General features: G+C 54.5%; 64 protein-coding genes and 1 pseudogene (2 of these 65 running past the window's edge). 21 read left to right on the top strand and 44 right to left on the bottom strand.

The window, feature by feature from the left end:
* Positions 1-971 carry the start of a 1,4-alpha-glucan branching protein gene (locus ACZ47M_RS03370; protein ID WP_315340062.1) on the bottom strand. The gene continues 1018 nt to the left of window position 1, outside the view, so 971 of the gene's 1989 nt are visible here — the first part of the coding sequence; its start codon is at positions 969-971; its stop codon lies beyond the left edge, outside the window.
* A gap of 148 nt (positions 972-1119) precedes the next feature.
* Here ACZ47M_RS03370 and ACZ47M_RS03365 point away from each other — a divergent pair, with 148 nt between their 5' ends.
* Genes ACZ47M_RS03365 through ACZ47M_RS03350 form a run of 4 tightly spaced genes read left to right on the top strand, consistent with a single transcriptional unit; the run spans position 1120 to position 6017 of the window.
* Positions 1120-1380, top strand: a complete 261-nt coding sequence (locus ACZ47M_RS03365; protein WP_315340060.1) for a hypothetical protein — start codon at positions 1120-1122, stop codon at positions 1378-1380.
* Between the two features lie 48 nt (positions 1381-1428).
* On the top strand, positions 1429-3381 hold the full coding sequence (gene rqcH, locus ACZ47M_RS03360) for a ribosome rescue protein RqcH (RefSeq protein ID WP_315340058.1): 1953 nt from the start codon (positions 1429-1431) through the stop codon (positions 3379-3381).
* A 4-nt stretch (positions 3382-3385) separates the two neighbouring features.
* A complete protein-coding gene (locus tag ACZ47M_RS03355; RefSeq protein ID WP_315340057.1) occupies positions 3386-4288 on the top strand; it encodes a pantoate kinase in 903 nt (300 codons plus the stop codon).
* 49 nt (positions 4289-4337) lie between these two features.
* Positions 4338-6017, top strand: coding sequence for an ATP-dependent DNA ligase (locus ACZ47M_RS03350; RefSeq protein WP_315340951.1), 1680 nt, complete (start codon positions 4338-4340; stop codon positions 6015-6017).
* On the opposite strand, the gene ACZ47M_RS03345 is transcribed toward ACZ47M_RS03350, so the two are convergent.
* The 5 genes from ACZ47M_RS03345 to ACZ47M_RS03325 form a co-directional block, all read right to left on the bottom strand.
* Positions 6001-6759: a hypothetical protein gene (locus ACZ47M_RS03345; RefSeq protein ID WP_315340055.1), complete on the bottom strand. Its 759-nt coding sequence runs from the start codon at positions 6757-6759 to the stop codon at positions 6001-6003. The two genes, ACZ47M_RS03350 and ACZ47M_RS03345, sit on opposite strands and share 17 nt — an antisense overlap.
* 80 nt (positions 6760-6839) lie before the next feature.
* Positions 6840-8786: a beta-CASP ribonuclease aCPSF1 gene (locus ACZ47M_RS03340; protein ID WP_315340053.1), complete on the bottom strand. Its 1947-nt coding sequence runs from the start codon at positions 8784-8786 to the stop codon at positions 6840-6842.
* Between the two features lie 10 nt (positions 8787-8796).
* Positions 8797-9417 carry an archaeal proteasome endopeptidase complex subunit beta gene (gene psmB, locus ACZ47M_RS03335; RefSeq protein WP_315340051.1) on the bottom strand — a complete coding sequence of 207 codons (621 nt, stop codon included), beginning with the start codon at positions 9415-9417 and terminating at the stop codon, positions 8797-8799.
* Between the two features lie 89 nt (positions 9418-9506).
* Positions 9507-12014, bottom strand: coding sequence for a CDC48 family AAA ATPase (locus ACZ47M_RS03330; protein ID WP_315340049.1), 2508 nt, complete (start codon positions 12012-12014; stop codon positions 9507-9509).
* A 63-nt stretch (positions 12015-12077) separates the two neighbouring features.
* The gene (locus ACZ47M_RS03325) at positions 12078-12848 is read right to left on the bottom strand and encodes a hypothetical protein (RefSeq protein WP_315340048.1); all 771 of its coding nucleotides are present in this window, start codon (positions 12846-12848) and stop codon (positions 12078-12080) included.
* A gap of 48 nt (positions 12849-12896) precedes the next feature.
* Here ACZ47M_RS03325 and ACZ47M_RS03320 point away from each other — a divergent pair, with 48 nt between their 5' ends.
* A complete protein-coding gene (locus ACZ47M_RS03320; protein WP_315340045.1) occupies positions 12897-13136 on the top strand; it encodes a hypothetical protein in 240 nt (79 codons plus the stop codon).
* On the opposite strand, the gene proC is transcribed toward ACZ47M_RS03320, so the two are convergent.
* The 4 genes and pseudogenes from proC to ACZ47M_RS03300 all read right to left on the bottom strand — a co-directional run bounded on the left by proC (position 13110) and on the right by ACZ47M_RS03300 (position 17963).
* A complete protein-coding gene (gene proC, locus ACZ47M_RS03315; protein WP_315340043.1) occupies positions 13110-13889 on the bottom strand; it encodes a pyrroline-5-carboxylate reductase in 780 nt (259 codons plus the stop codon). The two genes, ACZ47M_RS03320 and proC, sit on opposite strands and share 27 nt — an antisense overlap.
* Positions 13890-13980: 91 nt before the next feature.
* Entirely contained in the window at positions 13981-14439 is a 459-nt protein-coding gene (locus tag ACZ47M_RS03310; RefSeq protein WP_315340948.1) for a protein-tyrosine phosphatase family protein, read from the bottom strand.
* 146 nt (positions 14440-14585) lie between these two features.
* Positions 14586-16328 (bottom strand): ABC transporter ATP-binding protein, encoded by a 1743-nt coding sequence (locus ACZ47M_RS03305; protein WP_315340040.1) that lies wholly within the window; start codon positions 16326-16328, stop codon positions 14586-14588.
* Positions 16321-17963: pseudogene (locus ACZ47M_RS03300) on the bottom strand (ABC transporter ATP-binding protein). The gene ACZ47M_RS03305 and the pseudogene ACZ47M_RS03300 overlap by 8 nt, the downstream one beginning before the upstream one ends.
* A 197-nt stretch (positions 17964-18160) precedes the next feature.
* Here ACZ47M_RS03300 and ACZ47M_RS03295 point away from each other — a divergent pair.
* Together ACZ47M_RS03295 and ACZ47M_RS03290 are read left to right on the top strand one after the other, a co-directional pair.
* Entirely contained in the window at positions 18161-18982 is an 822-nt protein-coding gene (locus ACZ47M_RS03295; RefSeq protein WP_315340037.1) for a GNAT family N-acetyltransferase, read from the top strand.
* The gene (locus ACZ47M_RS03290; protein ID WP_315340034.1) at positions 18983-19600 is read left to right on the top strand and encodes a GNAT family N-acetyltransferase; all 618 of its coding nucleotides are present in this window, start codon (positions 18983-18985) and stop codon (positions 19598-19600) included.
* A 111-nt stretch (positions 19601-19711) separates the two neighbouring features.
* Here the strand turns inward: ACZ47M_RS03290 and ACZ47M_RS03285 are convergent, their stop codons facing one another.
* Together ACZ47M_RS03285 and ACZ47M_RS03280 are read right to left on the bottom strand one after the other, a co-directional pair.
* Complete coding sequence (locus tag ACZ47M_RS03285; protein WP_315340030.1) at positions 19712-19921, bottom strand: hypothetical protein; 210 nt, start codon at positions 19919-19921, stop codon at positions 19712-19714.
* Positions 19922-20114: 193 nt separating this feature from the next.
* Positions 20115-20633 (bottom strand): hypothetical protein, encoded by a 519-nt coding sequence (locus tag ACZ47M_RS03280; RefSeq protein ID WP_315340027.1) that lies wholly within the window; start codon positions 20631-20633, stop codon positions 20115-20117.
* A gap of 508 nt (positions 20634-21141) precedes the next feature.
* Here ACZ47M_RS03280 and ACZ47M_RS03275 point away from each other — a divergent pair.
* Entirely contained in the window at positions 21142-21417 is a 276-nt protein-coding gene (locus tag ACZ47M_RS03275) for a toxin-antitoxin system TumE family protein (protein WP_315340945.1), read from the top strand.
* A 214-nt stretch (positions 21418-21631) separates the two neighbouring features.
* On the opposite strand, the gene ACZ47M_RS03270 is transcribed toward ACZ47M_RS03275, so the two are convergent.
* The 6 genes from ACZ47M_RS03270 to ACZ47M_RS03245 form a co-directional block, all read right to left on the bottom strand.
* A complete protein-coding gene (locus tag ACZ47M_RS03270; RefSeq protein ID WP_315340024.1) occupies positions 21632-21937 on the bottom strand; it encodes a hypothetical protein in 306 nt (101 codons plus the stop codon).
* Positions 21934-22440 (bottom strand): hypothetical protein, encoded by a 507-nt coding sequence (locus ACZ47M_RS03265; RefSeq protein ID WP_315340021.1) that lies wholly within the window; start codon positions 22438-22440, stop codon positions 21934-21936. Before ACZ47M_RS03265 ends, ACZ47M_RS03270 begins: the two co-directional genes overlap by 4 nt.
* 10 nt (positions 22441-22450) lie before the next feature.
* Entirely contained in the window at positions 22451-22891 is a 441-nt protein-coding gene (locus ACZ47M_RS03260; protein WP_315340018.1) for a BlaI/MecI/CopY family transcriptional regulator, read from the bottom strand.
* Positions 22892-22955: 64 nt separating this feature from the next.
* Positions 22956-23522 (bottom strand): nicotinamide-nucleotide adenylyltransferase, encoded by a 567-nt coding sequence (locus ACZ47M_RS03255; protein ID WP_315340015.1) that lies wholly within the window; start codon positions 23520-23522, stop codon positions 22956-22958.
* 99 nt (positions 23523-23621) lie between these two features.
* Positions 23622-24074: a nucleotidyltransferase domain-containing protein gene (locus tag ACZ47M_RS03250; RefSeq protein ID WP_315340012.1), complete on the bottom strand. Its 453-nt coding sequence runs from the start codon at positions 24072-24074 to the stop codon at positions 23622-23624.
* A 46-nt stretch (positions 24075-24120) separates the two neighbouring features.
* Complete coding sequence (locus tag ACZ47M_RS03245; RefSeq protein ID WP_315340943.1) at positions 24121-24891, bottom strand: (R)-S-adenosyl-L-methionine hydrolase; 771 nt, start codon at positions 24889-24891, stop codon at positions 24121-24123.
* 56 nt (positions 24892-24947) lie between these two features.
* Between ACZ47M_RS03245 and ACZ47M_RS03240 the strand changes: the two genes are divergently transcribed.
* Positions 24948-25478 (top strand): tRNA (cytidine(56)-2'-O)-methyltransferase, encoded by a 531-nt coding sequence (locus ACZ47M_RS03240; RefSeq protein WP_315340009.1) that lies wholly within the window; start codon positions 24948-24950, stop codon positions 25476-25478.
* A gap of 12 nt (positions 25479-25490) precedes the next feature.
* On the top strand, positions 25491-26060 hold the full coding sequence (gene pgsA / locus ACZ47M_RS03235) for an archaetidylinositol phosphate synthase (RefSeq protein WP_315340006.1): 570 nt from the start codon (positions 25491-25493) through the stop codon (positions 26058-26060).
* A 69-nt stretch (positions 26061-26129) separates the two neighbouring features.
* Here pgsA and ACZ47M_RS03230 read toward each other — a convergent pair whose 3' ends face one another.
* From ACZ47M_RS03230 to ACZ47M_RS03220, 3 genes are all read right to left on the bottom strand, one after another.
* On the bottom strand, positions 26130-26768 hold the full coding sequence (locus ACZ47M_RS03230; protein WP_315340003.1) for a zinc metalloprotease: 639 nt from the start codon (positions 26766-26768) through the stop codon (positions 26130-26132).
* A gap of 150 nt (positions 26769-26918) precedes the next feature.
* Entirely contained in the window at positions 26919-29309 is a 2391-nt protein-coding gene (locus ACZ47M_RS03225; RefSeq protein ID WP_315340001.1) for a DEAD/DEAH box helicase, read from the bottom strand.
* 34 nt (positions 29310-29343) lie between these two features.
* Positions 29344-29709, bottom strand: coding sequence for a DUF5658 family protein (locus ACZ47M_RS03220; RefSeq protein WP_315340942.1), 366 nt, complete (start codon positions 29707-29709; stop codon positions 29344-29346).
* Between the two features lie 119 nt (positions 29710-29828).
* On the opposite strand from ACZ47M_RS03220, the gene ACZ47M_RS03215 reads away from it, so the two are divergent.
* Positions 29829-30257 carry a hypothetical protein gene (locus tag ACZ47M_RS03215; protein WP_315339998.1) on the top strand — a complete coding sequence of 143 codons (429 nt, stop codon included), beginning with the start codon at positions 29829-29831 and terminating at the stop codon, positions 30255-30257.
* Positions 30258-30275: 18 nt separating this feature from the next.
* Here the strand turns inward: ACZ47M_RS03215 and ACZ47M_RS03210 are convergent, their stop codons facing one another.
* The 4 genes from ACZ47M_RS03210 to smc are packed head-to-tail and all read right to left on the bottom strand — an operon-like array spanning position 30276 to position 35336.
* Positions 30276-30935 carry a ScpA family protein gene (locus tag ACZ47M_RS03210; RefSeq protein ID WP_315340940.1) on the bottom strand — a complete coding sequence of 220 codons (660 nt, stop codon included), beginning with the start codon at positions 30933-30935 and terminating at the stop codon, positions 30276-30278.
* 5 nt (positions 30936-30940) lie between these two features.
* Positions 30941-31360, bottom strand: coding sequence for a nucleotidyltransferase domain-containing protein (locus ACZ47M_RS03205; RefSeq protein WP_315339996.1), 420 nt, complete (start codon positions 31358-31360; stop codon positions 30941-30943).
* The gene (locus ACZ47M_RS03200; RefSeq protein ID WP_010477480.1) at positions 31347-31751 is read right to left on the bottom strand and encodes a HEPN domain-containing protein; all 405 of its coding nucleotides are present in this window, start codon (positions 31749-31751) and stop codon (positions 31347-31349) included. Before ACZ47M_RS03200 ends, ACZ47M_RS03205 begins: the two co-directional genes overlap by 14 nt.
* A 6-nt stretch (positions 31752-31757) precedes the next feature.
* Entirely contained in the window at positions 31758-35336 is a 3579-nt protein-coding gene (gene smc, locus ACZ47M_RS03195) for a chromosome segregation protein SMC (RefSeq protein ID WP_315339990.1), read from the bottom strand.
* Positions 35337-35492: 156 nt separating this feature from the next.
* On the opposite strand from smc, the gene ACZ47M_RS03190 reads away from it, so the two are divergent.
* Positions 35493-35735 carry a hypothetical protein gene (locus ACZ47M_RS03190; protein ID WP_315339987.1) on the top strand — a complete coding sequence of 81 codons (243 nt, stop codon included), beginning with the start codon at positions 35493-35495 and terminating at the stop codon, positions 35733-35735.
* On the opposite strand, the gene ACZ47M_RS03185 is transcribed toward ACZ47M_RS03190, so the two are convergent.
* Positions 35736-36497 (bottom strand): phosphoglycerol geranylgeranyltransferase, encoded by a 762-nt coding sequence (locus ACZ47M_RS03185; RefSeq protein ID WP_315339985.1) that lies wholly within the window; start codon positions 36495-36497, stop codon positions 35736-35738.
* Complete coding sequence (locus ACZ47M_RS03180) at positions 36494-36937, bottom strand: GIY-YIG nuclease family protein (RefSeq protein ID WP_315339983.1); 444 nt, start codon at positions 36935-36937, stop codon at positions 36494-36496. The genes ACZ47M_RS03185 and ACZ47M_RS03180 overlap by 4 nt, the downstream gene beginning before the upstream one ends.
* A 60-nt stretch (positions 36938-36997) precedes the next feature.
* Between ACZ47M_RS03180 and ACZ47M_RS03175 the strand changes: the two genes are divergently transcribed.
* Both ACZ47M_RS03175 and ACZ47M_RS03170 read left to right on the top strand, forming a co-directional pair.
* Positions 36998-37396 (top strand): DUF2095 family protein, encoded by a 399-nt coding sequence (locus tag ACZ47M_RS03175; protein WP_315339980.1) that lies wholly within the window; start codon positions 36998-37000, stop codon positions 37394-37396.
* Between the two features lie 52 nt (positions 37397-37448).
* Entirely contained in the window at positions 37449-38603 is a 1155-nt protein-coding gene (locus tag ACZ47M_RS03170) for a M20 metallopeptidase family protein (protein WP_315339977.1), read from the top strand.
* A gap of 6 nt (positions 38604-38609) precedes the next feature.
* On the opposite strand, the gene ACZ47M_RS03165 is transcribed toward ACZ47M_RS03170, so the two are convergent.
* From ACZ47M_RS03165 to ACZ47M_RS03140, 6 genes are read right to left on the bottom strand one after another with little or no spacing between them, the layout of a single operon-like run.
* Positions 38610-39353, bottom strand: a complete 744-nt coding sequence (locus tag ACZ47M_RS03165) for a phosphoglycolate phosphatase (protein ID WP_315339975.1) — start codon at positions 39351-39353, stop codon at positions 38610-38612.
* A gap of 27 nt (positions 39354-39380) precedes the next feature.
* On the bottom strand, positions 39381-40382 hold the full coding sequence (locus tag ACZ47M_RS03160; protein ID WP_315339973.1) for a 5-oxoprolinase subunit C family protein: 1002 nt from the start codon (positions 40380-40382) through the stop codon (positions 39381-39383).
* Positions 40375-41070 (bottom strand): 5-oxoprolinase subunit PxpB, encoded by a 696-nt coding sequence (gene pxpB, locus ACZ47M_RS03155; protein ID WP_315339971.1) that lies wholly within the window; start codon positions 41068-41070, stop codon positions 40375-40377. Before pxpB ends, ACZ47M_RS03160 begins: the two co-directional genes overlap by 8 nt.
* A 5-nt stretch (positions 41071-41075) precedes the next feature.
* Positions 41076-41453 (bottom strand): type II toxin-antitoxin system VapC family toxin, encoded by a 378-nt coding sequence (locus tag ACZ47M_RS03150; protein ID WP_010477462.1) that lies wholly within the window; start codon positions 41451-41453, stop codon positions 41076-41078.
* Positions 41440-41637: an antitoxin family protein gene (locus tag ACZ47M_RS03145; protein WP_315339967.1), complete on the bottom strand. Its 198-nt coding sequence runs from the start codon at positions 41635-41637 to the stop codon at positions 41440-41442. Before ACZ47M_RS03145 ends, ACZ47M_RS03150 begins: the two co-directional genes overlap by 14 nt.
* 38 nt (positions 41638-41675) lie before the next feature.
* Positions 41676-42443, bottom strand: a complete 768-nt coding sequence (locus ACZ47M_RS03140; RefSeq protein ID WP_315339964.1) for a LamB/YcsF family protein — start codon at positions 42441-42443, stop codon at positions 41676-41678.
* Between the two features lie 58 nt (positions 42444-42501).
* Here ACZ47M_RS03140 and ACZ47M_RS03135 point away from each other — a divergent pair, with 58 nt between their 5' ends.
* Complete coding sequence (locus ACZ47M_RS03135) at positions 42502-43002, top strand: type II toxin-antitoxin system VapC family toxin (protein ID WP_315339962.1); 501 nt, start codon at positions 42502-42504, stop codon at positions 43000-43002.
* On the opposite strand, the gene ACZ47M_RS03130 is transcribed toward ACZ47M_RS03135, so the two are convergent.
* The gene (locus tag ACZ47M_RS03130) at positions 42993-43979 is read right to left on the bottom strand and encodes an N-acetylmuramoyl-L-alanine amidase (protein ID WP_315339960.1); all 987 of its coding nucleotides are present in this window, start codon (positions 43977-43979) and stop codon (positions 42993-42995) included. The two genes, ACZ47M_RS03135 and ACZ47M_RS03130, sit on opposite strands and share 10 nt — an antisense overlap.
* Positions 43980-44106: 127 nt before the next feature.
* Positions 44107-44640, bottom strand: a complete 534-nt coding sequence (locus tag ACZ47M_RS03125; RefSeq protein ID WP_315339958.1) for an adenylate kinase family protein — start codon at positions 44638-44640, stop codon at positions 44107-44109.
* A gap of 58 nt (positions 44641-44698) precedes the next feature.
* Between ACZ47M_RS03125 and ACZ47M_RS03120 the strand changes: the two genes are divergently transcribed.
* On the top strand, positions 44699-45778 hold the full coding sequence (locus ACZ47M_RS03120; protein WP_315339955.1) for a DUF512 domain-containing protein: 1080 nt from the start codon (positions 44699-44701) through the stop codon (positions 45776-45778).
* A 143-nt stretch (positions 45779-45921) separates the two neighbouring features.
* Here the strand turns inward: ACZ47M_RS03120 and ACZ47M_RS03115 are convergent, their stop codons facing one another.
* The 8 genes from ACZ47M_RS03115 to ACZ47M_RS03080 form a co-directional block, all read right to left on the bottom strand.
* On the bottom strand, positions 45922-46317 hold the full coding sequence (locus ACZ47M_RS03115; RefSeq protein ID WP_315339952.1) for a hypothetical protein: 396 nt from the start codon (positions 46315-46317) through the stop codon (positions 45922-45924).
* On the bottom strand, positions 46314-46703 hold the full coding sequence (locus tag ACZ47M_RS03110; RefSeq protein ID WP_010477453.1) for a HEPN domain-containing protein: 390 nt from the start codon (positions 46701-46703) through the stop codon (positions 46314-46316). Before ACZ47M_RS03110 ends, ACZ47M_RS03115 begins: the two co-directional genes overlap by 4 nt.
* Positions 46669-47277: a nucleotidyltransferase domain-containing protein gene (locus tag ACZ47M_RS03105; RefSeq protein WP_010477451.1), complete on the bottom strand. Its 609-nt coding sequence runs from the start codon at positions 47275-47277 to the stop codon at positions 46669-46671. The genes ACZ47M_RS03110 and ACZ47M_RS03105 overlap by 35 nt, the downstream gene beginning before the upstream one ends.
* A 66-nt stretch (positions 47278-47343) precedes the next feature.
* Entirely contained in the window at positions 47344-47664 is a 321-nt protein-coding gene (locus ACZ47M_RS03100; RefSeq protein ID WP_315339942.1) for a hypothetical protein, read from the bottom strand.
* Complete coding sequence (locus tag ACZ47M_RS03095) at positions 47661-48116, bottom strand: PIN domain-containing protein (RefSeq protein WP_315339940.1); 456 nt, start codon at positions 48114-48116, stop codon at positions 47661-47663. The genes ACZ47M_RS03100 and ACZ47M_RS03095 overlap by 4 nt, the downstream gene beginning before the upstream one ends.
* Positions 48109-48276 carry a hypothetical protein gene (locus ACZ47M_RS03090; RefSeq protein WP_010477445.1) on the bottom strand — a complete coding sequence of 56 codons (168 nt, stop codon included), beginning with the start codon at positions 48274-48276 and terminating at the stop codon, positions 48109-48111. Before ACZ47M_RS03090 ends, ACZ47M_RS03095 begins: the two co-directional genes overlap by 8 nt.
* A gap of 4 nt (positions 48277-48280) precedes the next feature.
* Positions 48281-49150 (bottom strand): DNA-3-methyladenine glycosylase family protein, encoded by an 870-nt coding sequence (locus ACZ47M_RS03085; protein WP_315339938.1) that lies wholly within the window; start codon positions 49148-49150, stop codon positions 48281-48283.
* The gene (locus ACZ47M_RS03080; protein ID WP_315340937.1) at positions 49147-49749 is read right to left on the bottom strand and encodes a DUF7411 family protein; all 603 of its coding nucleotides are present in this window, start codon (positions 49747-49749) and stop codon (positions 49147-49149) included. Before ACZ47M_RS03080 ends, ACZ47M_RS03085 begins: the two co-directional genes overlap by 4 nt.
* A gap of 85 nt (positions 49750-49834) precedes the next feature.
* Between ACZ47M_RS03080 and ACZ47M_RS03075 the strand changes: the two genes are divergently transcribed.
* From ACZ47M_RS03075 to ACZ47M_RS03055, 5 genes are all read left to right on the top strand, one after another.
* Positions 49835-50251 carry a YhbY family RNA-binding protein gene (locus tag ACZ47M_RS03075; protein ID WP_315340935.1) on the top strand — a complete coding sequence of 139 codons (417 nt, stop codon included), beginning with the start codon at positions 49835-49837 and terminating at the stop codon, positions 50249-50251.
* 3 nt (positions 50252-50254) lie between these two features.
* Positions 50255-50707, top strand: coding sequence for a 30S ribosomal protein S19e (locus ACZ47M_RS03070; protein ID WP_315339935.1), 453 nt, complete (start codon positions 50255-50257; stop codon positions 50705-50707).
* Positions 50708-50788: 81 nt separating this feature from the next.
* A complete protein-coding gene (locus ACZ47M_RS03065; RefSeq protein WP_315339932.1) occupies positions 50789-51127 on the top strand; it encodes a DNA-binding protein in 339 nt (112 codons plus the stop codon).
* 19 nt (positions 51128-51146) lie between these two features.
* The gene (locus tag ACZ47M_RS03060) at positions 51147-51428 is read left to right on the top strand and encodes a hypothetical protein (protein WP_010477433.1); all 282 of its coding nucleotides are present in this window, start codon (positions 51147-51149) and stop codon (positions 51426-51428) included.
* 37 nt (positions 51429-51465) lie between these two features.
* On the top strand, positions 51466-52368 hold the full coding sequence (locus ACZ47M_RS03055; protein WP_315339929.1) for a transcription initiation factor IIB: 903 nt from the start codon (positions 51466-51468) through the stop codon (positions 52366-52368).
* Here the strand turns inward: ACZ47M_RS03055 and fen are convergent, their stop codons facing one another.
* On the bottom strand, positions 52369-53286 hold the 3' portion of the coding sequence (gene fen, locus ACZ47M_RS03050; RefSeq protein WP_315340933.1) for a flap endonuclease-1. The gene runs 105 nt beyond the window's last position; only the last 918 of its 1023 coding nucleotides appear in the window; its start codon lies off the right edge, out of view — the gene reads right to left on this strand; the stop codon is at positions 52369-52371.

The following is a 53286-nucleotide window of genomic DNA, read 5'->3' as shown; positions in this document are numbered from 1 at the left end:
TGCTCTTCGACGCGCTCCATGGCCTTATCGGGATCGTAGAACTCTTTTTCGCCTATATCAACGTCCTTGCTCGTTATCCTCCAGTACTGGCCACCGCTCTCTGGAGCCTTCTTGTGGAACTCCCTGTACCAGAAGTCGCCAGGGTAGCCAAAGTGGGCGCTCCAGACCTGGTGGCCGGTTTCCCTGTTCCTCGCGAAGACGGCAACGTTAGAACCCTTTATCCAGTAGGGTCTGAGCGTGCTCTTCCCACCTTCGTAAACCTCAACCTCACCGTAAACCTTGCTTGCCGGCCCTTCATCAATTAGCCTGCTCTCAACGAAGAAGTACTCAAGGCCAAACTCCTCGAGGAACTCCTCAATGCCCCTTCTCCTGACCCTCCTCCCACCCGGTAGCTCCCACTCGCCGGAAGGCCTGTAGGCACATTCAGGTAGCCATATTCCCCTCGGCCTTCTCCCGAAGTGCTTTTCATAGGTGGCGACGCCGTTGGCTATCTGGGCCCTTATCGCCTCGTCCCTCCCCAGGAGGGGCAAATAACCGTGCGTCGCCGCGGAGGTTATTACCTCGATGTAGCCCTTATCCTGGAGTTCCCTGAGCTTTCCGAGGATGTCGCCGTTTATTGCCTTCCAGTAGCTGTAGACTTTCCAGAAGTAGTTAAGCATGTGGGAAACAGCTTTTTCATCGTATTTGCCCGACTTCAGGTCTTCTTCCATGGCCTTAAGCTTTCTCTCCATGTATTTTTCAAACTCGGACTTCATGTAGTCATCTGCCAGCTGCTCCGCCAGTACGGGGGTTACGTTTATTACAAGGCCGAACTGGATCCCTGAATCCACAAGACGCTCCAACTCCATGAGGAGTGGCACGTACGTTTCGCTTATTGCTTCAAAGACCCATTCCTCTCCGAATGGCCATTTTTCGTGCTTTCTAACGTAGGGGATGTGAGTGTGGAGAACAAACGCAAAGTACCCCCTCATTATATCACCATCGGTGGTTACACATCTGGGTATTTAACCTTAGCGTGTCCCCACCCGCTCATTGGCTGAAAGATGTACATCAGACTTGAGGCAAACAGCTTTTAAGGGGAAGCACCTTATCCAAGACGACCCCAAAATTAACGGGGTGATGGACGTGGAAGTTTTAAAAGGGGAATCGGGCGATAGACTGCTGGCCGGAATAGTGGGGGTGTTACTACTTGGAGAGGTAATATCCCTCCTGGGAATGCCAATAGATGGTGCTGTAAAGCTTGGAAAACCCATTTTTGACATAGGTGTAGCGGGGGCATTGTGGGTTTTCCTGCAGGAGCTCTTTGGAGGGGACAAAAGCGATATTTACAGGGCGGCCCTCGCGATAAGCGTAGCGGTTCTAATAGCTTTTGCCTGGTGAGGAAGGCAACCCTTTAAACCCCCTTTCTGACTCTTTTTCGGTGGGAAGATGAAAGAAGAGATGAGTTCCGTTGACATACGCTACATAGTCCGGGAACTCCAGTGGCTGGTTGGCTCTCGCGTTGACAAGGTATATCACGAAGGGGACGAGATAAGGATAAAGCTCCACACGAAAGAAGGCAGGGCCGACTTAATCCTCCAGGCGGGAAAGAGGTTTCACCTGACGAGCTACGTCAAGGAGGCACCGAAAGAGCCCTCAGGCTTCACGATGCTCCTCAGGAAGCACCTAAGTGGAGGCTTTATAGATGCCATAGGGCAACACCAGTTCGACAGGATCGTGAAGATAAGAGTCGGGGACTACACCCTCATCGGCGAGCTCTTCAGAAGCGGTAACATCGTCCTCGTTGACTCGGAGAACAGGATAATCTCAGCTCTACGTTATGAAGAGTACAGGGACAGGGCCATAAAGCCCAACGCCGAGTACATCTTTCCACCGGCGAGGGAGAACCCGCTGGAGGTCTCTTTTGAGAGGTTTCTTGAGCTCATGAGGGAAGAGGGAGACCTTGAGCTGGTAAGGGCCCTGGCCAGAAAGCTCAACATGGGCGGCCTCTACGCGGAGGAGATATCCCTAAGGGCCGGCTTCGAGAAGACGACGCCCGTTAAGGGGCTGAGCGATCGGGATCTCCTAAAGGTTTACGAGGCCATGCTGGGCACGTTCAACGACGAGCCAAGGCCCAACATCGTCTTCAAGGACGGCAACATGCACGACGTCGTCCCAATAGAGCTTAAGGTCTACGGGGGGCTTGAGAAGAAGTATTTCAGCACCTTCAGCGAGGCCCTGGATGAATACTTTGGCAGGATAACCGTCGAAAAAGCCAGGATAGAGCAAACCCAGAAGCTCGAAGCAAAGAAGAAGCAACTCCTGATGACGTTAGCAAAGCAGGAGGAGATGCTAAAAGGCTTTGAAAAGGCCATGAAGGAGAACCAGGAGCTGGGCGACCTCATTTACGCGAACTATCCCGTGGTCGAACGCCTCCTTGGGGAGTTCAAAAGGGCCACGGAAAAGCTCGGCTGGGAGGAGTTCAAAAAGAGAATCGAGGAAGGCAAGAAGGCCGGAAACAGGGTTGCCCTGATGGTGAAGGAAATAGACCCAAAGGAGAAGGCTGTGACTGTGGAGCTCGAGGGGAGGGAGGTGAAGCTTCACTTAGACAAAAGCCTCGGGGAGAACGCTGAACTCTACTATGAGAACGCCAAGAAGTTCAGGCACAAGTACGAGGGGGCCCTCAAGGCCTACGAGGACACCAGGCGGAAGATTGAGGAAATCGAGAAGCTTATAGAGGAGGAGATGAAAAAGGAACTGAACGTCAGGAGAATCGAGGGGAGAAAGAAGAAGTGGTTCGAGAAGTTCCGCTGGTTCGTTTCGAGCGAGGGCTTCTTAGTTTTGGCCGGTAAAGACGCGAACACAAACGAGATCCTCGTAAAGAAACACATGGACAAGAATGACCTCTACTGCCATGCAGACGTTTACGGGGCACCGCACGTCGTCATTAAGGACGGCCAGAAGGCCGGGGAAAAGACAATCTTTGAAGCCTGCCAGTTCGCGGTTTCGATGAGCAGGGCGTGGAGCCAGGCCCTCTATTCGGCCGACGCCTACTGGGCTTATCCCGAGCAGGTGACGAAGCAGGCCCCGAGCGGGGAATACCTGGGTAAGGGCGCCTTCATGGTCTACGGCAAGAGGAACTGGCTCCACGGACTGCCACTAAAGCTGGCAGTTGGCGTTGTAAACTATGAGGGCGAGGATTTCATTCTCTGCGCCCCCCCTGATGCTGTGAAAGTCCACGCAAAGAGCTACATCGTCATAAGGCCCGGAAAGCTGAAAAAGGGCGAGCTCGTCAAAAAGATAAAGGCGATCCTCGAAAAGTGGGGTTACAAAGTCCGGGAAGAGGACCTCAACGCTATCCTTCCCCCGGGGGGAGGAGAGATAGAAGAGGTGGCGGGGTGATCGTATGCTGATCAGAGCCTTTGTTCCGGCCCATATAACTGCTTTCTTCGTGCCGGTCTTCCACGAGGATCCCCTTAAAGCGGGCTCCCTGGGAGCAGGCATTAATCTGGACAGAGGAACCAACGTCTTCGTAAGCATCGAAACGGGAACCCTGGAGAGACACATCCACGTAGCTTTCAACGGTGAACCCGTGAAGAAGGATGAGGCTGTAATAAGTTATTCCGTGGCGGAAAGGCTGGTTCCCAGCGATTTTGTTGGAGAGGTGGAAGTATGGCAGTACCTCGACTTTCCAAACGGCTACGGCTTTGGAAACAGTGCAGGCGGGGCCCTGGGAACAGCCCTGGCCTTAAGCTATTCCTTTGGGGGAACGTGGTTAAAGGCCGCCAGGGTAGCGCATGAGATGGAAGTGACGCATAAGGGGGGCCTCGGCGACATAGTCGGCCAGCTCGCCGGTGGAATAGAGGTCAGGGTTAAAGCTGGCGGTCCGGGAATAGGGGTTACTGACAACCTCTTTTTTGAGGGCTACAAGGTGCTCACGATCCCGCTGGGCCCGCTCCACACGAAGGAAGTTCTGGAAGGGGAGGTTATTGAAGAAATAAAAAGGGAAGGAACGAAGGCCATGGATGCACTTCTGAATGACCCGAGGGTAGAGAGGATGATGTTTCTGGCAAGAGAGTTTGCGGAAAAAACGGGTCTCCTGGACGGGGAACTGCTCGAGATAGCCAGGGAACTCGACAGGGTTTTAAAGCTCCCCAGTTCGATGATCATGCTCGGGAAAGGCCTCTTCGCACTGGTAAGGGAGGAAGAGATTGAAAAAGTCAGGGGCCTGGTCTCGGACATCGGTATCAGCTACACATTAGCAGATATCTACACCGAAAGGCCAAAGGTCGGGAGATGGGCTGGCTAACCTTTTATTCTCTTTGAACATATTCTCTTCGGTGGGGAGTATGGGTGACATGCGCTATTCGGAACTGACCGAACTCTACAGAGGGCTGGAGAAAACGACCCTAAAAACCCTCAAAACCAAGCTCGTTGGGGACTTCCTAAAGAAAACACCCGAGGATCTGATCGAGGTTGTTCCTTACCTGATCCTCGGCAAGGTCTTTCCCGACTGGGACGAAAGGGAACTGGGCGTTGGCGAAAAGCTCCTGATAGATGCCGTCGCAATGGCAACCGGTGTTCCCGAGAGGGAAATCGAGAACTCCATAAAGGACACTGGCGATTTAGGGGAGAGCGTGGCCTTAGCTTTAAAGAGGAGGAAGCAGAAGAGCTTTTTCAACCAGCCGCTGACGATAAAGAGGGTTTACGATACCTTCGTTAAAATAGCCGAAGCTCAGGGAGAGGGCAGTCAGGACAGAAAGATGAAATACCTCGCAAACCTTTTCATGGACGCCGAGCCGGAGGAGGGGAAGTACATAGCGAGAACAATACTGGGCACCATGAGAACCGGCGTGGCGGAGGGCATCTTAAGGGATGCGATAGCCGAGGCGTTTAAGGTCAAGCCCGAGCTCGTTGAGAGGGCCTACATGCTGACGAGCGATTTTGGTTACGTTGCAAAGACCGCAAAGCTGGAAGGCAACGATGGACTTTTGAAAGTCGAGATTCAGATTGGGAAACCCATACGGCCGATGCTGGCCCAGAACGCTGCCAGTGTCAAGGAAGCCCTCCTGGAGATGGGTGGCGAGGCCGCCTTCGAGATAAAGTACGACGGCGCCAGGGTTCAGATCCACAAGAACGGGGACAAAGTGATAGTCTATTCAAGGAGGCTTGAGAACGTTACCCGCTCGATTCCGGAGGTGGTCGAGGCAATAAGAAACTCCCTGAAACCGGGGCGTGCCATAGTGGAGGGCGAACTGGTCGCCGTTGGAAATGGAGGAAAGCCCAGGCCATTCCAGTACGTGCTGAGGCGCTTTAGGAGGAAGTACAACATCGAAGAGATGATGGAGAAGATCCCCCTCGAGCTGAACCTCTTCGACATACTCTACGCCGAGGGCGAGAGCCTCATTGATGCCCCCTTCAGGGACAGGAGGAAGAGGCTGGAAAGCTCCGTCGAGGAGAATGAAAAGGTAAAGCTCGCCCAGCAACTCGTGACGAAAAAGGCTGAAGAGGCAGAAGAATTTTATAAGAAGGCCCTCGAGCTGGGACATGAGGGTCTAATGGCCAAGAGGCTGGACTCGGTTTATGAACCTGGAAACCGCGGAAAGAAGTGGTTGAAGATAAAACCGACCATGGAGAACCTCGACCTGGTCATAATAGGTGCAGAATGGGGCGAGGGAAAGCGCGCACACCTTCTCGGCTCGTTCCTGGTTGCGGCCTACGATCCCAACAGGGGCGAGTTCGTCCCGGTCGGAAAGGTGGGAAGCGGCTTCACGGACGAGGATCTGGAGGAGTTCACGGAGATGCTCAAACCTCTCATAGTCCGGGAGGAGGGCAAATTCGTTGAGATAGAGCCCAGGGTCGTCATAGAAGTAACATACCAGGAGATACAGAAGAGCCCGAAGTACGAGAGCGGCTTTGCCCTGCGCTTCCCGCGCTACGTGGCCCTAAGGGATGACAAAAGCCCTGAGGAAGCGGACACGATAGAGAGGATATCCGAACTGTACGAGCTCCAGGAGAGGTTCAAGGCAAAGAAGTGAAAGAACCCCCGGTGGGCCCTGCCTCAGCCTCCTCTTCCCTCTTTTTCTCCTCAATCCTCTCCATCGCCAGGGTATAAGGTGTCATGAAAGCCCTGTCAACGAAGTTGTACGTGTAGAGAACGCCTGAGGTTGAGAGGATGACAGTAAACAGCACGGGAAGGTCTCCCCCAATTCCGAGGAGCACAAAAACGGGGGCATCGTATAACGCGTGGAGGATGGCCGCCTTCAGGTAGCCCCCAATCCAGGCTCCAGAGAGGGCACCACAAAGTGCTATGGCCGTGAATGAAACGTGGAACATTATGACGATTATCCGGAGGAATATACCCAGGATGTTGCCCACGAGTAAGAGGTATATGGCATACAGAACCGCTTCCACGATGGCAAAGTAGAGGGCGACTCTGAGGGACAGCCTCCACCGGAGGAGGATATCGCCACCCCGCCTGAAGTAGGGGATGAGCTTTGAGCCTTCCTCGGTGAAACCCACTATGAAAGGAAACGCAAAGGCTATGAGGAGGGGGGAGTTCCTGAACCCATACAATGCGCCGAGTTCAATGATCGTCGAGAGGGCCAGTGCTAAGAGGGTGTATCCTGCCGCGGAGCCGCTGTCGGGATGGGGTAATACTCCCTCCAATTTTCTAAGCCAGGAGCGGGTTTTGAAGTAGAGTTGTATTCCTACTACGATAACAACAAGTACGTACAGAAGAAACGCCAGTGCCCCGAGAACCCCAATCACCTGCATCACCGGGGTTTTTACGAGTCAATATGTTTAAGGTTTTTCCCGGAAGTGCTGTTGGTGAGTAGACAAAGAAAACAGAAGGAAAGTCACTTGAGCCTTATGGCGTCGAGGTTGCTTGGGGCCCTCGTCGGGAGACCGAACTTCTTGTGTATGCTGGAGGCCAAGTCAAGGCACTTCTGGGCCTCACCGTGGACGGTGATAATGCGCTCCGGCCTGGGCTTGAGCTTGGCAACGTAGCTCATGAGCTCCCCCCTGTCTGCGTGGCCGGAGAAGCCCTCTATGGTGTGAACCTCCATGTTGACGTTGATGACCTCTGTTCTACCGTCCTCGCCGACGAGGGGTATCTCCTTCAGACCCCTCTGGACCTGCCTTCCAAGGGTTCCCTCTGACTGGTAGCTGACGAGGATTATGCTGTTCTTTGGATCGGGGGCAAGCTGCTTGAAGTACTCCACGCTCGGGCCGCCCACGAGCATGCCTGAGGTGGCGATGATTATGGCAGGCTCGCCGCTGTCTATGATGTCCTGCCTCTCCCTGCTGTTGGCCACGCTCTTGAAGATCGGGTTGAGGAACGGGTTGTAGCCTTCGTGGAAGATCTGCTCGCGGAGGTTCTTGCTGAGGTACTCCGGATAAGCCGTGTGGATTGCCGTTGCCTCCCAGATCATGCCGTCGAGGTATATCGGCACTTCGAGGCCACCAACGCGGGCGTACTCCTCGAGAACCATCATTATCTCCTGGGCCCTTCCGACGGCCATAGCGGGGATGAGAACTTTGCCGCCGCGCTTGATGGTCTGGTGAATAACCTCTATAAGCCTCTTCTCGGCCTCTTCCCTCGGCATCTGGTAGTCGTTGCTCGCACCGTAGGTAGACTCCATGATGAGGGTCTCCAGCCTCGGGAACTTGCTTGTCGCTGGCTCAAAGAGCCTCGTCGGGATGAACTTGAAATCGCCTGTTACAGCTATGTTATGGAGGCCGTTCCCTATGTGGAGGTGGACTATGGCCGAACCGAGGATGTGGCCCGCGTTGTGGAAGGTCAGCCTTATGTCCGGAGCGATGTCCCTGACCTCGCCGTAGTCGAGGGTTATGGTGTGCTTTATGACATCCTTGATGTCCCTCGGCCTGTAGAGCGGCTCCACGCCGTTCATGTGCTGGATCTCAATGAAATCCTGCTGGAGAAGGGTCATCAGATCCCTTGTGGGGGGAGTCGTGTATATCGGCCCATCAAAGAGATTGTAGCGGAAAAGGTAGGGTAGCATGCCGCTGTGGTCAAGGTGGGCGTGGGTTATGATTATAGCGTCCAGGAGGCCCTCGTCGAGGACGTAGCGGAACTCCGGAGCGTCGAAATGCGGATACGCTTTGGTGGGATCCTTAAGTGAGGCAATGTTCACACCGAAGTCAACCAAAACGTAGCTCTCGTCGGTCTGAACGAGAAGGGCACTCCGTCCAACTTCACGGAAGCCGCCGAGGCCGGTGACTCTAATCCATCTGCTCTTGTATTCAGGCTTGCGGTATATGTTCCTGCCCACCTGTCTGAGGAGCTTCCTCCTGTCCTTGGCCTCGGACTGTAGTATCTGCCTGATGGAGTATATCGTCTGGCTTTGAATTGGTGGGGTCCTGACGGCCTTGGGGGCCCAGTAGACTTTCTGGGCTATCAACCTGAGTGTCTCGCCGTTCTTTCCAATCACAAGGCCGGGTTTTCTAGCCTCTATTATGACCTCTCCAACCGATGGATCGAAGCTTATGTTGGTTATCTCTGCCTCCGGCGGGACTATCTGCCTTATCATCTCCTCCGCCTTTTCCGGAGGGAGCAGTATGTCGGAATCCGGGCGAACGCTTATCCTCTTTTTAAGCACCTTTGCCAGATTCTTGATAAGGTCTCCGTCCTTCATTATGGCCTCGGGGTTTTTTACGTAAATAACGAGCTCAGGCCCTTCAAACTCCACCTCAGTTACCTTGGCCTCCTTAGGAACCATTTGCTCGATGACGGCCCTGATGTCCTTCAGTATGTCCTCGACGTACGTTTCCCTCCTGATCAACACTATCACCTCACTCGAGAAGGGTTTTTATTTCGTCATCCCCAAGCTCGCGGTAGCCTTCCTTTGTTACGACCACGAGGGTGATTCCCTCCCCTGTGTAAACGTCCCTCTTGATGGCCGCGTTAACGGCCTTTGCTGCAAGCCTCATCCCATCCTCAAGGGAAAGTCCCTCGGAGAACTCGTTTTCCAGAATTGCGAGGGCAAACTCCATTCCAGAACCAGCGGCTACATACTTCTCCTCGGTAACGCCGCCCGCGGCGTCTATGGAGTAGAGCCTTGGCTCTGTGTCGTAGCCGCCAACGAGGAACCAGGCAAAGTAGCCGTAGCCCCTGCCACCGTGGAGGACGTTGGCCATTAGAGTTGTTAGAACCTTAACACTCATCTCCCTGCCCACTCTTGCCCTGTAGAGCCTTGCCTCTGCCCTCAGGAGCCTGACCATACTCAGAATGTCTCCGACGAGTCCTGCACCCGCTATCGCCAGATGGTCGTCTATCTGGAAGATCTTTGTGACTTCCTTTGACGTTATCATGTTCCCCATCGTGGCCCTCCTGTCAGCGGCCAGGATAACCCCGTCCTTGCATATCAAACCAACTGTCGTGGTGCCTTTCGCAGCGCTTAAACCTTCGTTCAACTCTGACACCCCTTGTAATCTGTAGAACAGAAAAATCTGACAACCTCACTTGGGCAGGGGGTATTTAAACCTTTCGAAAAGGAAAGAGGTCAGAAGGTGTAGTAGTCCGGAGACCTCTCGGTCTTACCGACGACTTTCCTGCGGCTCTCCTCGAAGTTGTTGTAGTATTCTATCATGTAGGGCGTTATGCTCGGCTTGACCCTCTTCAGGGCCTCCTCAAAGTCTCTCCTGGTAACCGTCAGCTTCTCTATGAACTCCTCTTCGCCGGGCCCAGCACCGGGACTACCGCTAACCATCCGTCTGAGTGCAGTCAATGCTGCTTCCCTCACCAGCGCCTCTAAATCGGCGCCGGAGTAGCCCTGGGTTCTCTTTGCGATGTCCTTCAGGTCAACGTCCCCCGCCAGGGGTACCCTCCTGGTGTGAACCCTGAGTATCTCCAGTCTCTCCTTCTCATCTGGTGCCGGGACGAGGATTAACCTGTCAAACCTCCCCGGCCTTAGCAGTGCCGGATCAATGATGTCAGGCCTGTTGGTTGCTCCTATGACGACGACGCCGCTGTTCTTGTCAATACCGTCCATCTCCGTCAGTAGCTGGTTTATCAGGGTGTCGAGATATCTTCCTCCCTCGTAGCTTCCCCTGGCCGGGGCTATTGCATCAATCTCATCAATGAATATTATCGTCGGTGCCGCCTGGCGGGCCTTTCTAAAGATTTCCCGGATCCTCTTTTCGGTTTCACCGACCCACTTGCTGAGCACTTCCGGGCCCCTTATGGCTATGAAGTTGGCCTCGCTCTCAGTAGCAACGGCCTTAGCTAAGAGCGTCTTACCGGTTCCGGGTGGACCGTAGAGGAGGATTCCCTTCGGCGGCTCAATGCCAAGCCGCTCAAAGGCCCGTGGATACTTCAGTGGCCACTCCACCGCTTCCTTAAGCTGCTGTTTTACCTCCTCCAGGCCACCAATGTCGTCCCAGCGCACGTTGGGAACCTCAATGAGGACCTCCCTGAGGGCCGAAGGCTCGACCATCTTCAGCGCCTCATAGAAGTCCTCCTCCCTGACGCGTAGCTCCTGAAGAACCTCGGGCGGTATTCTCTCCTGCTCCGGGCTTATCTTCCCCTCTCCAATGAGCCTTCTCAGAACGACCATCGCCGCCTCCCTTGCGAGGGCCGCCAAATCCGCACCTACAAAGCCATGAGTCTTCTCGGCGATCCTTTCGAGCATTTTATCTACGAGCCTCGCCTTAACGTCTGAATATATCTCACCGTACTCCTGCAGGATGCTCTTTATCTCCTCACTGCTTCCCGCCCTCTCGACCTGGAGTTTCAGCCTCGTCAGAACTTCTGGCTCAAGCACTCTACTTCCAACCTCATCGAGAACCTTAAGCACTTCCCCCTTCTCAAAGGAAGGCTCCAGAGGCATTCCCCTGGTGTGGATCTGGAGTATCTCTTTTCTTCCCTGCTTGTCGGGAACTCCGACTTCAATCTCCCTGTCAAACCTTCCCGGCCTCCTCAACGCCGGATCGATCGCATCAGGCCTGTTGGTTGCGGCTATTACTATGACCTTGCCCCTGCTCTTCAGGCCGTCCATTAACGTGAGGAGCTGTGAAACAACCCTCTTCTCAACCTCGCCGACAACTTCTTCCCTCTTGGGGGCGATGCTGTCAATCTCGTCGATGAAAATTATACTTGGCGCGTTCTCCTCAGCTTCTTTAAAGACTTCCCTCAGCCTCTCCTCGCTTTCTCCATAGAACTTGCTCATTATTTCTGGGCCATTTATGGCTATGAAGTGGGCGTTAGCCTCGTTGGCAACGGCCTTAGCCAAGAGCGTCTTACCCGTTCCGGGAGGACCATAAAGGAGAACACCCTTCGGCGGCTCAATGCCCAGCCTTTCAAAGAGCTCCGGGTGCTTGAGCGGGAGCTCCACCATCTCGCGGATCTTCTGTATTGCATCGCTCAAACCGCCTATGTCCTCGTAGGTAACCTCGGGAATTGCCTCCTCATGAACCTCAACTGCCTGCGGAAGAACCTCGACCTCGGTGTTGTAGGTTATCTGGACTATACCCTTAGGAACGGTATTAACGACGACGAACTTGAGCTCTCCAAATGCGATTGGCATGCTCTCAAAGATGCCCCTTATGAGGTCATCCAGCGGAGAACCGCCGTAGTAACCCGTCTCCCCCCTGCTGCTCGCGACAACTATGTCACCCTTAACAACGGGCCTTCCGAGGAGGCTCTGCTTCACGAGATCCCCCGGGATCTGGAGGAGTACTCCCTTCTGCGCGGGGGCGAGGACTACCTTCTTCGCCTCCTGAACCTGGGCCTTTCTGACCGTAATGTAGTCGCCGATGCTTACCCCTGCGTTCTTTCTCAGATAACCGTCCATCCTTATTATATCAAGCCCCCTGTCGTCGGGATGAGCGTTGGCCACTATAGCAGCCGTTGAACGCGAGCCGACAAGTTCAACTATGTCTCCTGCAGCCACTCCCAGCTTCTTCTGGTAAGACCTGTCAAACCTCACTATTCCCCGGCCGACATCAACCTTAAGGGCCTCGGCAACCCTCAACTTTATTTCATCAACGGACTCCTCGTGCCCGAATATCAATGCCCGCACCTCCAGCCTTTTTCCCCACGTTCAGAAACTGGGTTTTGGGGTTAAAATACCTTGCTACTGCCCACCGAGTTTGGACTTTCTCCTCTGCCTCTCAAGCGCTTCTTCGAGGGTCATGTTCCCGAGGGCAACTTCCCTGGCCAGGTCTGATGAAATGGTAATGTTTCCACTGAGCTCGCGGCTTCTTTTCTTTATGTCGTCGATTTCCCTCTTCGTTGGCTCCCTCAGGTCCAGAAGCTCCCTTATGCTGACCTCCCTGCCCTGCCTCAAACCGATGTTTATCGCGGCCACGATGTCCTGAACACCCTTTGATTCAGTGTCCCCAACCCTGGGGGTTGTCCCCGACTCGTTGACAAGTATCAGGCGGTAGTCGTAGCCCAGTAACTGGCCAAGGGCTTTGAGCATGAGAACCCTCTGCCTTTTAGCGCCATGGCCAATTTTTATCCTGGCCCCAGGATACTTTTTCAGAAGTTCAAGGATGGGCTCCACGTCCTTGGGCCCCTTAAGTCTGTGAACTTCAAGAACCCTGTTATCGGCTATTACGCTCACCCCAGGCCTTTCCCCCGGGTCTATTGCTATGTAAACCCTGCTAAATCTCTCCCTCCCCTCGAGTATGGCCAGAAGTTCGTCTATGAAATCCTCCCCGATGAGGATCTTGACCGGGAAGTCGATCTGTTTGAAGGTACTCTCGTCAACGAGAACGACCTCAACGTCAAAAGGAATCTTATCCCCCGGCGTTAAACTGTGAAAGCCTATCCCGTACTTTTTCAACGTGTTTACGGCTTGATAATACGCCCGGGCATCCCTGGTTATGACCGCAACCCTCATGCTGGAAGTTAAAGGTCCCCAACCTAAAAATCTTCCGCAGAATCTGACATGCGCATCCTCGAACTGGCAAAGTGGCGAAGAGAGAGGCAGTTCTTTCCCGAGAGACCTCCAAAGGAGAACATCCTGAAGGCGATTCCTGCCCTTAAAGGGCCCGGCCTCGGGACTGTAATTTACACGCAGAGGCGTTCTGACTCCAAGCTCCAGACGATACTCCCGCCAGGTTATTTGGCCGATTCAGAGCCGGAATACGGGAGGAGAGTTTCAGGCCCTCCTCGACAGCATCTTTGACTTCTTTGTTGCCGCGTCAACGGCCTTCATCACGGCCGTCCTTATTTTGCCCTCCTCCAGCTCGAAGATCCCATCTATCGTCGTCCCACCGGGCGTTATCACCCACTCCCTTATCTCGGCAGGGTGCTTTTCGGTCTCCATAAGCAGTTTGGCCGTCCCTAAGAGGGTCTGAAGGGAAGCTTTTCTGGCTACTTCCCTCGGAAGGCCAGCCCTCAAACCACCGTAGATCATGGCCTCAAGGAAGACGGTAACGTAAGCCGGCCCTGAACCGCTCAGCCCCGTTATTGCGTCCATGTGCTCCTCCTCAACGCGGAGGAACTCACCGAAGGACGAGAGAAGGCCTTCAACGGTTTCTAAATCATCACCCTCCAGATCAGTCGAGTACGCCGTGAAGGACTCCTTGACGAGAACCGCTATGTTAGGCATTGCCCTGACGAGCTTGGCCTTTGGGGCCAACCTTTTGAGGTAGTCAAGCCCTATGCCAGCCGCGAGCGAGATTAGAAACTTTCCCTCCAAAAGTTCGGAGACCTCTTCGATGACGGCACCAACTTTATCTGGCTTCACCGCCAGAAAAACTGCCTCAGCCCACTCAACGGCCTCCCTGTTGTTACTCGTAAGCCTGATCCCGTATTCTTCAAGCCATCTGCCCCTCTCTAGATCCCTCCTCGTGGCAACGACTTCGTGCCCGCTCTCTCTCAGGGCTTTGGCAACTGCGCCACCTATCGTTCCGGCACCTATCACGGCCACCCTCATTCAAACACCCTCTCCCCACCAACGCCATCTTTCAAGATAAAGCTTGCCCCTAATACCCTGTCGATTTGACAGAAAGCAAGGTAAACACGGCTCAAAATTGTCGATGTGACAGGTACATTTCAAGCTCCCTCAGGACTTCGAACTGTTCAGGTGTCTCAACTGCCCCGTACCTTAACGAGCGAACCCTCCTCAGCGCCTCCCCGAGAGGGAGCCCCTTCGAGTACATGAGCCAGGCAACCGCGACAGTCCCGCTCCTCCCGAGGCCGCCCATGCAATGAATTAATACCCTCTTTCCCTCCTGGGTCTTGGAACCGACCCAGCGGAGGATTTCGAGGAGCTGCTCGAGGCTTGGAGCCGTGAAATCCGGGATCGGGCTGTGGAGAACCTCAACCCCCCTCTTCTCCCATTCCTCGAGCGAGTAGGGGAGCTCATAGTCATCAACGAGAACCACTACCGCGTCGAAGTTCTTCGCCACCTCGTCGAGCTCCTCCTCCGTTGGCATCCTTGAAAAGGCCACGCTATCGTCAACGAACTTTGCCGATGGCCACATTTTCATCCCCAGATTCTTAAGGTCTGAATATTTTAAGGTTGCTCCCAGGGGAGAGTTTTCTCACCCGGCCAAGGCGAGGGGTGTCCGTCTTCATCAAAACCAAGGCACCGCCGGGGGACGATGAAAGCCATAACGCCTTTAATCCTTCAGTCCATTTCAGCTCCACTAAGCTGGGAAGTGTAGAGCCTGTAGAAGCGGCCCTTCCTCTCGAGCAGGGCCTCGGGAGGGCCTTCCTCAACGATCTCTCCGTCTTCCACCACGATAACCCTGTCCACGAAGCGGGTTATGCCAAGGCGATGAGCTATGATTATGCTCGTCCTGCCCTCCATGAGCTTCAGCATCGCGTCCTGAACGAGCCTTTCCGTCTTGGGGTCAACGCTCGAGAGGGCCTCATCGAGGATAATCACGTCCGGATCCTTGAGCATCGCCCTCGCGAGCGAGATGAGCTGTTTCTCCCCGACGGAGAGCAGTTTTCCTGCCTCCCCGGCCTGGGTTTCGTACCCCTGGGGGAGCCTCATTATGAAATCGTGGACCCCAAGCTCCCTGCAGACCCTCACCACGTCGTCCCCGCTCGCTTTGGGGTTCGCTATGAGGATGTTATCCATTATCGTCCCCGGGAAGAGGTAGGTCTCCTGGGGGACGTAGCCTATTCTCATCCGCAGGCTCTTCCTGCTTATCTCCCTGCCGTCGGTTCCGTCGTAGAGGACTGAGCCTTCAGTTGGGTCGTAAAAGCGCATTATCAGGTTCGCGATTGTCGTCTTTCCCGCCCCAGTCCTTCCCACGAGGGCAACCCTTGAGCCGGAGGAAATCGAGAGGTTTATCCCCTTGAGCACAGGCCTTCCCTTCTCGTACTCGAACCAGACGTTTCTGAACTCTATCTCGCCTCCAAGCTTTTCCACGGTTTTTCCGCTGTAGTCCTCAACCAGCTCATCGTCCAGAACCTCGTATATCCTCTCCAGAGCGGCCAGGGCGGACTGTAAGCTATCGTAGAGGCTTACTACCTCGTTTATCGGCCCGCGGAAGCGCTGGGCGTACTGGATGAATGCCACGACTACCCCTATGCTGACGCTCCCCTGGTGGGCAAGGTAGCCGCCGTAGGCTATGACCACCACAACCGAGAGAAGGCTCGCTATGTTCATGAGGGGCCAGAAGAGGCCCATGTAAACCGCGACCCGCAGGTAGGCCTTGATGGTCTCCCGTGACGCCTCCGAGAACTCCTTCTCGACGTGCCCTTCCTTTCCAAAGGCGCGTATCGTCTCTATTCCCGCGACGCTCTCCTCGACCACGCTGGAGATCCTCGCTATCTTCGTCCTCGCCTCCAGGTGGGCCTTCCTCATCTTTCCACCGAAGTAGTAGGCGACAGCAACCATGAGCGGGACGCTGGTGAGGGTTACGAGGGTTAGCCTGAGGTCGAGTATTAACATGGCAACTATCACTCCCACCAGGCTCAGCAGGCTCCCGAGCCCGCCCAGCAGGCCGGAAACGAGGACGTCGTTCACCACGCCGGTGTCGTTGATTATCCTTGACACGAGGTCGCCGGCGGACTTCTCTTTGAAGAAGTCGAGGTTCGCGGAGAGAACTTTCTCGTGCAGTCTGCTCCTGAGCCTTCTGAGAACCCCCTGGCCGAAAACTTCCGTGTAGTACGTCTGGAGCACCATGAAGAACCACTGGGCAACGAGGGTGAGGAGGTAAAGGGCCGCTATGAGACCGAGCTTCCCGTATCTTCCCGGCAATATGTAGCGGTCTATAGCTACGCTCAGGAGGTAAGGGGAGGCCAGGTTAGCCAAAGCCGAGCCTACGGTGCTCGCCACCACTATGGCGAGGGTTTTCCTCTCGGAGAGGGCTTCCCTTACGAAGCGCGTTACCAGCGAGAGCGATGACTCATTCATTTTCCCCCACCGCCCTGAGCATATCGCTGAAGGCCCCACCTTTCCTGGCCAGCTCCTCAGGTTTTCCGTCCTCCACTATTCTGCCCTCGGCCATCACGATAACCCTATCGGCGAGCTTAACGAGCGACGGCCTCTGGGATACTATCAACGCCGTCCTGTCCTTCAGTATCTCCCTCAGGTCCTCCACGAGCCGCTTCTCTGTTCCGGCGTCGAGGTTTGAGACGGGGTCATCGAGGAGGATTACCTTTGGGTCGAGGAGCAGGGCCCTCGCCAGCGCTATCCTCTGCCTCTGGCCGCCGGAAAGGGTTATCCCCTTCTCGCCGAGGATCGTCTCGTAGCCTTCCGGGAGGGAGGCTATGAAATCGTGTATCTTCGCTATCTTGGCGGCCCTTATTATCTCCTCCATCGTCGCGTCCGGCTTGGCAAGGGCGATGTTCTCCCTTATGCTCCTGTTGAATATGAAGGGCTCCTGGGGGACGTAAGCTACAGTCCTCCTCAAGCTCTCCGTCTTTATCTTCCTCACGTCAACCCCGTCTAAGAGCACCTCCCCCTTTTCTGGCTCGTAGAGCCTGGCTATCAGCTTCAGAACCGTGCTCTTCCCCGAGCCCGGCGGTCCGGTTATGAGGACTTTCTCGCCCGGCATTACCTTAAAGCTCAGCCCCCTGAGGACGGTCTTCCCCGTGTGGTAAGTGAGCCACACGTCCCTGAACTCCACCTCTCCCCTCGGGTTCTCCAGCTCGACAGCGTCCGGGGGATCAACGCTCTCAGGGGCTGAGTCCATGACCTCAAAGAGCCTCGAAGCCGCGGCCAGGCTCCTCTGGATGTCGGCTATTGTGAAGCCGAGCGTCCTGAGGGGCCAGGTCATGGTGAGCATGTACGTGAGAAAGGCCGCCAGCTCCCCAACGGTTAGCGTGTTCTCTATGATGGCCCTTCCGCCGAAGTACAGCATAAAACTCATCGCAATTCCGAGGATCAGGAAGGAGGCGTTTCCGTATATCGCCACTATCCTTGTGGCCTCGACGTTGAGTGAGTAGAGCTCCTCGTTCTCCCTCTCGAACTTTTCGCTGATCTCCTCCTCCGCCGAAAGGGCCTTTATCGTCTTTATCCCGGCTATCGTCCCCGTGGCCGTGGAAGCTATGACCCCCGTCTGGTACCTTATCCTGTCGTAGATGGGGCGGACTTTCATGGCATAGGCCGAGTTCAGGGCCACGACGATCCCTATTGTAACCAGGGCCACCAGGGCCAGGAGGGTGTTCATCCGGAGCATGTAGTAGAGCGAGACCACTATCAGGAAGAGCGAGTAGACGAACATCCTGAACTGGTTCGACAGAAAACTGGTTATCCTCTCCGTGTCGTTGGTTACCCTGCTTATCAGCTGGCCGGAGAAGGTTTTATCAAAAACTCCATCCTCTGCCGCTGAATTGCCCTGAAGGCGTCCATCCTGAGGCGGTAAACCGCATGCTGGGCAGATTTAACGAGGAGATACCTCCCGGCAAAGCTGAAGACCCCGTTGAGTACGCCAGCAAGGAGTATGAGGAGCGCATAGTGGAGGGCCTGGCCGTAGTCCCCGGCGGTTACCCCCATGTCTATGGCCTTCCTTATGAGGTTGGGGACTACACCGTTGGTGTACGACATGAGGAGCACCAGGACTACGCCCAGAGAGAACTGGAAGGCATGTCCCCTTAGGTACCCAAGCAGTCTGGCAAGCCCTTTGAGCGATCCTCTCATGGTAGAGGAGTAAGGTTCCGTTCTTATAAATATTTGCCTGTTAAGATGTCCATCTGAGAAGAAAAGCCTAAAACCTCAAGCGATTATAGTGCACCGGTGATGGCATGAACCCGGCAATCCGCGAGGCCAGACCAGAAGACAGGCCCTTCATTGAGGAGATAGCGCGTTTGACGTGGGGAGGCGAAGATTACCTAGCGAAAGTGTTCGAGGATTGGGTAAAGGACGGCAACTTCTACGTCCTTGAGCTTGAGGGAAAGGTGGTCGGAACGGCAAAGCTTACCCTCCTGCCGGGAAGGGTCGGCTGGCTTGAGGGACTGAGGGTTCACCCGGACTACAGGGGGAGGGGCTACGGGAGGTTTATCCAGAACTTCATGCTCGACCTCGGGAAGAAGCTCGCGGAAGAGGGGAAAATAGAGGCCCTCGAGCTGGCCACATACTTCCTGAACAAAGAAAGCCTGGCGATGGTCAGGAAGGACGGCTTTTCAGTTATGGCAAGGTTCTTCAACCTCGGCGCGAGGGTAGAAGACTTCCTCCCCAAGGAACCGAGCCCTGTGGAGCTTGAGATGGAAGACTTAACCCTCAGGATAATCCCGCTCGGCTGGAAGTTCGTTCACAGGAGCGAGGAAGCGCTGGAGTGGCTCAGAAAGAATGGGGAAGCCTACGAAGTGAACGGCCTTAAGTTTTTAGCAACCAGGGGCGGCGCAACCTTCACGCCGCTCTCAACTGGTTTAGGGTGCATAAGGGCGATGTTGCCGGCGATGGCGTGGGTGGCGGGGGAGAAAGGCAGAGGGGAGTTCGACCTGATGATTCCCGAAGGGATGAAGCCCGCCCTTCCCGGGCTGAAAAGGATAGGCCTCTTCCTCTGGGACGAAACTGAGGAGCCAAACGTGCTTGTGTTCAGGAAAGGGCTCGTGGAGGTTGTGTGAATGGAATTCCTCACCGAAAAACGCCTCCCCGACTTCCAGACCCTCTACACCGAGTTCTTCATGGAGCTTAGGGGAAAACAGGGCTGGAAGCCAGCCGAAGAAGAAGCCTACAGGAAAGAGGCCGAGGGCTACTTCAGGGGGGGCGATTTGATTTTTCTCGCCCTGGAAGGCGCCAATGCGGTCGGCTTCATCCGGGTCTCAAGCAGGGAAGGATGCTTCTGGGTTGAGGAGATATACGTCAGACGGGAGTTCAGAGGGAAGGGCATTGGGAGGGCACTCGTCGAGAGGGTAGAGGAAGAGGTGAAAAAGCACGATTCATCGCTTTATCTCCTCGTCCTGCCCCAGGATAAGGACGCCATAGGGTTCTGGAAGAGGCTCGGCTACGATTTGATAAACACGGTCGAGCTGACGAAGGACTTGGGGCCCTCCAATGGCATGGCCTTTCACACCGTTGAGCTTCTCGGCGAGAGGTTCAGGATCTTTGGGTGGAAAGGCGAGAAGTTCACTGCTGAGGAAAGGCGCTTCATGGAGCTTCTGGAGGAGTTTTACAAGAAGGGCGGGACGAAAAAGGAGTTCCTGGAACTGGTGAACCGGGCATTGGAGGGGTGGCTGGGCTAATCCGAAGTCTGGCGATTCGGTGAACCGCGGGCAATGGAAACAGTCGAGGATAAGCCGAGAACACCTTCGCCCCGAGTGGGGCAAGGTTTGAAAAAAGTTCAATGGGGGAAGCTACTCCTCAATAAAGCGCTCTATCTTCTCGACTTTCTTCTCAATACTGCGAAGCCTTCTCTCAATTTCCTCCAGCTTTGAATCAAGTTGGGACGGCACCTCAGCCCTTCCTCTTTCTGGGAGGGCATGAGCAATTCCAACGGAGATGCCTGCGGAGAGCAGTAGAACTAAGATGAGTCCAAAGAGGGCATCACTTGCAGTTAAATCCATGGGGAAACGAAAACGCTAAACGGGATCAGCTCATAAAATCTGAGCGCCTTTCCTTTCTCTTCGTCAATTACAAGCCTGCTTTTGACAGGGAATGAGCGAGACCGTAGAACAACTTTGCGAGCTCCTCGACGTCCATGTTATCACTCAATAAGGGCGGTGAAGATAGAAAACGCCCTGAAGAAACTGCATAAATTCAGTATTCAATCTCCTCCGCCATCGCCCTTAGCTTTCTGGCATCCTCCGGAGTCAGGTTCCAGAGCCCCGTTCTTTCCACAATCAGGTATTCGAGTGTTCTGGAGATGTTGGCGATGCGGTCTTTGTTTTTGAGAAGAATGGGTTTTGGCCCGTTTATGGGGTCGAGCCTCGCCTTGTTGAAGAGGGTCTCCAGAGTGGCCCCGAAGACATGGAGATCATAGTGCCTGGGGTCTTTGGTAAGGTCAAAAAGCTCAAACTCCGTCGTTTCGAGGACGTATGCACACTCTTCAAACAGCCATGAATAACCCCGGAGCGTTTCATCGGAGGCGTTTTTATCGAGCAGATAAGAGACCACCCCAGACTCTTCAAGACACTTTGCCGCGCGGTTGGCGGTTACCTCGAGGTAGTAGAGTGCCTCCTCCTTAGATTTTTCCGCTTCCTGCCACTTCCAGGTAGCAAAGCCTGAGTGGACGAGGAGAACCACCAGCAGTGCAGCCAGTATCTTATTCCTTTGCATCGTAATCCCCAGACAAAGAGCGTTCAAATTCTTTTAAATATTTTGCCTAAAACCGCAAGGGGTGAAAACCTGCTCCAAGGTGAAAGCTCTGCGACGCTAAGGCTTACGTCCCCGCGGGCATCGCCTACAAATCGGCATCTCCTCACCATTTACCGCTGGCTTCCTGGCGAGCCTACACATTTAGTTTGGCCCTCCCCGCTGGCAGGAGAGGTGAGAAGAAAGGTATTTATCCCAGAACCGCGAGTCAGGAATGTGATAAAAATGAGCGAGGTCGTGATTTCAAAGAGGGACGTGTTGGTATACGAGAGGCTGAGGATAATCTCCGAGCTGGCACCAATACGTGAGAAAGTAAGGGCCTTCGAAAAGAAATACGGGACGACGTTAAAAGATTTTGAAAGGAAACTTATGGACTCGGAGGAATCTTTTGAGGCCTGGGACGACTATATTGAGTGGAAAGCCTACGTCAGGAAGCTTGAAGAGCTGGAGAAAAGGCTGAAGGAGATTGAACATGCTGAGAGAGTTAGAATTGCTCGAGAAGAGCCCGGCAGTCAAAAGTTACGAAATCCTGGACTACAAAGAGGGGAACAGTTTTTACTTCCTGAAAATCAGGGCGGAACTAGCAGATGGAAGCGTTCTTTACATCAGGGAATTTGTCTCAGAGGAGGATTACAACTACTCTTTCCAGTGGCAGAAAGACGGAAGACTTACAATTCGCTGGGATAACGCGCCACATCACAGAGACGTCGAAACTTTTCCCCATCACAAGCACGTTGGCTCGCAGTAGCATCCATCCTTCGAAAGAGTCTCTCTTGAGGACATTTTAAGGGTTATTGAGGAGAGAATAGTTCCAAGAGACCGAGCGAAGGACTCAAAAGCTTCTGTTAAGGTCTGAGAATAGCCGCAAGCATGGTTTGAGTCTTCCCTCTCGGCGTTTTTCCACTACAAAAGATTGTCGGATCAATAACTCTCGTGATAGCCTTCCTGGCGAGCCTACGCCTTTAGTTTGGCCCCTTTCCCGCCGGCGGGGTACACTTGCGGTGGTCTCCAGAAAGAGGTGTTGAGAAGCACGTCAGCCCCTGTTTCTCCCCCCGGAAAAAGCCCAAAGCCTCCCGCAGATCAAAGCCCTCCAGAGGATCAAACTCCCCCAGGAGCTCTTCTACTAACTCTTTCGGGAGGCCTTCGCTCTCAAGGCCCTCTCTAAAGGCCCTCTTTCCCCGATTTATGGCCCGGAACAGGCCGGCAACCTGGAACAGGATTCTCGGAAGATGGAAGAAGAGAAATTTAAGAAAGGAGCGAACGTTCACTCCTCCCTCTCCTCCTTGGCGTTCTCTGGCTTTGCCTCCCCCGGAGTTGTGTTTATCGGCCCAGAAGGGCCGCCCTTTCCCTTCATCAACCCGGTAAGTACCTCAAGGAGGGCCTTGGGAGCGTTGATGCTCTTCATGTACTCCTTGGTGAGCTCGGTTGCAGTTTCCTTGTCCATGCCGGCCTCGACGAGGTTCTTGTAGAACTCCGCCACGCTCTTGCCCACGGCCTGCATCTTCTCAGGACTGTAAAGCTCGCTCAGGAGGTCTTTCAGCGGTTTAAGGATGTCCTCTATCATCGGGCCGAGCCTGTCCATGAGCTTTGCCGCCTGCTCGATGTCCCTGTCGCCGTAGTAGGCCTCTATGAGGTCTTCAACGATGTCGGCCTTCTTCTTAAGGAGTCCAAGCTCTTCCTCGCTTTTGGCACTCTTCATCTCTTCCACAAGCTCCGCAAGGAGCTTCTCCAGCTGGGCCGGGGTCTTCTTCTCAACCTCAACGTCCGCCATATCAACCACCTCAATAATCATTAGCCTGCTCAAACCTAATCGGCATTCCGATCAGCTCTAACCACCTCTTGACCACATCCCTGGAGAGGGCATAGACCCTGCCCCTCTCAGCCTGGAGCTTTCTCACCACGCCGAGCCTCTCAAGCTCATCCAGCTTCGCCCGGACCGTGTTCCTCGAGGCCTTTCCGCGCCTTCCCTTCAGCTCGCGCGCTATCTGGCTCACGTTCGCCCTCCTGAGGTCGAAGAGGATCTTCACAATCTCCCTCGCTATAGGGTCGTGCTCTATCTCGGGGATGACAACGTCTATGCTCAGGCCCCCGTATTCCGCGTAAACGTTTAGGAGCCTGAGATAAGCTTGGGCCATCCTGGAGACTACTTCGAAGCTCGCCCTCATAGCTTCGAGGGCCTTCCTGAGCTCCTGGACTTCCCCCGCAAGGTCTTCATCGGGCATGGTAGTCCTTTGTCTGCTCAACCCTAAAGGGTTTTTGCTCAGAGGTGAGCGGAAGGGGAAGAAATCAGAATTCCGGAATCCTCACCGGCGCTTGCAGCTCTTTCTCGTCCTTCTCGAGGTCAGTTGCGAGCATCCGAATCCTCTCGACGCCGCGAATCTCCCTTATGAACTCCGCCACGCTCTTAGGCACGAGCTCCTCCCAGGGCTCGCCCGCCACCATGCGCCGCCTTATCTCTGTCGCCGAGAAGATGTTCTTCCTGAACATTGGCTGGACTATAACTTCATAGCCCTTCTCGCGGAAGAGCTGTGCCACCAGGGAGTTTCCTGTGAAGACGACGTCAAACCTGGGGATCATGCTGACAACGTAGGTCGCCCAGATGGCGTTGAAGTTTATGTCCGGGAGCGGGATGAGGTAGTATCGCTTTTTGGTCAATCCCGCCTCGTCCAAAGCCCTTATGAGCATCTCCATCCTCTCGCTCGTCGTGAAGGGGTTCTTCAAAGTATGGCTCGCCTGGGCGCTTCCGATGCCTATTATCACCTCGTCAACTTGGGAGAAAACGAATTCGAGCGCCTTAACGTGGCCGTTGTGTACCGGCTGAAAACGGCCGACGAAGAGACCGCGCTTAACCATCGGCTTCACCTCCAGTGATCCCTTCAACGTCACCCCATAATACCAGCGATGAAAGCTTGATGCTCCAGTAAAGATATGGGTTCTCTTTTTTGAGCCGGATCAGTTTATCCCCTGTGAGAACGAGCAGGTCAACTTCCCCCCAAGGACTTTTTCAAGCTTTTCTTTGAACTCCATGATTGTGAGGGGGTCGGCATCCTCCACAAGAATCCAAACGTCAACGTCGCTGGTCTTTCCGTTTTCACCCCTGGCAAAGCTTCCATAAACTCCCAAAGCAAGCATCCAGTCCTCCTTAAGCGGTAGCAGGGCCTCTCTCAGACTCCAGAAGTTTAAAAACCTCTTAAGCTCTTTAAGCTCGGGACCTTTGGATAGGCAGAACCTCCGCCCCCGCTTGTGGATTATGCCCAGCTTTATTAGCTCCCGAAAATAGGTGGAAACCAATCCCTTGCTGAGGTTTAGAGCCGAAGCAACTTCCTCCGGCCCAAACTCCTCAATCTCCAGTATATACTCGAGTATCCTCTCACGGTTTTCGGTTGATGCGAGTCTGTGGATCATGGGTTATCCTCTCGTTCAAAATTTTTGAACCTTTCGTTCAGGATTTTTAAACGAGACTCACCCTCACCCCGTCTCCAACCTTGAGGCCAAGCCTCTCGCTCGCGCTCCCCTGGTTGACGGCTATCTCCAAATAGTCGTGGCTCCCGGGCAGAGCGAGCAGTTCCCCCGGCTTTACCCGACCGTAGGTGTCAAGGTAGGGGATTAGGAGGCCGAAGTCTGGGAGTTCAACCGCTTTTGGCCTCTCGTAGTTTTCAAGGTTGAGTATAACGTTCCCGAAGTCGTCAACGTAGATAACCTTCAGAAGCCAGAGGTCTTTCTCTTTTTTCGGCTCCAAATCGAGCTTAACGAGCGAACCCAGCGAAACCTCCTCTGCGAATTCCTCCGGAGGGATACCTTTCTCTATCAGCGCCCCGGCCGGCCCGAAGACGTCCCTGCCGTGGAAGGTGGAGCTGATTCTCCACCCCGTGAAGCGCCTGATCCTTTCAAGGTCTATCTCCCAGGCCCTTCTGGGCTTTATGTGCTTCATCGGGAGCGTTGCCAGACCGTTGTCCGGAACTACAAGCCACTGGTTGCCTTCCACTATCACAGCCCTCCTCTCCGTCCCAACGCCCGGGTCAACGACGCCGATGTGAACCGTCCCTTCCGGCGAGTACTTGACAACCTGCTCCATGACGAAGGAGCCCTCCACGATGGAGTGCCTGGTCACCGCGTGGGTGACGTCAACGAGCTTCGTGCCGGGGTTTACCCTGAGAATCGCGGCCTTCATTTCTCCCACGTAGGGGCCCTTAAGCCCGAAGTCTGTTGTGAGCGTTATCACCCACACCACCGGAAAGGATTTATTTGTTCTCCTTAAGAGACTGCCGGAGGGGGAACATGATAGCAGTGCTCAGACTCGGGCATAGACCCGAGAGGGACAAGAGGATCACAACGCACGTGGCCTTAACGGCGAGGGCCTTCGGGGCGGATAGAATAATAATCGCGGCGGAAGAGGACGAACACGTTAAGGAGAGCGTTAAGGACGTCGTGAGAAGATGGGGAGGCCCCTTTGAGATAGAGTTCAACCCGGGCTGGAAGAAAACCATGGGGGAGTGGAAGAAAAACGGAATAGTGGTTCACCTGACGATGTACGGGATCCACATAGACGATGCCCTGCCAGCGATAAGAGAGGAGCTGAAAGCGGGAAAGGACATCATGGTCGTCGTTGGAGCCGAGAAGGTTCCGCGGGAAGTTTACGAGATAGCTGACTACAATGTAGCGGTTGGAAACCAGCCCCACAGTGAGGTCGCCGCTTTGGCGGTTTTCCTCGACAGGCTCCTCGGCGGTGAAGGCTTAAGAAAGGAGTTTAAGGACGCAAAGCTCAAAATAATCCCTCAGGAGAGAGGCAAGAAGGTTATCGAGCTCTGAGCGGTGGTAGGTATGGTGCTCAACAGATACAGGGAAAAAGTCAAAGGCTACCTCGAGGCAATGGTGAGGCCCCTCGCTAAAATCGGCATCACCCCCAACACGATAACAGTCCTGGGGATGCTAATAAGCCTTTTGGGGGCTTACCTGTTCTACCTCCGCGAGCCGGGGCTTGCCGCGCTTGTTCTGATCTCGGGCTCGCTCGTAGATGCACTCGACGGAACCCTCGCCAGAATGACCGGAAAGGTGAGCCGCTTCGGTGCTTTCCTGGATTCCACCCTCGATAGAATCAGCGATGGAGCAGTTCTCTTTGGAATTGCCCTTGGGGGCTTGGCCGACTGGCGCTGGGTTTTCCTGACGTTCATGGGTGCCTATCTGGTGAGCTACGAGCGTTGTAGAGCAGAACTCGCCGGGTCCGGGAAGCTTGACGTTGGAATAGCGGAGAGGGCCGAGAGACTGCTCATCCTCATAGCCTTTTCCCTGGCCGGGGTGAAATACGTGAAATACGGGGTCTACCTGGTGGGGACACTCGCGTGGATAACCGTCGTCCAGAGAATGTGGGCTGCCTACCAGAGACTTAAATGATGGAGGGGATGACGAGAATTTCGCTATACGAGCCGCAAGGCAATGAAGAGCCCTGCCGTTTCCGACCCCTCATTTTTTAAGAACAAGCTCCGCCATGAGGGCGCTCCGGAACTTTCTCATGCATGAAGAGCAGTAAGATAAAGGCCTTCCGTCCCAGTCCTCAAGGTCGCGGGGCGGGTTCATGACGCAGCTGTTGGAGCAGTGCTCAAGGCCAAAGCCGTGGCCGAGCTCGTGGAGGATCCCTTTTAAAATCCGCGCTTTCATGAGCTCCCGGTTTTTACTTTCAAAGGGCTTCATGGAGAGAACCATTATCTTCATCCCGAGGATCTCCTGCTGGAAGCCGAGGAACTTCTCGTAAATGGGAAAGTACCGGTTTCGGGATACCAGGGGAAATGTCGTTAGCCCGAAGATCCGTCTCATTGGAAAGCGCTCATCTCTGCTGGTCTCCTCCAGGAGTCTCGCGTAGAGCGTTTCTATGATCGCTTCCAGGGGGTAGCCTTTTACCTGATCCTCCCCAACGGGGATGCTTATTAAGTATCCTGGGCCGACTTCGATCTTTCCGAGGTAGACGAACCTCACCGGAAGATCGTTCTGGCTCAGGTAGCGGTTGGCCTCGTCAAAGGCCTCGAATATAAGCTCCTTGTCAGCGAAGTTCCCGATATAGGTCGCCCCTAGGTAAGTTAATCCGCGCTCCCTCGAATGGTGCATATTCTGAGAAAACCGGGGTGCGTTATTAAGTTTTGCGTCAAACCTTTAAAGGGGGAAAACCAACCCGGACTGCCCCCGGGAAACCGCGGCGGGTAAGCGCTCGGCGAGCCGTGAACCCGCTTCGCTCCCCGGGGGCACATTCCGAACTCCTCATTCAATCTCATCCTCGACGTAGGGTGCGGTAATGACCTTCCTTATCTCCCTCGCCTTTTTCTCGCCTATTCCCTCGACCTCCCTGAGCTCCTCCTCGGTGGCGGTGAAAACCCTCTCCACATTGCCGAAGTGCTTCAAGAGTCTCTTCGCCAGGGTTGCTGAGACGTTTGGGAGGCCTTCAACTATCAGGCGTTGTCTCTCCGCCAAAGTAAGGGCTTTCTTCTCGCTCCTGAGGCGGACTTCCTTCTTCCTCTCCTCCTGCTCGCGCTTTGCCATAAGGTAAATGAAATGGGCGGTCTCCTCCTTGTCCGAGGAAAACAGTATGGGAACGCCCCAGTCGAGCGTTACGGCCGTTATAGCTCCCCTTATCGCGTTGGGATGGACGTTCCTTATGCCGTAAAGCTCGCCCTCGATGATTATCACTGGCTTCTCGTAGGCTTTCTTTAGCCGCTCAACCTGGTCGAAGAGCCTGCCGTCTATGATAGACTGTATGAAGTCGTTGGCGCTCTTCCTTTCTATTCCAACCTCCTCGCTGACGACGTAATCGGCAACGTCCAGAGTTCTGACCTCAATCTCAGCCCCAAGATCCTTCAAAAGCTTTGGCACGCCGCTCTTCAGCTCGCGGGAGTCAACATAGACGACGATGCCCTGGGGCCTCCCTACGAAGATCGGCTTTATTGGGGGCTCCCTGGCTTCCCCTGTGGGCCTTTCGGGTTTCGCTTTTTCGATATTCGGGCTTTCCCCTTCTTTACTTTCACTCGCCTTGGGCAACTCCTCCCGTCTCGGCTTCAGGAATGCATCCAGGGGGGTTATCTTTCCCCTGTTCATACCAGCACTCTCCGGGGCTTTTTCCCTTATTTCAGCCCGCTCCTCTTTAGTTTTTGACTCAAGCTCCCGGGCAATTTTCTTTATGGCCTCGAACATCCCCTTCTCCTTTCTCCTTGAACTCCAGTAGTAAGCCTCGTCCCGCGTTCCCTTCGCCATGAGGATGACGACCTTTCCGGGCCTGTGCCTTCCCGTTCTTCCGCGCCTCTGGATGCTCCTTATTGCCGAAGGCACGGGCTCGTAGAAAACCACCAAATCAACCTCCGGGACGTCCAGACCTTCCTCGCCGACGCTCGTCGCCACCAAAACGCTGAACTCTCCCCGGGAAAACCTGTCGAGTATCTCCTTCTGCTCCCTCTGGCTCATTCCCCTGTCGTTGGCCCTGCTCGCCTGGCCTATGAAGCGCTCAACCGAGATTCCCTCATTCTTGAGTTCCTCGACGATCTTCTTCCCTGTGTCGCGGTAGTTGGTGAAGACGATTATCTTGGAGTTGGGCTTTCTCCCGAGCTGGCCCCCTATGAGCTCCTTCAGCTTCTCCATCTTCGGGTGGTCAATTCCGCTCTCCTTTGCCTGAACCAGGAGATAAACCACTTTCCTCATGCGGGGGTCTTCCATGAGTTCCCTGCTCGATTTGGAGCGGTCCTCGTGGAGTTTTTTTAGATAGGCCCTCAAAGCCGTCAGACCCTGCGTCTCAAGGAGTTCTATGGCGTGGTGGAGTTTCATAGCCTTCGCCTGGTGCTTCATGAGGGAACCGAGGGAGGAGTCGCCCTGGGAGAGCGCATGGTTTATCCTTGAACCGGCCTGTAGGACTTCCCTCTTGGGTATGTCAGGTGAGGCGGAACTGACGAGGCCAGCGTTTGCGAGCGGTTTGAGGCTCTCCTTCAGCATCTCCCTGAGGATTGAGAGGACTTCTCTGTAAATTTCGGGGAGGTCAACCCCTACCCACTCAAAGGAAATGCCGTGGACATAGGGCTTCACATCGGGGGAGCTTTCCGTTCTGACCTCGATGTGCTCTATCCCGAGGTTTTTGATTATTTCCCTTATCTTCTCCTCGTCGCTTCCCGGTGAAGCGGTTAGACCTAAAACAAGCGGGTGTTTTGCCGTTTTCAGGTACTCCTTTGCGATGAAGACATAGGAATAGTTGCCGACGGCCCTGTGGGCCTCATCGAAGACGAGCAGAACGACATCATCAAGGGAAATCCCGCCTGTTAAGACGTCGTTCTCAATCGTCTGGGGTGTGGCTGTTATCACAACGCTCTTCTCCCAGAGTTCCTTCCTCTTTTCGGGGGGAAGCTCGCCAGTTAGCACATTTATTTTCTCCGGAGGGAGGTCGAAGAGCCTTCTAAAACTCTCGGCGTGCTGGACCGCAAGGGGCTTTGTCGGGGCTAACATGAGAACCTTTCCCCCGTACTTCGAGAGCCGGTAATCCGCTATGAGCATGGCTATGAGCGTCTTTCCTAACCCTGTGGGAAGGACGACGAGGCAGTTCCGCTCCTTACACCTCGCATAGATGACCTCCTGGTAAACGCGGGGCTCGATTAAATCCCTGCGGAGATATGGCATGTTTCCAAAAACGACGCGAAGGATAAAAAGCTTCTCATGTGAAGCCCAAAAGCCACCGGGCCGTTGTCATCACCGTTAACTCCAGGGGGGAGATGCCAGCGAGAACAAAAACATTGTTCAGCACAGGGAGGGCCTTCAGGGCCACAAATAGATCAAGGAAGTAGCCCATGGCCGGGATCCTTCCAGTTAGAGGGAGGGAAAGCACTATCACCACCACTCCAAGGAGCGTGAAGAATGCAAAGCTGCCGAAAAACAGGTGGGGATTCGACAGCCTTTCCGCCAGCACAGGGTTGGCCTCGGCGAACCCTCTACGGGTGCCCAGCCAGGTAGTTAGGGCATCGGCAAAAGAAAACGCCGTGAAGAGGAGGACGTATTTTAACGCCCCAGCTCTAGCCTTCATTTCGATCACACCACTCCTTCCCGCCAAGTCTTAAATACTTTTTGCCGTAGTCACAACCTGCATGTGTAGGTGCATATGCAGGTCGACAAGGGTTTAAAGCCCCCAGCGCAACCGCCACCATGCTCCTCACCAGGCATGCTAAGGAGAGGCTCATTAAGAGGCTCGCAAAGAAAAAGAAGCTCGAGCTGGTTTATTCCCGGCTCTGGGAGTTTTTGGATAGCTCGGTAAAAGCGAATATAAACGAGAAGGTCGTGATTTTCACGGACGGAAGGAAGAGCCTCGTTTGTACCAGGCTCGACTGCGAGAGGCTTTCGCTGGAGGAGATCAAAGGCAGAGTTGAAGGGATAAAGCACTCCTACAAGTGCGTTTTCTTCGACGGGAGGCTTGTGCGAGAGACCGTTCCAGAAAAGTTCCTTGAGCTGGTTCCGGAAGGCGTTTACTGCTTCTATATCAACCGGGAAAAGGGGAGCCTCTACATCGGGAGCGAACCTCCCCTCCTGGCGATAACCTTCAGGCCAGCGAAGAAGAACGAGAGAAGGGGACGATAAGTGTCCCTCAGGCCGGCTTTAAGCACCCTCAAGCGGAACGACCAGGATCTCCCCGAAGGGCTCCTCCTGAATGAGGTCAACTTTGCCCATGTTTGAGAGGAAGAGGAGGTAGAGGAATGTCCTCGCAACTATCTTAGGGTTTGAATCGAAGACGAGCTCCCAGAACTTTATCGGCTCCCTCTTCTCCCTGTAAAGCTCCACCACGATGTCGTGGAGCCTGTAGACGTGCTTCTCTATGTCGACGCGGAAGTCCTCCACAACGAAGACCTGCTCCTCTATGTCCTCCTTCCCCCTCCTCTTCGGTTTCCTCCTCTCGGCCTCCTCCAGAGCATCCATTAAAGCTTCCAGCAGGTCGTCAAAGGTGTAGTAGCGCTCGCTCCTCCTTATCGGGGGAGCCAGAGGTTCAACCTCGACCCTAACGCGCTCTTCGGTCTCTTCCTCTTCATCCTTATCCTCTTCGCTGAGCAGTGCCTCGGTTTTCATCCTGACGAGTATGGAAGCCGCCAGAATGGCCCTGGCGGAGATCCTGAGGTCCAGCTCCCTCATCTCGCGGAGCATCTTCAGGTACTTCTCGGTTAAATCCACTATGTCGATGTTCCAGGGGTCGACCTTTCCCATCTGGACCAGCTGGAGCAGTATATCAACGGGTGTTATCTCCGCCTCAAACCGGGATTCCATCTCTATCACCTTTCAACCCGAATCCACCCTCTCTCAAACCGCCGGAATCTCCTCTTCGCCTCTCTGAACTCCCGAAGGGTTTCTTCTAGATATTCCCCATCCGCGTAGAGCACCCTCCCGTCCTCCAGCGCGTCCATTATGAGGGGGTGCCCCTTGGAGAGCATTCTCCTAACCTCGTCCGGCGTATAGGCCTTGACGTCTATTGGTGCCCTCGTCCTGTCAAGGGAGTAGAGTAGCTCCAACCGGGCGTTAAGGTTCTTGGGAAGTTTTTCGGCCACTATGAATATGTCAACGTCGCTTCCCAGCCCAAAGGTCCCCTTTGCCACCGACCCGTGGAGCAACACGAGTTTAGGCCTTAACTTCTCCACGATGGCGTTCACGTACTCTTCAATATCGCGTTTGTAGGGCATCTCACTCCATCTCACCAGCAACCCTCCGCACGAAGTCAAGAATCCTTTTTGAGGAAGCTATCGCGTTCTCTGCATCTTTTTTTCCGTAATACTCGTAGGGCGCCCCTTCTATATACGCGTCTGGGTACCTGGGGGGAATATAGTGTCTGTCCAGAAGCCTCGCTTCGTCGAAGAGTTCCTCCGGAACTTCGACGTACTGGGATAAAATGTCCAGGAGTTTTTTTATTGAGTGCCCATAAGCCATAACCCCCATCCCTAAGAGTAGGGCCTTCATAGCGTATTCCCCTGCCTGCTGTGCTTTGAAGCATGCCCATGAGTAAAACCCGGCGGAGAGGTCGTTTTGAGCGCTCTTCAGTGTATACTCAGCCTGCGCCAGCCATCTCTCGAACTCTTCCCTGTCGAACACCCCTCCTCACCCCGCCAGGTGACCGAACATCTCCTCGTGCTCGGTATAGCTCTTTTTTCTCGCCTCTTCCAGTATCTTCATGGCTTTTTCGAGGCTAAGCGACACCACCCTGCTTATCCCGTCCCTCATGCTCACGCCAATGATCTTGTCCGCGTTGGCCATCATTACATCTCTGAGAGTTATGACTATGAACTGGCTCGACTGGGAGGACTCCTTTATGAGGTCCGCAACGCGCTTGACGTTTGCATCATCCAGATGCGCGTCTATCTCGTCGAAGAGGTAGAACGGTGCCGGCTTGTAGCGCTGTATAGCGAAAACAAAGGCCAGGGCCGTTAGAGCCTTCTCGCCGCCGCTCATGGCCTCGATCCTCTTGACGTCCTTTCCCGCAGGCTTTGCTTCTATCTCGAGGCCCCCATTGAAAGGATCCTCCGTGTTTTCCAGGATAAGCCTCGCGCTCCCTCCCGGTGAAAGCTTTGCGAACAGTTCGGAGAAATTCTTGGCTATCTCGTTAAGAGTTTTCATGAAAACCTCACGCTTCTGCCCTTCTATCTCAGCGATGAACTCCTCTATGCTCTCCTTCTCCGCCAAAACCTGCTCGCGTTTGCTGCTCAGCTCCATGTAACGCCTCTCAACGGCCTCGAAGTCCTCTATCGCCTTCATGTTAACCGGCTCAAGTGAGCGGATCTCCTCTTCCATCCTCTCGATTTCCTTCTTCAGCTCCTCAAGTTTTTCAGGCTCCGGTATCTCCTCGGGTTTTATTGACTTGATGAGCTTTCCGTCAAAGTGCCCGAGCTCAGCCTGCCTCTCCTTCAACTCAGCCTCGTACTGGGCCAGTTTTATCTTCAATGTGTTTGCCTGGATCCTCATCTCCTGGAGCTTATTGGTAAGTTCGTCCTTCCTCTCGCGGAGTTCTGCTATTTCGTTCCTAAGGCTTTCGCGCCTCTCACGGAGCCCCCTGAGTTCATCCTTTACTCTTTCCTCAACCCTTTCAAGCTCCTCCAGCTCTGCCTCAAGCTTCTTTACTGCCTCCTCGTTCTCCTTTATGTTTGCCCTGAGGGCGTTGATCCTGTTCACCAGGCCGTTAATTTCCTCCTCAAGGTCGGCTTTTCTTGGCAGGAGTTCCCCGTTTATCATGCTGTTGAGGCTTTCAAGCCTGCTCTCAACTCCACTGAGCTCTTCGCGGAGTTTGGCTATCTCCGCTTCGACCTCTCTGATCTTCGCGTTAAGTTCTCTGGCTTCTGGGTTTTCAAGGGCCTTTTTCAGCTTCTCGCGGGTCTTTTCAAGACGCTCTATTCTCCCTCTGAGCTTGGCCATCTCGCCGCGGTACTCCTCTATCTTAGCGCTGAGGGACTCTATTGCCCCTTCGGTGCTCCTGACCTCTTCGTCAATTCCCCTGTCCTCGCGGAGGAGCCTCTCGAGGTCCCTCTGGAGTACCTCAAGATCCTTGTTCACATCGCTCTTCCTCATGCGCAGCTCAAAGAGCTCATTCTCAATACTCCTGATTTCAACTTTCAGGGCGTTTATCGCTGATTCAAGGGCCTCCCTTTCCCGTTCCAGTCTCTCCACTTTCTTCTTCAGCTCGTCCACGTTAACGCCGAACATTCCCCTCGGTTTGTAATGTCCGCCGGTTATGGCACCGCTTTTCTCCAGGAGTTCCCCTCCTAAGGTAACCATCCTGACGTTCCCTATGCCTACAGTTCTAGCCTCCTCCATGTCACCAACGATGAGCGTGTCCCCGAGGGCATAGGCCACAGCCTTCTGGAACTTTGGATCGTACTGAACGACCTCCATGGCAGGGGTTCCAAGCTTTGGCCTCTCGCTCATTGATCTCGGCCTTATTTTGTTGAGGGGCAAAAAGGTCAGCCTTCCCAGTTTTCTCTCTTTGAGGAGCGTTATCGCCTTTTCAGCCACACGGTCGTCCTCAACGACAACGTTATCGTAGTTTCCGCCCAGAGCCACTTCAACGGCGATAGCATAAGCCGAATCCGGAACGCTTATGAGCTCCCCCAGGGTTCCATAGAGACCCGGAATCTGCTGTGACTTGAGGAACTCAACTGCCCTGTTCCCCCTGACCTCCGTTTGGGCCTCCGCCTTGATAAGCTCTTCCTTTGCCCCCGCCAGCTCTTTTTCAACCTTCTTCAGTGCGTTTGTTCTCTCTTCAAGCTCTTTCTCCGCTTTCTTAAGACGTCCCTGTGCCCTTTCCATCCTGCCCTCTATCTCAGTAAGTTCAGACTTCTTAGCCTCCAAGGCCTTTCTTGACTCCTCTATTGCCTCTTTCAGGGCCTTCTTCCTGACCGTTGCCTGGACTATTTTGGCCCTGGCCCTCTCTATCTCCTCCTCGAACTTCTTCACCTCAGTTTCCCTTGTATAGAGCTCTTTTTTAGCATCCTCGAGCTCCCCAACGACCCTGTCGAACTCCTCCCTGGCAATGGCATAGCTCCTGTCTATCTCACCGAGTTTAACCAGAAGCTCATTCCTGGCCGTTTCCTTCTCTTTTATATCAGCCACCAGCTTTTCCCTGCGCTTGCTCCACCTCGCTATCGCACCCGTGCCCTTCTCTATTTCATCCGAAACCCGCTTAAGCTCTTCCTTGGCCTTTACAAGTCTCCTCTGGCTTTCGTCTATCTCCTTCTGGGCGTTCTCGATGTTTCTTCTGGCCACCTCAAGCCTGGACTTAACCTCGCTGATCTTTCTGTTTACCTCGAGAATTCCGCTCCCGCTTTTCTCCTCAATTTCCCTCTCAACAGACGAGAGCTCCCTCTCCTTTGCTATTATCTCCCCCACAAGATTTTTGAGTGCCTCCTCAGTTTTCTCAATCTCCGACTCTAAGGTAAAACCATTCTCCATGCCCTCTTTCAGAAGACCCTCAAGCCGCTTTATCTCCCCAAGAAGGAGGGCTACTCTCGCCTTTTCCACCTTCTCCTTGAGGTTGAGATAGCGAAGGGCGTCGTTGCGCTCCTTTTCGAGCTTGTCCAGCTGCTTCTTAACCTCATTTATGAGGAGATCGACCCTTGCCAGGTTCTCCTCGGCCTGCTTAAGCTCCTCCAGGGCCTTTTCCTTCTTGGCATCGTACTCGGCTATTCCAGAGATTTCATCAATCAGGAGCCTCCGCTCGAGGGGGGACATCTTGATGAACTTCGTTATATCCCCCTGCAAAACGAGGTTGTAGCCTTCCGGGGATATCATGGCGGCGCTCAGAAGATCGAGTATCTCGCTCCTCGTCGCCCTCTTCCCGTTGAGCCAGTAGGCGCTCCTCCCGTCCGGGTAAACGCGCCTCTTGATGACTACCTCATCCTCGTCTATGGGAAAGCCCCTGTCCTCGTTGTTGAAGTACACGGCAACCTCAGCGTATTTTGCAGGAGGCTCACTCTTGTTGCCGGCGAAGAGAAGGTCGCTGATCCTCGTTGCCCTCATGGCCTTGGCAGAAAGCCCCCCGAGAACGAAGAGAAGGGCATCGCCGATGTTGCTCTTACCAGAACCGTTTGCGCCAACTATAGCCGTAAAGCCCCTTGAGAGGGGAACCACAACTTTTTTGTTACCGTAGGATTTGAAGCCCTTCATTTCAATCTTCTCAATGTATGGCATGCCCTACACCTAAAACCGAAACGGCGGCACTTCTTATATAAGTTTGCCGTAACGGGCCCCAGAATTAATAACTCGCAGTAATATCTACTCCCTCGGCCCATTACCACGGCGCATGAAAAAGGTTATATAGCCCTTTTTTCTTAAAATAAACTGGTGATGAGCATGCAAGTTGTGGAAATAGACCTCAGCCTGCCCTATGAGGGCAGGGGGAAAATTTTGAAGTCGATACTTGAGAAGGCGGGGGGCAAGGTTAAGGACGTACACTTCTTCCCGCCCAACGCGAGGGGCCTGAGCAAGGTCAGGCTTGAGCTCATGGTGAGCGACGCCCAGAGGCTTGTAAAAGAGCTGGAGAGCATCAAAAACGCAAAAATTAAGTTCAAGATTCTCTCCGGGGCCTGATCATCCCTTTATTCCCCTGTTCAGTTCCTCAAGTTTTTCCCTGGCCTTCTCAAGGGAACCTGCCTTCTCTATTGCCGTCCCCGTTACCACTATGTCGGCGCCAGCCTCAACCACAGTCCTGGCCTGTTCTTCGGTTCTTATGCCCCCTCCGACTATAAGGGGGACATCGATAACGCGCTTAACCAGACCAATCATCTCCGGCGGAACCGGCTGAGGAGCGCCGCTCCCCGCCTCCAGGTAAACGAGCCTCATCCCAAGGTACTGCCCAGCCAGAGCATAGGCGGCCGCTATCTTCGGCTTGTGCCTCGGGATTGGCTTTGCATCCCCAACCCAGCCAACGGTTTCACCGGGCTCGACGATGATGTAAGCCATTGGAATGGGTTCTATGCCGTAGCGCTTGACTGTGAATGCCCCCAACGCCTGGGAGCCCGTTATAAAGAAGGGGTTGCGCGAGTTGAGCAGGCTCATGAAGAATAGGGCATCTGCGTACCTGCTTATCCCCCCGTGGGAGCCGGGGAAAAGTATCGTCGGTAACGACGAGGACTCCTTAATAGCTTTAACGACGCCGTCAAGGACCTCCCCCTCTGCTCCCGTGGAGCCGCCTATCATCATCGCATCAACGCCAATTTCCTCGCCCATCTCCGCTATCTTCCCGGCGGTTTCGGGAGGAACATCGTCAGGATCCAGCAGAACGAAGTGGAGCTTTTCTTTCGTGAGTTTTTCGTGGATGTAAGACTCGACCTTTCCGAGCTGAAGCTTCATTTTCTTTCACCGAACTCCCTAATTTCCTCCCCACTTTTAACGCTTTTCCACCCCAGGCCAAGCTCCCCCAGGATCCCCACTAAAATCTCATCCGGTTCCCCCTCAAACCGGTAGAGGTTGGCACTAACCTTAACGTCGCCGGCGCCGAAGCCCTCAACCGGCTCGCCGTGCTTTGCCACTTCAAGGGACAGCTTCTCCTCAAGCCTTTCCCCGCTCGGGATTAGATAAGCCCTCAAAAGCTCGGCCTCCTCGAGGAGATAATCTATGTGCCAGTGGGGCCGCTTTTCCTTTGAGAAGTGCCGCCTGACCCTCTTTTCGAGGGAGTTCATGGCCGAACCAACGTATACGTAGTAGCCTTTCTTCAGGGGGAACTCCCTGGCCTTCGTTTTTATTTTCCTGTCACCATCAAGCCGTATCACGAGAAGATAGGAGCCCTTCATGGATGCCCCTGCGGCCAACCGTTTATAAACCCTTAACCCCAATCGGGATTGGTGTAAGGAATGGCGGAGGAAAAGAAAAAGAAGCGGCCTGTAGAAGACTTCGCCTGGCAGGAGTACGACAGGGTGGAGTTCGAAAGAAACTTCCCGGCGCTGGCGAAGGAGCTTGAAGAGGGTGCAGAACTGCAAATAAAAGCATACCGCACCTCGGAGGAAGAGGCCATTGAAGAGGAAGAACCTGAACTTCAGGATTTTTCAGGCTACAACCCAACGGTTATAGACTTTCTCCGGCGCTGCGAGACCGACGAGGAGGCCCTGGAGATAATCAACTGGATGGAGAAAAGGGGTGAGATAACGCCTGAGATGGCAAAAGACCTCAGGATCACGCTGACGAAGAAGGGGGTCAGGGCTTTTGGCCCCAAAAAGGAATGGGGCTGGTATGAGAGGCACGGGAGGCACTGATATCAAGCGAAAAGGTAATATCCACCTCCTGCCACCCCTCTCAGGTGGTAGCATGAACTTCAACCCGCTCTCTGAGGCTAAGAGGATTGAAAAGGAGATAATAGCCTGGCGCAGAGACTTCCACATGAACCCGGAGCTTGGCTATGAAGAAGAGAGAACCTCGAAGGTTGTTGAAGAACACCTGCGCGAGTGGGGTTACACAATCAGGCGCGTCGGAACCGGGATTATAGCAGACATTGGGAAAGGAGAGAAAACGGTGGCCCTCCGCGCCGACATGGACGCCCTGCCAGTCCAGGAGGAGAGCGACGTCCTCTACAAATCGAAAATCCCCGGAAAAATGCACGCCTGCGGCCACGATGCCCACACCGCGATGCTTTTGGGTGCGGCAAAGATAATCGCCGAGTATAGGGAAGAACTCAACGGCAGGGTAAGGCTGATCTTCCAGCCCGCTGAAGAAGGGGGCAATGGAGCGGTCAAAATGATCGAGGGGGGAGCTTTAGAGGGAGTCAACGCCATCTTCGGCTTTCACGTCTGGATGGAACTGCCGAGCGGAGTGATAGGGATAAGGGACGGCCCCTTCCTGGCAGGGGCGGGAATATTCGGCGGAAAGATAATCGGAAAGGGCGGCCACGGCGCTTCTCCCCACGAGACGGTTGACCCAATCCCAATAATGGCGGAGGCTATCATGGCCTTCCAGAGCATAGTGAGCAGGAACGTCCCGCCTATAGAGACTGGAGTCGTCAGCGTCACGAGCGTGCACGGGGGAAAGGCTTTCAACGTCATCCCGGGGGAGGTCGAGTTCAAGGGCACCTTCCGCTTCTTCAAGCCCGAAATCGGCGGGCTGATTCAAAGAAGGATGCGCGAGGTTCTGGAAGGCGTGACAAAGGCCCATGGGGCTAAATATGAGCTCAGCATAGAGGAGCTAACTCCGCCGACGATAAACTCCAGGGAAATGGCCGATTTCGCGAGGAAGGTGGCGGAGAAGTACGGCCTCAAATACGGCGACGTTCCTCCGACTATGGGCGCTGAGGACTTCGCCTTCTACCTCCAAAAGGTTCCGGGAGCTTTCCTTGCCCTGGGAATCAGGAACGAGGAGAAGGGGATAACCTACCCGCACCACCATCCGAAGTTCGACGTCGATGAGGAGGTTCTCCACCTCGGCACGGCGATGGAAGTTGCCCTAGCCTTCGAGTTTTTGAGAGGATAGAGGACGTCACTCCTCAACATCTTCACTCTCCTGGTTGTCATCCTCACCGAGGTAGCCGAACTTCTTCAGGATGTGCAGTATTGCCTCGGCACCCCCGTCGCCGTAGGGCTTTTTCGTTATGTAGTCGGCCTTCTCCTTCAAACTCTCGGGGGCCTGGGCTATGGCAACGCGGTAGCCAACGACGCGGAAGGCATCGAGGTCGTTCTCCCCATCACCCACATGGGCAACCTCTCTCGGGCTTATCCCCAAAAACTCGCAGGCCTTCTCTATGCCGGTGCCCTTGTTTATCCAGGGCTTCTTGATGTGTATCGCAAAGCCGGAATCCACTGCGATTAAATTCAACCCGAGCTCCCCTATAATCTCCCTCACCACCTCCACGGGGACTCCTCGAGTTATCACGAGGCCGGCCTTCCTCTCCGGCATCGAATAGCTCAGCTCCGCACCAGGATAGCGCCTTTTGAGCTCGCTCCAGAGTATCCACTCCTCGTCCATGTCGGTGAGAAAAACCCTTCTCCTTGTTCCTCCACCCCTGAGGGAGAGCGCGCCGCCATCCTCAGCTATAACCGGCCCGCTCGTGCCGATTAGCACGGAAGCGGCCTCCGCAAAGGGGACGGAATTGCCCGTGACGAGCATGACCGGAAGGCCGAGCCTTTCAGCTAGCCTTATGGCCTTGAGGGCTTCTACGCTCAGGGTTCTGTCTTTATAAGTTATCGTGCCGTCTATGTCGAGCGAGATAGCTTTTATCCCCATCTCCTCACCCGGGCAAAGAGGGTGCCATCAATATTTAACCTTTCCCGCGAAGGCCGTGAACTCTTTTCCTCCAGCCTTCACTTTGTAAGCCCTCATCTCCCCCTTCAAAAAGGCCTCTATAGCTCCCAGCGTTTTCTCGCGCCCCCTCAGGATTTCCAAGGCTTCCTCAACGGTTACCGCTCTAAAGCGCACCCCCGTTCCTGGCCTGCTTTGGGCTAAGAGGTGCAGATCAGCGCTTATCACCGTCGCCACCTTTGCGTATCCACCGGTTGTCTGAGCGTCACGCATCATAACTATTGGCCTTCCATCCGCTGGAACCTGAACGGCCCCGGGCATGAGAGGCTCGGTCACAATATCGGCTCCCAGGGAAGAGTGCCCTATTGCCGGCCCGTCCAGGCGGTAGCCCATCCTGTCGCTCTCGGGGGTTACGGTGTAGGTCTCGCTCAGAAACGTCTCAACGCCTTCCCCGGTAAAGTGCTCGAGGTTTGGCCCGAGGACGACCCGTATTTCTCTCCTATTACCCGAATAATCCGGCCTGAGCTCCCCGGGAAGATGGCGCCCCTCCCTACCAGTTAGGACTGCATAACCCAGGCTGAGCGTATCCCCAGCCTTCAGCGGCCTTCCGAGGTTTGCCTTTGGGTAAGCAGAGCAACTCCCTAAAAGCCTCTCGCACTTTATTCCGCCCGCGAAGGCTATGTAGCCGTAGAGGCCGCTCCTTAAAGTTCCTACCTCAAGAACGTCGCCCCTCTTCGCCCAGTGGCTCTCCCAGGGCTCTATTGGAATCCCGTTGAGCCTGGCGTCGACATCCCCAGCAACGGCAAAGACGGAAGAGGCGTTGAACCTCAGCGTCGGCCCGGCGAGGAGGAACTCAAGGAGCGGGCTGTTTCCGGGATTTCCGACGAGGTAGTTGGCTATCCTCGCCGAATAGTCATCCATGTAACCAGAGACTGGAACTCCGAGCTTTCTGTAGCCTTCCCTGCCGGAATCCTGGACCGTCAGAAGGGAGGGAACTCTGAGGAGCTCAATCAACGCCTTCCCCCCATTCTTCCATGTATAACTCCCTGAACTCGCCCTCGTCTATCGGCACGAACTTCACCCGGTCACCCGGCTGGAGAAGGGTTGGGGGCTCTTTTGCTGGATTAAAAAGTCTCAACGGCGTCCTCCCTATTAACCGCCAGCCGCCAGGGCTTTCGAGGGGGTAAACGCCAGTCTGCTTTCCGGCTATGCCAACCGAACCGGCGGGAACTTTCAGGCGGGGTTTTTCCAGGCGGGGCGTTGCTATTCTCTCATCCATCCCGCCGAGGTAAGCGAAGCCGGGAAGGAAGCCGAGGAAGTAAACGAGATAGACCGGCCTGGAGTGAATCTCAATGACGTCATCAACGGTGAGGCCGCTGTGCTCGGCAACAAACCCGATGTCCGGCCCGTAGGAAGAGCCGTAGACCACCGGTATTTCAACGAGCCTGCCCCCGGAGGTCTCGCCCTTTGTATCCAGAAGGGGCCCTATCGAGGCCTCGACTTCGACGTAGGTGACTTCGAGGGGGTCGTAGATCACCAGGAGCGAGGAGTAAGCCGGGACTACCTCAACCAGCCATTCAAAGCCCGCCTTTTCTATTGCCCTCGCTATCGAGTGAACCCTGGCGGTTATCCCCTCGTCTATGGCCTCGCCGAAAGACACGAGAAGGGCAGAGTCGCCCGCCGGCTTTAGTTCGGGCCTCATGGGGTTCACCGGTACGGAGGCTTCAGTACGGAAACGCCTTCAACCCCTGCGAAGTGCCTGGTGTTTCCAGTGACAACTGTAAGCCCATGAACAGCCGCGGTGGCGGCTATGATCGCATCTCCCAGTGACACTTGGTAGTCCCTTCTGATCTCTCCCGCGAGCATTGCCACCTCAGGAGTTACCGGCAGGGCCTCAAAGTGGCCAAGAAGCCTCGTTATCTTCTCCTTCTTAATTGGATCTCTCGTCTCCCTGCCTGAGAACAGCTCCGCTATCGTAACGGTGGAGATAAATGCCCCTCTCTCCACGATTTCTATCAAAAATTCTCTGGCCCCCTCAACACCTCTGAGAACGTCAATCAGAACGTCGGTATCAAGGAGATACATCCCTGTCCCACTCCTTCCTGAGCTTCTCTAAATCTATGTCCGCCTCCAGTATCCCAAAGGCATCGTCTAGGTCTCTGATGAACTCGTCCAAGATTATCAGCTTCACCCTTCTCTTCTCAGGAAGGTTGAGCTTCTTCAGCGGCTTGAAAACCCCGTTCTCGTAAATCGCCTCCACAACCCCCATACTCCCACCGCACTTACTTAGTAATCTGGCCTTAAAACCTAACGGACTACCTCCCTCATCGGCACTATCCTCACTCCCTCCTCTTCGAGTGCCCTCCTCACGTGGGCCGCTATCTCCACGGCCTTAGGATTGTCCCCATGGAGGCAGATGGTATCTGCTTTAAGGTCCACCCACTCGCCGTTTATCGCCTTAACTCCGCCGTCCTTGACCATGGAAACCACGCGCTCGGCTATCTCGTCCTTGTCATGTATCACTGCCCCCGGTTTCGAGCGTGAAACCAGCGTTCCGTCCGGGTTGTAGGCCCTATCGGCAAAGACCTCGTGGGCCGCTTTTACCCCCATCTCCTCCGCTATCTCAGCAGGCCTTGAGCCGGAAAGCGTTACGAAGATGAGCTTTCTGTCAAAATCCGCTATCCCCTCAATGACCGCCCTCGCGAGCTCTTCCTCCTTTGCTAAGGCGTTGTAAAGGGCACCATGCGGCTTGACGTGCTGTAACTCGAGGCCTTCCGCTCTGGCAAAGGCGTAAAGTGCCCCGATCTGGTAGAGAATGTAATTCCTCGCTTCCTCCGGAGAAAGCTCCATGTATCGCCTCCCGAAGCCGAGCAAATCTGGATAGCCGGGGTGTGCCCCAACGGCTACACCTTTCACCTTCGCGAGCCTTACGGTGTTCCTCATGACGAGGGGATCCCCTGCGTGCCAGCCGGTGGCGACGTTGGCCGAGCTTATGTATTTCATAACCTCCTCGTCGAGGCCGAGCCTGTACCTCCCAAAGCTCTCCCCCAGATCAGAGTTGAGGTCAACCTTCATGTTCCCACCGCTCCCCTTTCGACGGAAATCTAAAAAAGGGTTTCTCCTACTGGAGGCCATGAAAGAGGAAAAAGTCTGGGTGATCGACGCGGCGATATTCATCCAGGGCGTTGACGTGGAAGGCGTAACCACGCCAAAGGTCGCTGAAGAGGTAAAGGACCCCGAGTCGAGGCTGTTCTTAGAAGGCCTGATCAGCGCGGGCAAGGTCAGGGTTCTGGTTCCCTCGAAGGGGAGCATGGAGGCCATCAAAGACGCCGCGAGGAGGACGGGCGAGTTAAGCGAGTTGAGCGAGGCTGATATAGAGGTTCTCGCCTTAGCTTACGAGCTCAAAGGAGTCCTCTTCACCGACGACTACAACCTCCAGAACGTAGCCAAAACCCTCGGCATAGAGTTCAGAACGCTAAAGCGGGGTATAAAAAGGACAATCCGCTGGAACTACGTCTGCATAGGTTGCGGGAAAAAATTTGAGGAGATGCCTCCAGATGGGGTCTGCCCCGACTGTGGAAGCCCCGTGAGGCTGATCCCGAGAAGAAAAAAGCTGGGAAGGAATCAGGGATAGATGTCCACGACTATTCTGTCCGGGTTGGAGAGGGTGAAGCTTTTGTAAGGCCTGTAGGGGCTGCTGAGCTCAACGATGACTAAAACGTTGTTCCCGCTCTGGGTGGCGTAGATTACAGGGGCTATTGTCGAGCCAGTTCTGATGTAGTACTGGCCGTTGGAAACGGGCCACCCGAGGTTAGCGAGCTGGGCGTTGTCCACCTGGATGACGAGGCGGTAGCCCTTCGAGTAGGAGGTGTAGTAAACGTGGTAGTTGGCCTTTTCGCTCATGTCGAGGACTACCCTGAAGTAGCTCCCGCTGTCGGCGAACCTTACGTTCTTAACTGTCGGAATCGAAACAGGGTCGTGAACCGGGACACCGAAGTACCTCTGAACGCCATGGAGGATAGCGTAAGCGTACTTCCACTGGTATGACTCATCGCCTATTATGCCCGCATCGTAGGAGTTCGTCACAAAGCCGGTCTCAATCAGTATCGCGGGCATGTTTGTGTACTTGATGACGTAGAAGCCCGCCTCCTTGACGCCCCTGTTCCAGAGCGGGATCAGCTTTGCTATTTCACTGTCAACGTAGGTCGCCAGGCTATTTCCTCTGGATGAGCCGTAGTAGTGGTAGACCTCAAAGCCGCTCGCCGAACTTGGCCCAGCGTTGGCGTGGATGCTTATGAAGATGTTACAACCAGCGGAGTTTGCTATCTGAACCCTTTGGGGGAGGCTAACATCGTAGTCGCCGTTCCTCGCGAGAACAACTTTTGCGCCGTCCATTTCAAGGAGTTTGGCCACCTTAAGCGCTATCTCGAGGTTGACGGTCTTCTCCACCACGTATCCAACCGCTCCAGGGTCCGACCCACCGTGGCCGGCATCGACGCAGATTGTATAACCGCTCAGGCTGGAGGGGCCTGCCCCTGTTGCTGGTAACCACAGTAGGGCACTGAAGAGCAAAACTGCAACAAACAGCGCTTTTGGTTTCATCAGCACCATCCCCGAGCCATCAATGAACCCGCCAAAAAAGCCGGCTATAAAGCTTGCGCGGGCCGATTTGTGCATTTAGAACATGAACTGTTTTGTCCACGGTTCGGGGAGGTTCCCCTGGGAAAAAAAGAGGACTCTAAAGCCTCAGGTAAGGAATAACCTCGTCGTAAACCTCGCTCCAGTCAACGACGCCGACCCGTCTCTTAACGCCCTCCCCGATGAGCCCGAGGATCTCCTCAACGACTTCCTCCGGGGTTTTCCCAGTTGTATCAACCTCGATTACGTTCTCGTTTTCCTCAAGGGCCTCCACGAGGATGACATCAACGAGCTCAGCCTCGACGTTTTCCCCGACCTTCTCCCCTGGATAACCCCTCTCCTTTAGCCTCTCGCCTATCAGCTTGGGATGGGCGCGCAGAACAACCACGAGGTCGGCCCTGAGGAAGTGGCTCAGGTGCCCGTCGACGACGGCATCTTTTCCAGCGTAATCTCGTTCGAAGTTGTAGGCCAGCTCGTCCACCTCAACCTCGAGCTCGTCCCCCCTCATCTCGCCGATTCCCTTCTCAATCGCGTAGTCCCTGAGATTTACGTACTCATAGCCGAGCTTCTCAGCTAAAAGCCTTGAAACGGTTGTTTTTCCAACTCCCGGCGTGCCGGTTACCGCTATGATCATGCCACCACCTCTACCTTATCACCCCCAAGCTTTTAAAAGCCTGCCCGAAGTTCCCACCATGTACGAGTTCACCGAGGACTTCAAACTCAGGAAGATCACAAAGTACGGGCTCGATGGAGTCGATGAGAGGGAGGATTTAGTTGTCATCCCCCTGTCGAGCAGGGCCGGCCCCTGCGGGAGCAACTGCCTCTTCTGCTACCTCCGCCAGAATCCGCCGGAGATGATTTACCGCGTCTCCTTCCACGACACCCTCAACGACCGGGAGCTCGAGAAGAGGATAGCCTACGTCAGCGAGCACTATCCAGAGCTGTGGATTCGCATTACAGATACCGCCGGAAACGTTGGGCTCGACGAGGAAAGGATCAAAAGCCTCTCCAGGGCGGGACTCGATGAAATGCAGATTTCAGTCCACACGACGAAGAAGGAGAAGAGAATTGCGCTGATGAGGAGCCCGCTCGCGGGCAGGCTTATAGACCTTCTCCCGCTGGTCGCTAAAACCTTCAGGGTCATAGCGGACATAATCCTCACCCCGGGCTACAACGTTGACGACATAGGTGAGATAATAAGAGATTTGGCCTCTATGGATGTCGCGGAGGTCAGGCTGTTCCCCGTCGGCGTGACAAAGTACAACAAAAACGTCAGACCGCTCACGGGGGAGGAGCTGGTTTTTGTTAAGGAGACAGCGTTAGAAGCTGGCGATGAAACCGGTATAAAGGTCGTCATCCCCCCGGTGTTCAAGGCCCTCCTCGGGGAGCTTAGGCTCGACTTTGGGCCCGTTGAGGTTGAGCCGGCAATCCCGACCTACATCCTCACGGGCGAGCTGGCGTATCCGGAGCTCAGGAGGATCTTCCCGAGGATTCCTGTGGTTAGGGTGAAGAACGAGTTCTTTGGGGGCAACATTGGGACGGCCGGTCTTCTTACCGGAAGAGATGTCCTGAGAACCGTTGAGGGCCTCCCCGAGGTTGACCTCGGCCTGATTCTTCTTCCGGAGCTCATGTTCTACGGGGATAAAACCCTCGACGGCTACACGAGGGATGAGCTCATCTCGAGGATACTCGTTGAGAGGGGCTACATGGTCGAGAGCGCGCTTGAGCCGGCCGAGGTTCCTAAGGTTCTTGAGAAGGTCGGGGCAATTTAACGTCCCGGACGGGCTCGGCGCTCATAGGGTATATCATCGCCTTCGCTCATCCCGTCTTGGATTCCTCACGGCCCGTCCGGGACGGCGTCAGAGGGTGCTTCTCTTCACAGATCCGCGCAATTCGCTCTCATCATCCGCGTGGGCTATTTCATGTAGTAGGATATAAGCTTTCTCAGCTCGGGGTCCCTGTTGGGATGAAGCCCCAGGAAGCGCCTCAGCTGGTTGTTCTCCGCTATTAAGCCGGAAAGCTCGATGGCGAGGATTTTGTTGTCTTCGCTGACGCCGTAGGCCCTGTATCTAAGCGGGGCGTACTCCATCTCCAGCTCCCACACCCGTTTTTCAAGTTCCCGGGCCCTTTCCTCCAGCCCGTCAACGTCCCCCTTTGGCCCCCTAAACTCTCCCGTTAAAGCAATCTCGATAACCTTCTCCGGGGAAAAGCCGTAGCGCCTTGCCAGCCTCAGAATTTCCCTCTCAAGCCCTTCATCCAGCTCGACCTTGATCTTCCCAAAGCCCTCCTCGGGTCTTATGATGAGCTTCATTCCAACTCCTCCAAGAGCTTTTTGACAACATCAATAAACTTCCCTGCTATTTCCAAAGCTTCCTCGGCCTCCTCAGCCTCTGGAGTGTAAACGATATCGTACTGGTCCTCGTGCCTAAGCTCGCGCATCCTATCCAAGAGTTCCACCCAGCTCCCATCGAGCTTTCCGGTTTTTACATAAAACTCATCAAGATAGCGCGCTATGCAGTAGTGACTCTTTTCCCTCCAGCCGTCTTTGAAGAGGAGTGCCCTGGCGGCGTGGAACATCGCCATGTATGATGCAATGAGCGAGCTCCTGTAAGAGCCGAATCCGAGGGTCTTCCGTGCCTCGGAGAGCCACTCCTCGGCGCGTTTAATGCTCAGCAGTCCTTTCTCCTTTGACGGCACTACCCTTCTGAGCAGTCCCCTCTCCACGCAGGCTTGAAATCCTGTCAAGGGGCTCCCCCCATATTATCAGCGAACCGTAAACCAAGGAGTAGTAAAACACCGGGTCGTTTTCCCTCAGGGCATTCAGGCGGTTTGATGTGAGCAGGAGCAGGTTAACTTCCCTCCCTACGGCAAGCTCTATTGCCCTCTTTAGTTTGGCTGACCTCGAAATTCCCGGCTTTTTGGTGAAAACCCAGACATCAAGGTCGCTCTCCGGCCTGTTTTCCCCCCTCGCGAAGCTTCCGTAGACTCCAAGGGAAATAATCCAGTCCTCTTTCAGTGCCTTGAGCTTTGGATATAGTGTTACAAAGTTCAGGAACCTTTTGAGCTCCCTTTTCTGAGGGGTTTCCAGAATTTTGAACTTCCTCCCCTCTTTTTTCGTTATCCCATATTTCACGAGGAGTGAAAGGGTCTTCGAGACAAGCCCCTTGCTCAGTCCGGTGGCGTTGGCTACCTCTTCCACGCCGATGAGACTACGCTCTAAAACGTACTGGAGCACCTTTATTCTTTCCTCAGTTGAGAGCAGTTCGTGCATGATAAACACTCTCGTTCACGATTTATGAACTTTTCGTTCACACTCCATGAACTATTCGTTCACGATTCATGAACTTTCTCCAGCCCACTTTTCTTCCCCGACCTTCGCCCCGAGCTCGGCGTTCTCCTTTTTCAGTTTCTCGCGCTCTGCAATCATAAACTCCCTGTCCCTCAGGGCTTTCTCGTAGAACTTCCTGAGCTCCTCAATTTCGCCTTCCATCTCGCGGAGCTTCTCCTCCAGTTTAGCTATCTTCCCGCGGAGAAGCTCCTCCCGCTCGGCCTTCAGTGTCTCTTCCACCCTCGGCAGGTTTTCCCTGAGGAGGGCGTTTATATCCTTACCCTTGAGGGCTTTGAACCTCTCGCGGGAAAGGAAGACTTCTATCTTCATGACTCATCACTCGTGGCGATCCATTCGAGGAATTCTTCGGGACTCAAAATCCTTATCTGCTCCTCTGCTTTCTTCCTGAAGTCTTCGTCTCGCGTTATCAGGACATCACACCCCGACGCCAGTGCTGATGCCAGTGCCACAGAATCGTAAGGGTCAGTGCCGAGTTTCAACTGAAAAGAGAACGCATCAATCAGGGTCAGTTCGCTGGGAATGTAAACCTCAATACCAACGTCCTCAATCTCTTTGACCCTTTCGGGATCCAATTTGTTCCTTTTGAACACCTGGGCACTTTCCATCAGCGTGAATATCGAAACGACACCTTCAATCTTTCCGTTTTCGACAAGTTCTAAAATCTGGAGGGGAGCATTCCACAGCTTTTCCCCAGTTTTAGGGTTCTCTTCTTTGAACCAGACGTTCAGGAGGACGTTTGTGTCGAGATAGACCCTAATCATACTCCTCCTCCCTCATCCTTCTGAGCAGTTCCATGCTGGTCATTCCCTCGGGGAGCTTTCCTTCCAGTATGCCCAGCATCCTCTCAGCAGATCTTTTTTTGCCTCCCCTCTTAGACCTGATCTCCATCAGCACGGAGAGGGTTTTCATGTCAATGAGCATCTCATCACCCGTGACTTTTTCGCCGGTTTTGTATTTTAACTTTCCTCTCCAGCTCGGTCTTCCTGTCGTAGCAGGTCACATAAAAGGCCAGCAGGCCCTTCCACTTCCCGTAGGGCTCGATTATTTCTCGAACGTCTCGCTCTTTCACTTCCTTCACGCTCTTCCCGAAAATCTTCGCTATTCCCCTCCTAAGCCCGAGGTCACCAGCGGGATAAGCATTCTTCCTTAAACCATAGGCGAGGAAGAGCTCGGCCGTCCACTTCCCTATCCCTCGGAACTTCGTGAGGTAGCTTAACGCTTCCTCCACCCCCCAGTTCCACAGGTCGAGGTTGAGCTTCCCCCCAAGGTAGAGGGCGGTCAGGTTCTTTATGTAGTGAGCGCGGTAGCCGAGCTTCGCCTCCCCGAGCTTTTCCTCACTTAGTTTGGCTATCTCTTCTGGCCTTGGAAAGGCATAAATGTCCCCCGCAGGCTTCCCGGCTATTCTCACAAGGTTCGCAATCGTCCTCTGGGCGAAGTCGAAGCTCACCTGCTGCTGCGCTATGACCTCAACAAGGGCCTGATACTCGCCTGGAGCGGCGGGGATGGTTAAACCCCAGAATTCATCAATTAGGAAGGCAAAGGGCGAGTCGCTTATCTCCGCGTAGAAGGAGTCCAGGTCAGTGTCAAGGCCGAGGATGAAGGAGAGCTTCTCCTCAACGAACTCTTTGTCCCCCTTCCCAAGACCGCTGGGGAGAAGAAAGTTTTCCCCGTCGTAGCCAGCCACTGTTATTTCCCCGTTGGGGAGGCGGAGGGCCTGGTAAAACACTCCCCCTTCAAACTTCCAGGTGCCGTTCCTTATCATCTCGCGGGAAATCTTTTCGAGGTCAAAGATCACAGCTGCCCCCTCCAGCCCAAAACCCTCGACTGATAGTGGCTCTTTGGGAAAATGGTGAGCGGATCGATGCCCCTCTCGCGGAGAAGGTGCCTCAGCTCCACTTCATAGTCGGCCTTCTCAAGCTGCTCGCTCTCGCGGATTTCAACTACAAAGAGCCTTTCCGTGAGTTCTTTAATCGTCCTGTAGCCGATTCCGAGGAGGGGCCTTATGTAGGCGACGTTGAATCTGTCCTCCAGCGAGCGGGCCTTTGGCAGGTCGAGGAGGGGAACGCGGTCGTCCCTCCTGGTGCCGTCACTTATCCTTTCAACTTCCGGGAGAGAAGCAAGCGCCTCCAAAGCTTTCTCATGGATGAACTGTATCGCGTTGCTCGGGTGGCCGTCTTCTATTGCCATGTCCGCGGCCCTTTCGAGGATCTCCCTGGGCATGTAGAGAACCCTGTGCTCGAAGCCGAGGTTTTCAGCCGCTTCCCTCGCGAAGCGCCAGTTATCAAGAATGCCAAAGCTCACAGTCACCAGCCTGACATCGTAGCCTAGCCTCGTCAGTATCCAGGCGGCCAGACTGGAGTCCTTTCCGCCCGAGTAGAGGTGATAGACGAGCATCTTTTGACCCTCCACTTGCACCCCACACCTTTAAAAGGCCAACTTTTATAAGGTCATCCCCCTCGAGGGGTTAGTGGTGAGAGTCATGGAGAAACGCTTACCCGGTAAGGTGAGGAGAGCACTTCGCGCGATGTATTACGATATAGAACCGCGAGCCTGGATAGGGAAGAATGGACTCGATGAGGGAGTCATTGAGGAGATAAACACCCAGCTCGAAAAGGATGGCATCCTCAAGGTCGAGATAAGGAAGGGCGCGCTCATCTCAACCGGTCTCGACAGAAAAGCCCTGGCGGAGAGGGTGGCTGAGCTCACGGACAGCGAGCTCATCGAGGTCAGGGGCAAAAGGTTTATATTGTTCAAGCCAAGGGAAGGCTGGGAAAAGTATTTAAGGAAGCTCCAGAGAAAGGAGCTTTCGGAAGAAAAGCGGGAAGAGAAGCCCGTTAAAAAAGTCAGGCTCGATATCGCTAACTTCAGGAGGAAGTTTAAGAAAGGGAGGGATTGAAGGATGGCCACGGTTTATGACGTTCCCGGTGACCTGCTCGTTAAGAGGGTCGCGGAAAAGCTCAAGGAGATCGAGGAGATAAAGCCCCCGGAATGGGCCAAGTTCGTAAAGACCAGCAGGCACAAGGAGAGGCTCCCGGAGCAGGAAGACTGGTGGTACTACAGAGTAGCAAGCGTCTTCAGGAAGGTCTACGTCGACGGGCCGGTTGGCATCGAGAGGCTCCGCACCTGGTACGGCGGAAAAAAGAACCGCGGGCACGCTCCTGAGCGCTTCTACAAGGCCAGCGGAAGCATAGTCAGAAAAGCCCTCCAGCAGCTGGAGCAGGCCGGCTTCATCCAGAAGGTTCCCGGCGAGGGAAGGGCCGTAACCCCAAAGGGCCAGAGCTTCCTGGATGAGATCGCCACCGAGCTCAAGAGGGAGCTTGAGGAGCAGATTCCGGAGCTCAAGAAGTACTGAGCCCTGCTTTTGTTCCCTTACGTTTTTGTCCCTGAAGATACCTTTTTAACCTGGACTTCGAGGTGAGATTGGGGTGAGAATATGGCAGAGGACGTGGAGGAAATCAAGAAGCGAAAGCTTATGGAGCTTCAAAGGAAGTACCTCGAACAGCAAAAGGCCCAGGAAGAAGCGATAAGGCAGGAGATGGAGCTTGAGGCTCAGCTCAACGCCATAATGAGGAAGGTTCTAACTCCAGAGGCCCGGGAGAGGCTTGGGAGGGTCAAGCTTGTGAGGCCCGAGCTTGCGAGACAGGTTGAGCTCATTTTAGCCCAGCTCTATCAGGCAGGTCAGATAAAGGAGCCCCTAAGTGATGAAAAGCTGAAGAGGATACTGGCCCAGATAGAGGAGAAAACCAGAAAGGAGTTCAGAATAAAATGGTAAGGGCTGGTGATGCCTGCTCATGGACGCCAGGGACATCGTTGAGCTGATCTACCAGAGAAACCTCGTAAGCAGGGAAACGTGGAAGGCCGTCTCCGTCAAGAAGAACAGTGATGGCACGGTGGATGTGCTCTATAAGAACCTTCACGTTGGGTCAGATGACGATCCGGTTTTCCTGTGGGTGTATGCCAACGTCGTCGAGGAAGAGAGGCCGGATGTCCGGATACTGGAGAGGATCACATTCAAAAAAGAGGACATAGTCTGGATCCTCCGCTACATCCCCAAGAGGGGAGAAGGTTTATAAGGTGCATCCAGATAGGGCCCGCCGTGGGGGTGTTGGGATGGAAAAAAGAAGGGTTTGCCCGGTTTGCGGCTCCGAGGAGTTTATATACGACCCCAGCAGGGGAGAAATCGTCTGCGCCAAGTGCGGCTACGTTATTGAGGAGAACGTTGTGGATGAGGGCCCCGAGTGGAGGGCCTTCGACCCCGGACAGCGAGAAAAAAGGGCTCGCGTTGGCGCCCCCGAAAGCATTCTTCTACACGATAAAGGACTCTCCACCGACATCGGCATTGACCGCTCCGTCACGGGCTTAATGAGAGAGAAAATTTATCGTCTCAGGAAGTGGCAGTCCCGGCTCAGGGTTAGTGACGCCGCGGAGAGAAACCTCGCCTTTGCCCTAAGCGAACTGGACAGACTGGCAAGCCACTTAGCTCTCCCGAGGCACGTTGAGGAAGAGGCGGCAAGGCTCTACCGTGACGCCGTCAGGAAAGGCCTCATCAGGGGAAGGTCTATAGAGAGCGTCATAGCCGCCTGTGTTTACGCCGCCTGCAGGCTTCTCAAAATACCGCGTACTCTGGACGAGATAGCCGAGGTTTCAAAAGTCGATAAGAAAGAGATTGGGAGGAGCTTCCGTTTCATAGCGAGACACCTGAACCTTACCCCCAAAAAGCTCTTCGTCAAGCCCAGCGACTATGTCAACAAATTTGCGGATGAGCTTGGTTTGAGCGAAAAGGTCAGAAAGAAGGCCATAGAACTGCTCGAGGAAGCCTACAATAGGGGGCTAACGAGCGGAAAGAGTCCCGCCGGCCTGGTTGCGGCAGCTCTCTACATAGCCGGACTTATGGAGGAAGAGCGCAGAACCCAGAGGGAAGTGGCCGAGGTGGCAAGGGTCACAGAAGTAACTGTGAGAAACAGGTACAAAGAGCTCGTAGAAAAACTAAACCTGAAGGTTCCGCTGACGTGATCACCTTCCGAACCAGCTCTCAAGCGTTCTCTGCTTTCCACTCTCCACCGCTTTCCTCAGCCTTTCAAGGCCACCCTTAACCCTCTCCTCGCTGAAGTCGTGTTCCTCACAGAGAAACCTTAGAATCCCCTCTTCATCGGGCTCGCGCCATCTCAGCTCGTAGTCATCTGTAACGGGGGGACTGAGAAAGAACTCTTTTATCGCGTAGAGGTCGACCTCACTCTCATCGCTGTACTTCCTGAGCGGGTCATTGATTCTCTTGACTATCGTCGGGGCCTTCTTTGGGCCGATGCCCTTTATACCCCCGGGGTTGTAGTCCGTCCCCACAAGAATCGCCAGCTCTATAAGTTTCTCCCGGTCTATGCCAAGCTCCTTGAGAACCTCTTCCAGGACGATCAGCTCGGGCTTCACTTCAACGTAGACATCCTTCCCCGGCAGCTTCCTTCTTCCAGTTATCGTGAGGTTTCTCACGAGTTTCGGCGCGCCGAAGAGGAGTGAGTCATAATCCTGGCTCGCTGAGGCGTAAACCTTGCCCTTTGCGGCCATGTAGGCCGCCTGAGCCTCTCCCTCGCTCGGAGCCTGGACAACAGGAATGCCCATTAGCTCAAGAAGCTTTTTGGCATCGCTTATGAGCTCCTCGTTAACGCGGGTTGCCCTCATCGCGTACTTCTTCGCCTCCTCCAGGTCGCCCTTCTCAAGGGCCTCCTGCCACTTTTCCTCGGCCTCTTCCCTTGCCTCCCTCCTCTTCTCTATCTCCTTCTTCTTGAACTCCGGTGGCTTTCCGTCGAAGACGTAGGCGGGTTTTATTCCGGCCTCCATCAGGTTTATTGTCCTATAGAAGAAGCCGCTCAGATGAGAGGTTATCCTGCCCTTCGAATCCATTAAAGGAGTCCCATCAGGCTGCCTTATCGTCGAGAG

The organism is Thermococcus waiotapuensis (assembly GCF_055384795.1).
The sequence above is the reverse complement of the archived record's forward strand: the minus strand, read 5'-3'. Positions and strand labels throughout refer to the sequence as shown.

Excerpts from the sequence above, each read along its gene's own strand:
- ACZ47M_RS03285 (WP_315340030.1), bottom strand. The coding sequence starts at position 19,921 with ATGGATTTAACTGCAAGTGATGCCCTCTTTGGACTCATCTTAGTTCTA.
- ACZ47M_RS03170 (WP_315339977.1), top strand. The coding sequence starts at position 37,449 with ATGAACTTCAACCCGCTCTCTGAGGCTAAGAGGATTGAAAAGGAGATA.
- ACZ47M_RS03080 (WP_315340937.1), bottom strand. The coding sequence starts at position 49,749 with ATGCTCGTCTATCACCTCTACTCGGGCGGAAAGGACTCCAGTCTGGCC.
- ACZ47M_RS03265 (WP_315340021.1), bottom strand. The coding sequence starts at position 22,440 with ATGGCGGACGTTGAGGTTGAGAAGAAGACCCCGGCCCAGCTGGAGAAG.
- pgsA (WP_315340006.1), top strand. The coding sequence starts at position 25,491 with ATGGTGCTCAACAGATACAGGGAAAAAGTCAAAGGCTACCTCGAGGCA.
- ACZ47M_RS03305 (WP_315340040.1), bottom strand. The coding sequence starts at position 16,328 with ATGAATGAGTCATCGCTCTCGCTGGTAACGCGCTTCGTAAGGGAAGCC.
- proC (WP_315340043.1), bottom strand. The coding sequence starts at position 13,889 with ATGAGGGTGGCCGTGATAGGTGCCGGAACGATAGGTGGCGCAGTTGCC.
- ACZ47M_RS03090 (WP_010477445.1), bottom strand. The coding sequence starts at position 48,276 with ATGCTCATTGACATGAAAACCCTCTCCGTGCTGATGGAGATCAGGTCT.
- ACZ47M_RS03135 (WP_315339962.1), top strand. The coding sequence starts at position 42,502 with ATGAAAGAGGAAAAAGTCTGGGTGATCGACGCGGCGATATTCATCCAG.
- ACZ47M_RS03320 (WP_315340045.1), top strand. The coding sequence starts at position 12,897 with ATGCGCATCCTCGAACTGGCAAAGTGGCGAAGAGAGAGGCAGTTCTTT.
- ACZ47M_RS03210 (WP_315340940.1), bottom strand. The coding sequence starts at position 30,935 with ATGGAATCCCGGTTTGAGGCGGAGATAACACCCGTTGATATACTGCTC.
- ACZ47M_RS03105 (WP_010477451.1), bottom strand. The coding sequence starts at position 47,277 with ATGCACGAACTGCTCTCAACTGAGGAAAGAATAAAGGTGCTCCAGTAC.
- ACZ47M_RS03115 (WP_315339952.1), bottom strand. The coding sequence starts at position 46,317 with ATGAAGCTCATCATAAGACCCGAGGAGGGCTTTGGGAAGATCAAGGTC.
- ACZ47M_RS03150 (WP_010477462.1), bottom strand. The coding sequence starts at position 41,453 with ATGTATCTCCTTGATACCGACGTTCTGATTGACGTTCTCAGAGGTGTT.
- pxpB (WP_315339971.1), bottom strand. The coding sequence starts at position 41,070 with ATGAGGCCCGAACTAAAGCCGGCGGGCGACTCTGCCCTTCTCGTGTCT.
- ACZ47M_RS03180 (WP_315339983.1), bottom strand. The coding sequence starts at position 36,937 with ATGAAGGGCTCCTATCTTCTCGTGATACGGCTTGATGGTGACAGGAAA.
- ACZ47M_RS03280 (WP_315340027.1), bottom strand. The coding sequence starts at position 20,633 with ATGCAAAGGAATAAGATACTGGCTGCACTGCTGGTGGTTCTCCTCGTC.
- ACZ47M_RS03145 (WP_315339967.1), bottom strand. The coding sequence starts at position 41,637 with ATGGGGGTTGTGGAGGCGATTTACGAGAACGGGGTTTTCAAGCCGCTG.
- ACZ47M_RS03120 (WP_315339955.1), top strand. The coding sequence starts at position 44,699 with ATGTACGAGTTCACCGAGGACTTCAAACTCAGGAAGATCACAAAGTAC.
- ACZ47M_RS03165 (WP_315339975.1), bottom strand. The coding sequence starts at position 39,353 with ATGGGGATAAAAGCTATCTCGCTCGACATAGACGGCACGATAACTTAT.
- ACZ47M_RS03290 (WP_315340034.1), top strand. The coding sequence starts at position 18,983 with ATGGAATTCCTCACCGAAAAACGCCTCCCCGACTTCCAGACCCTCTAC.
- ACZ47M_RS03350 (WP_315340951.1), top strand. The coding sequence starts at position 4,338 with ATGCGCTATTCGGAACTGACCGAACTCTACAGAGGGCTGGAGAAAACG.
- ACZ47M_RS03095 (WP_315339940.1), bottom strand. The coding sequence starts at position 48,116 with ATGATTAGGGTCTATCTCGACACAAACGTCCTCCTGAACGTCTGGTTC.
- ACZ47M_RS03225 (WP_315340001.1), bottom strand. The coding sequence starts at position 29,309 with ATGCCATATCTCCGCAGGGATTTAATCGAGCCCCGCGTTTACCAGGAG.
- ACZ47M_RS03355 (WP_315340057.1), top strand. The coding sequence starts at position 3,386 with ATGCTGATCAGAGCCTTTGTTCCGGCCCATATAACTGCTTTCTTCGTG.
- ACZ47M_RS03255 (WP_315340015.1), bottom strand. The coding sequence starts at position 23,522 with ATGGTTAAGCGCGGTCTCTTCGTCGGCCGTTTTCAGCCGGTACACAAC.
- ACZ47M_RS03065 (WP_315339932.1), top strand. The coding sequence starts at position 50,789 with ATGGCAGAGGACGTGGAGGAAATCAAGAAGCGAAAGCTTATGGAGCTT.
- ACZ47M_RS03140 (WP_315339964.1), bottom strand. The coding sequence starts at position 42,443 with ATGAAGGTTGACCTCAACTCTGATCTGGGGGAGAGCTTTGGGAGGTAC.
- ACZ47M_RS03240 (WP_315340009.1), top strand. The coding sequence starts at position 24,948 with ATGATAGCAGTGCTCAGACTCGGGCATAGACCCGAGAGGGACAAGAGG.
- ACZ47M_RS03230 (WP_315340003.1), bottom strand. The coding sequence starts at position 26,768 with ATGCACCATTCGAGGGAGCGCGGATTAACTTACCTAGGGGCGACCTAT.
- ACZ47M_RS03125 (WP_315339958.1), bottom strand. The coding sequence starts at position 44,640 with ATGATCATAGCGGTAACCGGCACGCCGGGAGTTGGAAAAACAACCGTT.
- ACZ47M_RS03185 (WP_315339985.1), bottom strand. The coding sequence starts at position 36,497 with ATGAAGCTTCAGCTCGGAAAGGTCGAGTCTTACATCCACGAAAAACTC.
- ACZ47M_RS03250 (WP_315340012.1), bottom strand. The coding sequence starts at position 24,074 with ATGATCCACAGACTCGCATCAACCGAAAACCGTGAGAGGATACTCGAG.
- ACZ47M_RS03070 (WP_315339935.1), top strand. The coding sequence starts at position 50,255 with ATGGCCACGGTTTATGACGTTCCCGGTGACCTGCTCGTTAAGAGGGTC.
- smc (WP_315339990.1), bottom strand. The coding sequence starts at position 35,336 with ATGCCATACATTGAGAAGATTGAAATGAAGGGCTTCAAATCCTACGGT.
- ACZ47M_RS03055 (WP_315339929.1), top strand. The coding sequence starts at position 51,466 with ATGGAAAAAAGAAGGGTTTGCCCGGTTTGCGGCTCCGAGGAGTTTATA.
- rqcH (WP_315340058.1), top strand. The coding sequence starts at position 1,429 with ATGAAAGAAGAGATGAGTTCCGTTGACATACGCTACATAGTCCGGGAA.
- ACZ47M_RS03220 (WP_315340942.1), bottom strand. The coding sequence starts at position 29,709 with ATGAAGGCTAGAGCTGGGGCGTTAAAATACGTCCTCCTCTTCACGGCG.
- ACZ47M_RS03100 (WP_315339942.1), bottom strand. The coding sequence starts at position 47,664 with ATGAAGATAGAAGTCTTCCTTTCCCGCGAGAGGTTCAAAGCCCTCAAG.
- ACZ47M_RS03075 (WP_315340935.1), top strand. The coding sequence starts at position 49,835 with ATGGAGAAACGCTTACCCGGTAAGGTGAGGAGAGCACTTCGCGCGATG.
- ACZ47M_RS03325 (WP_315340048.1), bottom strand. The coding sequence starts at position 12,848 with ATGAGGGTTGCGGTCATAACCAGGGATGCCCGGGCGTATTATCAAGCC.
- ACZ47M_RS03295 (WP_315340037.1), top strand. The coding sequence starts at position 18,161 with ATGAACCCGGCAATCCGCGAGGCCAGACCAGAAGACAGGCCCTTCATT.
- ACZ47M_RS03060 (WP_010477433.1), top strand. The coding sequence starts at position 51,147 with ATGGACGCCAGGGACATCGTTGAGCTGATCTACCAGAGAAACCTCGTA.
- ACZ47M_RS03215 (WP_315339998.1), top strand. The coding sequence starts at position 29,829 with ATGCTCCTCACCAGGCATGCTAAGGAGAGGCTCATTAAGAGGCTCGCA.
- ACZ47M_RS03190 (WP_315339987.1), top strand. The coding sequence starts at position 35,493 with ATGAGCATGCAAGTTGTGGAAATAGACCTCAGCCTGCCCTATGAGGGC.
- ACZ47M_RS03260 (WP_315340018.1), bottom strand. The coding sequence starts at position 22,891 with ATGCCCGATGAAGACCTTGCGGGGGAAGTCCAGGAGCTCAGGAAGGCC.
- ACZ47M_RS03310 (WP_315340948.1), bottom strand. The coding sequence starts at position 14,439 with ATGTGGCCATCGGCAAAGTTCGTTGACGATAGCGTGGCCTTTTCAAGG.
- ACZ47M_RS03175 (WP_315339980.1), top strand. The coding sequence starts at position 36,998 with ATGGCGGAGGAAAAGAAAAAGAAGCGGCCTGTAGAAGACTTCGCCTGG.
- ACZ47M_RS03130 (WP_315339960.1), bottom strand. The coding sequence starts at position 43,979 with ATGGTGCTGATGAAACCAAAAGCGCTGTTTGTTGCAGTTTTGCTCTTC.
- ACZ47M_RS03275 (WP_315340945.1), top strand. The coding sequence starts at position 21,142 with ATGCTGAGAGAGTTAGAATTGCTCGAGAAGAGCCCGGCAGTCAAAAGT.
- ACZ47M_RS03365 (WP_315340060.1), top strand. The coding sequence starts at position 1,120 with ATGGACGTGGAAGTTTTAAAAGGGGAATCGGGCGATAGACTGCTGGCC.